57 protein-coding genes, 1 tRNA gene, 1 pseudogene and 1 other annotated feature (2 of these 60 cut by a window edge) are annotated in these 57,671 nt (G+C 48.3%); of the genes and pseudogenes, 13 read left to right on the top strand and 46 right to left on the bottom strand.

Annotation, left to right across the window (positions count from 1 at the left end):
- The 7 genes from gpmI to ACHWTJ_RS03695 form a co-directional block, all read right to left on the bottom strand.
- Positions 1-542, bottom strand: the 5' end (the start) of a protein-coding gene (gene gpmI / locus ACHWTJ_RS03725; protein WP_035396306.1) for a 2,3-bisphosphoglycerate-independent phosphoglycerate mutase. It extends 1,006 nt beyond the left edge of the window; 542 of the gene's 1,548 nt are visible here — the first part of the coding sequence; it begins with the start codon at positions 540-542; its stop codon lies beyond the left edge, outside the window.
- The gene (gene tpiA / locus ACHWTJ_RS03720) at positions 543-1,295 is read right to left on the bottom strand and encodes a triose-phosphate isomerase (RefSeq protein WP_394679135.1); all 753 of its coding nucleotides are present in this window, start codon (positions 1,293-1,295) and stop codon (positions 543-545) included.
- 27 nt (positions 1,296-1,322) lie between these two features.
- The gene (locus tag ACHWTJ_RS03715; protein ID WP_035396304.1) at positions 1,323-2,507 is read right to left on the bottom strand and encodes a phosphoglycerate kinase; all 1,185 of its coding nucleotides are present in this window, start codon (positions 2,505-2,507) and stop codon (positions 1,323-1,325) included.
- 121 nt (positions 2,508-2,628) lie between these two features.
- Positions 2,629-3,636 carry a type I glyceraldehyde-3-phosphate dehydrogenase gene (gene gap / locus ACHWTJ_RS03710; RefSeq protein ID WP_035409970.1) on the bottom strand — a complete coding sequence of 336 codons (1,008 nt, stop codon included), beginning with the start codon at positions 3,634-3,636 and terminating at the stop codon, positions 2,629-2,631.
- 53 nt (positions 3,637-3,689) lie between these two features.
- Complete coding sequence (locus ACHWTJ_RS03705; RefSeq protein ID WP_238240119.1) at positions 3,690-4,715, bottom strand: sugar-binding transcriptional regulator; 1,026 nt, start codon at positions 4,713-4,715, stop codon at positions 3,690-3,692.
- A gap of 118 nt (positions 4,716-4,833) precedes the next feature.
- Complete coding sequence (locus tag ACHWTJ_RS03700) at positions 4,834-5,094, bottom strand: glutaredoxin family protein (RefSeq protein WP_023469219.1); 261 nt, start codon at positions 5,092-5,094, stop codon at positions 4,834-4,836.
- The gene (locus ACHWTJ_RS03695) at positions 5,085-6,227 is read right to left on the bottom strand and encodes an RNA polymerase subunit sigma-54 (RefSeq protein ID WP_394679134.1); all 1,143 of its coding nucleotides are present in this window, start codon (positions 6,225-6,227) and stop codon (positions 5,085-5,087) included. The genes ACHWTJ_RS03700 and ACHWTJ_RS03695 overlap by 10 nt, the downstream gene beginning before the upstream one ends.
- Before the next feature lie 153 nt (positions 6,228-6,380).
- Here ACHWTJ_RS03695 and ACHWTJ_RS03690 point away from each other — a divergent pair.
- Together ACHWTJ_RS03690 and clpP are read left to right on the top strand one after the other, a co-directional pair.
- Positions 6,381-6,456 (top strand) — tRNA-Arg (locus tag ACHWTJ_RS03690).
- A gap of 182 nt (positions 6,457-6,638) precedes the next feature.
- A pseudogene (gene clpP, locus ACHWTJ_RS03685) lies at positions 6,639-7,223 on the top strand (ATP-dependent Clp endopeptidase proteolytic subunit ClpP); the annotation flags it as partial.
- A gap of 123 nt (positions 7,224-7,346) precedes the next feature.
- Here the strand turns inward: clpP and ACHWTJ_RS03680 are convergent.
- The 11 genes from ACHWTJ_RS03680 to hprK all read right to left on the bottom strand — a co-directional run bounded on the left by ACHWTJ_RS03680 (position 7,347) and on the right by hprK (position 16,505).
- Positions 7,347-7,583 (bottom strand): hypothetical protein, encoded by a 237-nt coding sequence (locus ACHWTJ_RS03680; protein ID WP_023469221.1) that lies wholly within the window; start codon positions 7,581-7,583, stop codon positions 7,347-7,349.
- 82 nt (positions 7,584-7,665) lie between these two features.
- The gene (whiA, locus tag ACHWTJ_RS03675) at positions 7,666-8,622 is read right to left on the bottom strand and encodes a DNA-binding protein WhiA (RefSeq protein WP_023469222.1); all 957 of its coding nucleotides are present in this window, start codon (positions 8,620-8,622) and stop codon (positions 7,666-7,668) included.
- On the bottom strand, positions 8,619-9,617 hold the full coding sequence (yvcK, locus tag ACHWTJ_RS03670) for a YvcK family protein (protein ID WP_055968917.1): 999 nt from the start codon (positions 9,615-9,617) through the stop codon (positions 8,619-8,621). The genes whiA and yvcK overlap by 4 nt, the downstream gene beginning before the upstream one ends.
- Complete coding sequence (gene rapZ / locus ACHWTJ_RS03665) at positions 9,617-10,486, bottom strand: RNase adapter RapZ (protein WP_023469224.1); 870 nt, start codon at positions 10,484-10,486, stop codon at positions 9,617-9,619. Before rapZ ends, yvcK begins: the two co-directional genes overlap by 1 nt.
- Before the next feature lie 111 nt (positions 10,487-10,597).
- A complete protein-coding gene (gene trxB / locus ACHWTJ_RS03660; protein WP_023469225.1) occupies positions 10,598-11,560 on the bottom strand; it encodes a thioredoxin-disulfide reductase in 963 nt (320 codons plus the stop codon).
- Positions 11,561-11,621: 61 nt separating this feature from the next.
- Positions 11,622-13,106 carry a hypothetical protein gene (locus tag ACHWTJ_RS03655; RefSeq protein WP_394679133.1) on the bottom strand — a complete coding sequence of 495 codons (1,485 nt, stop codon included), beginning with the start codon at positions 13,104-13,106 and terminating at the stop codon, positions 11,622-11,624.
- A 96-nt stretch (positions 13,107-13,202) separates the two neighbouring features.
- On the bottom strand, positions 13,203-13,583 hold the full coding sequence (kapB, locus tag ACHWTJ_RS03650; protein WP_023469227.1) for a sporulation phosphorelay system protein KapB: 381 nt from the start codon (positions 13,581-13,583) through the stop codon (positions 13,203-13,205).
- Between the two features lie 30 nt (positions 13,584-13,613).
- On the bottom strand, positions 13,614-14,096 hold the full coding sequence (locus ACHWTJ_RS03645; protein WP_294743802.1) for a DapH/DapD/GlmU-related protein: 483 nt from the start codon (positions 14,094-14,096) through the stop codon (positions 13,614-13,616).
- Positions 14,080-14,736 (bottom strand): pyrophosphatase PpaX, encoded by a 657-nt coding sequence (ppaX, locus tag ACHWTJ_RS03640; RefSeq protein WP_394679132.1) that lies wholly within the window; start codon positions 14,734-14,736, stop codon positions 14,080-14,082. Before ppaX ends, ACHWTJ_RS03645 begins: the two co-directional genes overlap by 17 nt.
- Positions 14,737-14,739: 3 nt before the next feature.
- Positions 14,740-15,570: a prolipoprotein diacylglyceryl transferase gene (gene lgt, locus ACHWTJ_RS03635; RefSeq protein WP_294743805.1), complete on the bottom strand. Its 831-nt coding sequence runs from the start codon at positions 15,568-15,570 to the stop codon at positions 14,740-14,742.
- Positions 15,570-16,505 (bottom strand): HPr(Ser) kinase/phosphatase, encoded by a 936-nt coding sequence (hprK, locus tag ACHWTJ_RS03630; protein WP_035396292.1) that lies wholly within the window; start codon positions 16,503-16,505, stop codon positions 15,570-15,572. The genes lgt and hprK overlap by 1 nt, the downstream gene beginning before the upstream one ends.
- 123 nt (positions 16,506-16,628) lie before the next feature.
- Here hprK and ACHWTJ_RS03625 point away from each other — a divergent pair, with 123 nt between their 5' ends.
- Entirely contained in the window at positions 16,629-17,015 is a 387-nt protein-coding gene (locus ACHWTJ_RS03625; protein ID WP_294743808.1) for a hypothetical protein, read from the top strand.
- A gap of 177 nt (positions 17,016-17,192) precedes the next feature.
- Here ACHWTJ_RS03625 and ACHWTJ_RS03620 read toward each other — a convergent pair whose 3' ends face one another.
- The 16 genes from ACHWTJ_RS03620 to ACHWTJ_RS03545 form a co-directional block, all read right to left on the bottom strand.
- Positions 17,193-18,302, bottom strand: a complete 1,110-nt coding sequence (locus ACHWTJ_RS03620) for a DUF4097 family beta strand repeat-containing protein (protein ID WP_056062976.1) — start codon at positions 18,300-18,302, stop codon at positions 17,193-17,195.
- Between the two features lie 100 nt (positions 18,303-18,402).
- Positions 18,403-21,258: an excinuclease ABC subunit UvrA gene (uvrA, locus tag ACHWTJ_RS03615; protein WP_394679131.1), complete on the bottom strand. Its 2,856-nt coding sequence runs from the start codon at positions 21,256-21,258 to the stop codon at positions 18,403-18,405.
- 1 nt (position 21,259) lies between these two features.
- Positions 21,260-23,227 (bottom strand): excinuclease ABC subunit UvrB, encoded by a 1,968-nt coding sequence (uvrB, locus tag ACHWTJ_RS03610; protein WP_294743812.1) that lies wholly within the window; start codon positions 23,225-23,227, stop codon positions 21,260-21,262.
- Between the two features lie 206 nt (positions 23,228-23,433).
- The gene (locus ACHWTJ_RS03605) at positions 23,434-24,597 is read right to left on the bottom strand and encodes a PDZ domain-containing protein (protein WP_394679130.1); all 1,164 of its coding nucleotides are present in this window, start codon (positions 24,595-24,597) and stop codon (positions 23,434-23,436) included.
- Positions 24,598-24,619: 22 nt separating this feature from the next.
- Positions 24,620-26,044: a S41 family peptidase gene (locus ACHWTJ_RS03600; protein WP_394679129.1), complete on the bottom strand. Its 1,425-nt coding sequence runs from the start codon at positions 26,042-26,044 to the stop codon at positions 24,620-24,622.
- Between the two features lie 94 nt (positions 26,045-26,138).
- Positions 26,139-27,524 carry a peptidoglycan DD-metalloendopeptidase family protein gene (locus ACHWTJ_RS03595; protein ID WP_394679128.1) on the bottom strand — a complete coding sequence of 462 codons (1,386 nt, stop codon included), beginning with the start codon at positions 27,522-27,524 and terminating at the stop codon, positions 26,139-26,141.
- 40 nt (positions 27,525-27,564) lie between these two features.
- Positions 27,565-28,464 (bottom strand): permease-like cell division protein FtsX, encoded by a 900-nt coding sequence (gene ftsX, locus ACHWTJ_RS03590; RefSeq protein ID WP_294743820.1) that lies wholly within the window; start codon positions 28,462-28,464, stop codon positions 27,565-27,567.
- Positions 28,454-29,140 carry a cell division ATP-binding protein FtsE gene (ftsE, locus tag ACHWTJ_RS03585; RefSeq protein ID WP_023469240.1) on the bottom strand — a complete coding sequence of 229 codons (687 nt, stop codon included), beginning with the start codon at positions 29,138-29,140 and terminating at the stop codon, positions 28,454-28,456. Before ftsE ends, ftsX begins: the two co-directional genes overlap by 11 nt.
- A gap of 194 nt (positions 29,141-29,334) precedes the next feature.
- Positions 29,335-29,709 carry a cytochrome c551 gene (gene cccB, locus ACHWTJ_RS03580; protein ID WP_294743823.1) on the bottom strand — a complete coding sequence of 125 codons (375 nt, stop codon included), beginning with the start codon at positions 29,707-29,709 and terminating at the stop codon, positions 29,335-29,337.
- Between the two features lie 116 nt (positions 29,710-29,825).
- The gene (locus ACHWTJ_RS03575; RefSeq protein WP_023469242.1) at positions 29,826-30,695 is read right to left on the bottom strand and encodes a YitT family protein; all 870 of its coding nucleotides are present in this window, start codon (positions 30,693-30,695) and stop codon (positions 29,826-29,828) included.
- Positions 30,696-30,792: 97 nt separating this feature from the next.
- On the bottom strand, positions 30,793-31,296 hold the full coding sequence (locus ACHWTJ_RS03570) for a GNAT family N-acetyltransferase (protein ID WP_394679127.1): 504 nt from the start codon (positions 31,294-31,296) through the stop codon (positions 30,793-30,795).
- On the bottom strand, positions 31,293-32,063 hold the full coding sequence (locus ACHWTJ_RS03565) for a class I SAM-dependent methyltransferase (protein ID WP_394679126.1): 771 nt from the start codon (positions 32,061-32,063) through the stop codon (positions 31,293-31,295). The genes ACHWTJ_RS03570 and ACHWTJ_RS03565 overlap by 4 nt, the downstream gene beginning before the upstream one ends.
- A gap of 60 nt (positions 32,064-32,123) precedes the next feature.
- Complete coding sequence (gene prfB / locus ACHWTJ_RS03560; RefSeq protein ID WP_023469245.1) at positions 32,124-33,224, bottom strand: peptide chain release factor 2; 1,101 nt, start codon at positions 33,222-33,224, stop codon at positions 32,124-32,126.
- 68 nt (positions 33,225-33,292) lie between these two features.
- Positions 33,293-35,812, bottom strand: a complete 2,520-nt coding sequence (gene secA, locus ACHWTJ_RS03555) for a preprotein translocase subunit SecA (protein ID WP_294743830.1) — start codon at positions 35,810-35,812, stop codon at positions 33,293-33,295.
- Positions 35,813-36,028: 216 nt separating this feature from the next.
- Positions 36,029-36,592 carry a ribosome hibernation-promoting factor, HPF/YfiA family gene (hpf, locus tag ACHWTJ_RS03550; RefSeq protein WP_023469247.1) on the bottom strand — a complete coding sequence of 188 codons (564 nt, stop codon included), beginning with the start codon at positions 36,590-36,592 and terminating at the stop codon, positions 36,029-36,031.
- 280 nt (positions 36,593-36,872) lie between these two features.
- Positions 36,873-37,073: a cold shock domain-containing protein gene (locus ACHWTJ_RS03545; protein WP_023469248.1), complete on the bottom strand. Its 201-nt coding sequence runs from the start codon at positions 37,071-37,073 to the stop codon at positions 36,873-36,875.
- 252 nt (positions 37,074-37,325) lie between these two features.
- On the opposite strand from ACHWTJ_RS03545, the gene ACHWTJ_RS03540 reads away from it, so the two are divergent.
- From ACHWTJ_RS03540 to ACHWTJ_RS03505, 8 genes are all read left to right on the top strand, one after another.
- Positions 37,326-37,832 (top strand): competence protein ComK, encoded by a 507-nt coding sequence (locus ACHWTJ_RS03540; RefSeq protein WP_023469249.1) that lies wholly within the window; start codon positions 37,326-37,328, stop codon positions 37,830-37,832.
- Between the two features lie 94 nt (positions 37,833-37,926).
- Complete coding sequence (locus ACHWTJ_RS03535) at positions 37,927-39,774, top strand: hypothetical protein (protein ID WP_394679125.1); 1,848 nt, start codon at positions 37,927-37,929, stop codon at positions 39,772-39,774.
- A gap of 11 nt (positions 39,775-39,785) precedes the next feature.
- Positions 39,786-40,076: an EscU/YscU/HrcU family type III secretion system export apparatus switch protein gene (locus ACHWTJ_RS03530; protein ID WP_053454192.1), complete on the top strand. Its 291-nt coding sequence runs from the start codon at positions 39,786-39,788 to the stop codon at positions 40,074-40,076.
- Positions 40,073-40,465 carry a flagellar export chaperone FliS gene (gene fliS / locus ACHWTJ_RS03525; protein ID WP_394679124.1) on the top strand — a complete coding sequence of 131 codons (393 nt, stop codon included), beginning with the start codon at positions 40,073-40,075 and terminating at the stop codon, positions 40,463-40,465. Before ACHWTJ_RS03530 ends, fliS (ACHWTJ_RS03525) begins: the two co-directional genes overlap by 4 nt.
- Positions 40,462-41,349: a flagellin gene (locus ACHWTJ_RS03520; protein ID WP_394679123.1), complete on the top strand. Its 888-nt coding sequence runs from the start codon at positions 40,462-40,464 to the stop codon at positions 41,347-41,349. The genes fliS (ACHWTJ_RS03525) and ACHWTJ_RS03520 overlap by 4 nt, the downstream gene beginning before the upstream one ends.
- A 16-nt stretch (positions 41,350-41,365) precedes the next feature.
- Entirely contained in the window at positions 41,366-41,806 is a 441-nt protein-coding gene (locus tag ACHWTJ_RS03515; RefSeq protein ID WP_053454195.1) for a YaaR family protein, read from the top strand.
- 24 nt (positions 41,807-41,830) lie between these two features.
- On the top strand, positions 41,831-42,499 hold the full coding sequence (locus tag ACHWTJ_RS03510) for a DUF2225 domain-containing protein (protein WP_394679122.1): 669 nt from the start codon (positions 41,831-41,833) through the stop codon (positions 42,497-42,499).
- Between the two features lie 29 nt (positions 42,500-42,528).
- Positions 42,529-44,262, top strand: coding sequence for a diguanylate cyclase (locus ACHWTJ_RS03505; protein ID WP_394679121.1), 1,734 nt, complete (start codon positions 42,529-42,531; stop codon positions 44,260-44,262).
- A gap of 38 nt (positions 44,263-44,300) precedes the next feature.
- Here the strand turns inward: ACHWTJ_RS03505 and ACHWTJ_RS03500 are convergent, their stop codons facing one another.
- From ACHWTJ_RS03500 to ACHWTJ_RS03480, 5 genes are read right to left on the bottom strand one after another with little or no spacing between them, the layout of a single operon-like run.
- Entirely contained in the window at positions 44,301-44,477 is a 177-nt protein-coding gene (locus ACHWTJ_RS03500; RefSeq protein ID WP_394679120.1) for a hypothetical protein, read from the bottom strand.
- Between the two features lie 27 nt (positions 44,478-44,504).
- A complete protein-coding gene (locus ACHWTJ_RS03495) occupies positions 44,505-44,891 on the bottom strand; it encodes a hypothetical protein (RefSeq protein WP_394679119.1) in 387 nt (128 codons plus the stop codon).
- Positions 44,855-45,223 (bottom strand): flagellar export chaperone FliS, encoded by a 369-nt coding sequence (gene fliS / locus ACHWTJ_RS03490; RefSeq protein WP_294743850.1) that lies wholly within the window; start codon positions 45,221-45,223, stop codon positions 44,855-44,857. Before fliS (ACHWTJ_RS03490) ends, ACHWTJ_RS03495 begins: the two co-directional genes overlap by 37 nt.
- Before the next feature lie 22 nt (positions 45,224-45,245).
- Positions 45,246-46,817: a flagellar filament capping protein FliD gene (fliD, locus tag ACHWTJ_RS03485; protein ID WP_394679118.1), complete on the bottom strand. Its 1,572-nt coding sequence runs from the start codon at positions 46,815-46,817 to the stop codon at positions 45,246-45,248.
- Positions 46,818-46,837: 20 nt separating this feature from the next.
- Positions 46,838-47,194, bottom strand: coding sequence for a flagellar protein FlaG (locus ACHWTJ_RS03480; protein WP_035396237.1), 357 nt, complete (start codon positions 47,192-47,194; stop codon positions 46,838-46,840).
- 126 nt (positions 47,195-47,320) lie between these two features.
- On the opposite strand from ACHWTJ_RS03480, the gene ACHWTJ_RS03475 reads away from it, so the two are divergent.
- Positions 47,321-48,154, top strand: coding sequence for an endonuclease (locus ACHWTJ_RS03475; RefSeq protein ID WP_394679117.1), 834 nt, complete (start codon positions 47,321-47,323; stop codon positions 48,152-48,154).
- 395 nt (positions 48,155-48,549) lie between these two features.
- On the opposite strand, the gene ACHWTJ_RS03470 is transcribed toward ACHWTJ_RS03475, so the two are convergent.
- The 6 genes from ACHWTJ_RS03470 to ACHWTJ_RS03445 all read right to left on the bottom strand — a co-directional run bounded on the left by ACHWTJ_RS03470 (position 48,550) and on the right by ACHWTJ_RS03445 (position 55,854).
- Positions 48,550-50,232: a flagellin gene (locus ACHWTJ_RS03470; RefSeq protein ID WP_394679116.1), complete on the bottom strand. Its 1,683-nt coding sequence runs from the start codon at positions 50,230-50,232 to the stop codon at positions 48,550-48,552.
- Positions 50,233-50,447: 215 nt separating this feature from the next.
- Complete coding sequence (locus tag ACHWTJ_RS03465) at positions 50,448-51,731, bottom strand: methyl-accepting chemotaxis protein (protein ID WP_035396232.1); 1,284 nt, start codon at positions 51,729-51,731, stop codon at positions 50,448-50,450.
- Positions 51,732-51,895: 164 nt separating this feature from the next.
- The gene (locus ACHWTJ_RS03460; protein ID WP_394679115.1) at positions 51,896-53,404 is read right to left on the bottom strand and encodes a peptide ABC transporter substrate-binding protein; all 1,509 of its coding nucleotides are present in this window, start codon (positions 53,402-53,404) and stop codon (positions 51,896-51,898) included.
- 93 nt (positions 53,405-53,497) lie between these two features.
- Positions 53,498-53,735: a binding site (T-box leader), on the bottom strand.
- A 62-nt stretch (positions 53,736-53,797) separates the two neighbouring features.
- A complete protein-coding gene (locus ACHWTJ_RS03455) occupies positions 53,798-54,190 on the bottom strand; it encodes a hypothetical protein (RefSeq protein WP_394679114.1) in 393 nt (130 codons plus the stop codon).
- Between the two features lie 287 nt (positions 54,191-54,477).
- Positions 54,478-55,308, bottom strand: a complete 831-nt coding sequence (locus tag ACHWTJ_RS03450; protein WP_394679113.1) for a GNAT family N-acetyltransferase — start codon at positions 55,306-55,308, stop codon at positions 54,478-54,480.
- 63 nt (positions 55,309-55,371) lie between these two features.
- Positions 55,372-55,854, bottom strand: a complete 483-nt coding sequence (locus tag ACHWTJ_RS03445; protein ID WP_394679112.1) for a hypothetical protein — start codon at positions 55,852-55,854, stop codon at positions 55,372-55,374.
- A 136-nt stretch (positions 55,855-55,990) separates the two neighbouring features.
- Between ACHWTJ_RS03445 and ACHWTJ_RS03440 the strand changes: the two genes are divergently transcribed.
- A complete protein-coding gene (locus ACHWTJ_RS03440; RefSeq protein WP_023469278.1) occupies positions 55,991-56,494 on the top strand; it encodes a hypothetical protein in 504 nt (167 codons plus the stop codon).
- A 79-nt stretch (positions 56,495-56,573) separates the two neighbouring features.
- Here ACHWTJ_RS03440 and ACHWTJ_RS03435 read toward each other — a convergent pair whose 3' ends face one another.
- Positions 56,574-57,671: the 3' portion of a histidine kinase dimerization/phospho-acceptor domain-containing protein gene (locus ACHWTJ_RS03435; RefSeq protein ID WP_394679111.1), read on the bottom strand. The gene runs 168 nt beyond the window's last position; the window shows 1,098 of its 1,266 coding nt (coding positions 169-1,266); its start codon lies beyond the right edge, outside the window; it ends in the stop codon at positions 56,574-56,576.

Here is a 57,671-nt window from a genome sequence, read left to right as displayed (position 1 = left end):
CTCGCGAATTGTCCAACATTCAATTCATCCATCTTCGCTTGCGCGTCACGGAGGAAACCAGCGCCCGATTGTGGGTCGCAGTCACGACCGTCCGTGAAAGCATGGAGGTAGACTTTTTCGATTTCGTGAAGTTTCGCGAATTCGAGCACCGCATATAAGTGGTTGATGTGACTGTGGATTCCACCGTCAGAGACCAAACCGAAGATATGAAGCGCTGAACCGTATTTCTTCACGTGACCTGCCGCATCGTTCATCGCTTGACGCGAGAAGAACGAGCGATCCTTGATTGCGTTGTTGATTCGGGATAGCGATTGATAGACGACGCGACCTGCACCGATGTTGAGGTGACCCACTTCTGAGTTCCCCATTTGACCTTCAGGCAAACCGACGTATTCGCCTTTCGCATTCAACAACGTATGCGGGTATTGACCCCAGTAACGGTCGAAGTTCGGTTTGTTTGCCGCCGTAACGGCATTTCCGAACTCCTCGTCACGCATACCAAAACCATCAAGGATGATCAGTGCGACTGGACGTTTTTTCATTTAAATCGCCTCCAACAGTTTGAGGAACGATCCTGTCTCAAGACTTGCACCGCCGACGAGCGCGCCGTCGATGTCTGGTTGAGCCATATATTCTTTGATGTTTTCCGGTTTGACGCTACCACCGTATTGGATGCGGACAGCTTCTGCTGCTTCAGCACCGAATTCAGCTGCAACGACGTCGCGGACGAATTTACAAGAATCTTGTGCATCTTGTTCTGTCGCTGATTTACCTGTTCCGATTGCCCAGACAGGCTCGTATGCGACGACGAGATTTTTCACTTGGTCGACAGTAAGACCTTTGAGGCTGTTTGCTGTCTGTTCGCGGATGACGCCTTCGAACTTGCCGCCTTCACGCTCTTCCAGTGTTTCACCTACACAAACGATTGGAACGAGACCGTGCTCGAACGCTTTTTTCGCTTTGCTGTTGATGAACGCATCTGTTTCGCCGAAGTACTCACGACGCTCAGAGTGACCGAGGATGACGTATGTCACGTCGAGTTCTTTGAGCATGAGCGGGCTGATTTCACCAGTGAACGCACCGCTCTCTTTGTCGTACATGTTTTGAGCACCGATCTTAAGATCCGTACCAGCTGCTGCTTCTGTCAAGTGTGCCAAGAATACTGCTGGCGCACAGACGGCTGCGTCGACTGTCGTCGAAGCAGGTACAGCTCCTTTGACTTCCTCAACGAATGCGACTGCATCCTTGAGCGTCAGATTCATCTTCCAGTTACCTGCGATAATTGGTTTACGCATTGAGAAACACTCCCTTGTGAACTTAGATTACTTGTCGTTTAGCGCTTCGACACCAGGAAGAGCTTTCCCTTCCATGAATTCGAGACTTGCTCCACCACCTGTAGAGATGTGGCTCATTTTGTCAGCAAGACCGAATTTCTCTGCCGCAGCAGCTGAGTCGCCACCGCCGATGATTGAGTACGCATCGCTGTCCGCAAGAGCTTGCGCGACACCTTTTGTACCGTTTGCGTATTTATCGAGTTCGAATACGCCCATCGGTCCGTTCCAGACGACGAGTTTCGAGTTCTTGATTGCCTCTGCATAGAGTTCAACCGTTTTTGGACCGATATCAAGTGACATGTGATCGGCTGGGATCTCTGTGATGTCACGTGGTCCGACATATGTTTCTTCTCCGAATTCCTTCGTGATGACGCAGTCGATTGGCATGAGGAACTTAACGCCTTTTTCTTCTGCTTTCTTCATGAATTCCTTCGCTTGGTCGATTTTGTCGACCTCAAGAAGTGAAGTACCGACTTCGATACCACGAGCTGTGAGGAACGTGTACGATAAGCCGCCACCGATGATCAACGTATCGACGATGTCGAGTAAGTGATCGATGACACCGATTTTGTCCGCTACTTTCGAACCACCGATGATTGCCGTGAACGGGCGATCTGGGTTAGAAAGAGCTTTACCGAGAACTTGAAGTTCTTTTTCGATAAGAAGACCGGCAACTGCTGTGTCGACATGATGTGCGATACCTTCTGTCGATGCGTGTGCACGGTGTGCTGCGCCGAACGCGTCGTTGACGAAGACGTCAGCGAGTTTCGCGAATCCTTTAGCGAGCTCTTCGTCGTTTTTCGTTTCACCAGGGTAGAAGCGGACGTTCTCTAAGACGACGACATCGCCGTTTTCGAGTTTGCTGACTGCTTCTTCTGCAACTGGACCGTATGCTTCTTCAACGAGCTTGATGTCTTTACCAAGCAATTCGCTGAGGCGTGCTACGACTGGTGCAAGTGAGAACTCAGGGTTCTTTTCGCCTTTTGGACGACCCATGTGGCTAGCGAGAATGACTTTTGCTCCGCCGTCGATCAAGTGCTTGATCGTTGGGAGTGCAGCACGGATCCGTGTGTCATCCGTGATTTTACCGTCTTCCAACGGTACGTTGAAATCCACGCGTGTAAATACGCGTTTTCCTTGTACATCGATGTCGCGAATCGATTTCTTATTCATACATTCGTCCTCCGTCTCTTACGTATAGTGAGGGGCGAATGCCCCTCCCGCTTTTTTCCGCAATAAGAGCGGAGACTAATATCGTTTCCGCTCTTATTCAATTGCTATTTAATTGCTCGAATTACTTAGCGATTTCTGCGAAGTGTTTGAGTGTACGAACGAGTTGGCTAGTGTAAGACATTTCGTTGTCATACCAAGCAACTGTTTTAACGAGTTGTTTGTCGCCGACTGTCATGACTTTAGTTTGTGTTGCATCGAAGAGTGATCCGTAAGAGATACCAACGATGTCAGAAGAAACGATTTCGTCTTCAGTGTAACCGTAAGACTCGTTAGCAGCTGCTTTCATTGCTGCGTTGATTTCTTCTACAGAAACTTTTTTGTCGAGTACAGTTACGAGCTCAGTGAGTGAACCTGTAGCGACTGGTACACGTTGTGCAGATCCGTCAAGTTTACCTTGAAGTTCTGGAAGAACGAGGCCGATTGCTTTTGCAGCACCAGTTGAGTTTGGAACGATGTTTGCTGCTGCCGCACGTGCACGACGGAAGTCACCTTTAGGGTGTGGAGCGTCGAGTGTGTTTTGGTCACCAGTGTAAGCGTGGATCGTAGTCATGAGACCTTCAACGATTCCGAACTGATCTTGGAGAACTTTAGCCATTGGCGCGAGACAGTTAGTAGTACATGAAGCACCAGAGATAACTGTTTCAGTTCCGTCAAGGATTTCGTGGTTTGTGTTGAAGACGACTGTTTTCATGTCGCCAGTTGCAGGTGCAGAGATAACGACTTTTTTAGCGCCAGCTTTTAAGTGAAGCTCAGCTTTTTCTTTGTCTGTGAAGAAACCAGTACATTCGAGAACGATGTCAACACCGAGCTCGCCCCATGGGAGTTCTTCTGGGTTGCGGTTAGCAAGTGTTTTGATTTCTTTACCGTTGACGAGGAAGTAACCGTCGTGTACTTCAACTTCGCCGTCGAAACGACCTTGAGTCGTATCATATTTGAGAAGGTGTGCAAGCATTTTAGTGTCTGTAAGGTCGTTGATCGCGACTACTTCGATTCCATCGAATTGAAGAATTTGACGAAGTGCCAAACGTCCGATACGTCCAAATCCGTTAATACCAACTTTTACTGCCATGATAATTTTCCTCCTTTTAATGTAAAGCGAGTTATCTATTATTCAAAAGGGGGTTACCCTTTCAAAATCGAAGCTGCTGCGCCTTCATCCGTAATTAGGATGATGTCTGGCGACTGTTTGACATAGGCGTTGATCGCTTCTGCCTTCGAATGACCACCTGCGACGACGATGACGTGTTCGACTTGCTTCAAGTCATCCAGTTGAAGACCAACCGTCTTGACCCGGTGCACGATGTTCCCGTCTCGGTCGAAGTAATATCCGAATGCTTCCGCTACTGCCTGTTCATGTTCCAGTCGGGTCAGGAGATCCTCAGACGCGCGACGACGTTTTGCCATCGTTTTCGCCTCACCAATTCCATGTACCACGATTGAAGCACCTTTAATCATTTGAAGCACATTTTTTATGCTCGGCTCTTCGATCATCTTGACGAACGTCTCTGTACTGACCATGTCCGGGATGTGAAGCAGATGATAATCACTTTGAGCGCGTGATGCCATCCGTGAGCATACTGTGTTCGCTTGTAATTCGAGCGTTTCTCCCAGTCCTCCGCGTGCCGGAACGAACGTCATTGGACGGTGTTCCTTGTCTGGCGACATCATCGCCGCGACGGATGCCATCGTCGTACCGCCTGTGACAGCGATCGTATTGTGATGGTCTGAAGAAAGCTCTCGTTTGAGTCGTGCGACGGTCGCCCGCCCCATGTCTCGTTGTACCCAGAAGGTTTCATCGGAATCACCCGGTACGATGACAACGTCCCGTACTCCAAGTCTCTCTTTTAAGGCTTTCGCCATGTCTGAGATCCCTGCGAGTTCTCCCATGATGCTGTGCATGCTGCGAAGAACGTTTCGTCCTTCATCCGTCAAGGACATCCCTTGCGTCGCGACCTCTAAGAGGTCTTGCTGCTTCAAGAAGTCGACTTCCCGCCGTAAGACGCGTTCCGTCAAGCCAAGGCTTGTCGCAAGCGTACGTCGTCCGATCGGTTGCATCAGTCGTACGTAATGAAGGATGTCGTAGCGTGTCTGCATTTCTTCGATCAGATCAGGCACGATTCGTTTTTGGATCTGGACTAACTGCCGAATCATGTATTTCCCTCTCCTCTCAAGTAGCTGGACGCTTTCTGTCCCGCATGTCATAACGTGTCCCACTTGGTACACCGTTATCATAACAGTCCATTTCTCGCCTTGCAAGTCTCGTTTCTCAAGTTTTTTGAAGTAAGCGGTTTCTTATCGTTTCCGTCTCGAATTTGCCATAACTCCAGATTTCCTCGTCATGCATGACGACCGGAATCTCATATAAGAACCGTAGACTGAGCGCTTCATCCTGATCAATGTTGACTTCCTCGAACGTCCATTCCGGAAACTCATCGAGTACGAAGTCGAGTAAGATGGCGGCCTCTTCACATAGCGTACATCCCGGACGTGAATAGAGTGTTAAGTGTCTGTGTCGTTTTAATCCCATTCTGATTGCGCCTTCCTTTGCTGCATCGTTTTTTTCGTTAAACCAAGCGCTGCCCGGTACTTCGCGACCGTCCGCCGTGCGACTGTCAGACCGTCTGCTTGCAGCCGATCCGTCAATTGCTGATCACTTAACGGACGATCGCTATGTTGAATGTATTCGGCGATCCGCCGTTTAATCAAAAAACTCGAATCTCCGCTTGTCGTCCGTGAGACGAACAAGTCTTCTAAAGCAACGAGACCATGGACCGTCTCGACGTACTTCGCAGCAATCGCTCGACCAATCGTTGACGGATGATGTCCCGTCGCCTCAGCGACTTGTTTTTTCGTCAATGGCTCAAGATACAGTTCACCTTTGAACCAGCGTTCTTGTCGCTTAATCAAGACCGAGAGGATGGCATGCATCGTAACGCGACGTCGTTCGTACGCGCGCAAAAAAGGCGTTGCCTCTTTTAGTTCGAGCCACGTCTGATCCGTATCGAGTGTCATCCAGTCGATCTGAAGTTTTCCATCTAACAGGTGAATCCGTGCTTCTGCCATGACCGGTCGTTCTTCTTTAGGAAGATCCGGTGTCCGGCTCAGCCGCGTCAATCGTTTTCGCAACCGCGCTCGATCCTTTTCACTGAACTGAGCGAACACCTGACTCGCGGGTTCATGTCGCAACCGATTCGTCAGTCCGATCAATTCCGTGTCGTCTAGCTCGACTGCCTGTAACCATTGGCACTCGCGTTCCGAGCGGGCAGCGATGCCGACTGGTTCACATTGTTGTAAGAGTGTCCGTGCTTCTGTAATCGTTGCGACATCGGTCGAGAAGGATGCAGCGAGCTGCTCGTCCGATGTCCGCAATAAACCGTCCGCTTCTAAATACACGATGAGTTGTTCCGCCATATATCCTATTTCCTGTCTGACTGATTCTAAACGTATTTGTGCAAGAAGCTCGTCTTCATAGGATGCCAAATGTCCTGCCATCTGCTCGACCTCTAGCGAAACCTGATTCGGGTAATGACGATGCAACCGTCGTTTCAACCGTCGCCATTCCTCCTCGAGCTCAGCTGCTGGTTGCTCAAGTATATGTAACTGATACTGTTGTGACGCCGATAACGTCATCTGTTGCGTCTGTTCCTGGCGTTGATCCATCGATTCCCCTCCTCCTCTTCTTATTATAGAAGAAACGTTTTAAAAAACGTGCTCTGAGCCTCTTTTAAGTCGCTAAGGAAAAGAAAAGTCATGCTTCCCTATTGCTTTCCTGAAAAAATGTCGCTATACTATTAATTGTTCAGTACATTAGATGCACCCGTAGCTCAGGGGATAGAGCACTGGTTTCCGGTACCAGGTGTCGGGAGTTCGAATCTCTCCGGGTGTACCATTTATTCAACTTCAAGGCAATGCCAGCAATGGCATTGCCTTTTTTCTATATTGATATGTTTCATTTGCCCCGGTAATGGAAAAATACCTAAAAGTCGCATCGTATCTTTTGACCAATATTGACCAAAGGATTATGATAAGAATAAGTCGAATAGGAAGCTACATACCAACTATAAGGAGGCAAAGACTATGTTAATTCCAACAGTCATCGAACAAACAAACCGCGGGGAACGTGCTTACGATATCTACTCACGTTTGCTAAAAGACCGCATCATTCTTCTCGGGAGCGCGATTGACGACAACGTCGCCAACTCAGTCGTTGCCCAACTTCTGTTCTTAGCAGCAGAAGATCCAGATAAGGAAATCTCGCTTTACATCAACAGCCCAGGTGGTTCGATCACTGCCGGTATGGCAATTTACGATACAATGAACTTCATCAAGCCACAAGTCTCAACGATTTGTATCGGTATGGCAGCATCGATGGGTGCGTTCTTGCTCCAAGCAGGCGCAAAAGGAAAACGTTTCGCGTTACCAAACGCTGAAATCATGATCCACCAACCACTCGGCGGTACACAAGGTCAAGCATCAGATATTAAAATCCATGCGGAGCGTATCATCAAAATGCGTGAGCACCTCAACAAAATCATGGCTGAAAACACAGGACAACCACTTGAAGTGATCGAACGCGATACAGAGCGTGACAACTTCATGTCAGCACAAGCTGCTGCTGATTACGGTCTCATCGACCGCGTCATGGAACGTGCATAATTCATTTAAAGTGTCTCCTTCGGGAGGCACTTTTTTTGTATTTGTAGGAAAGCGAACTCTTCTCTATTCATCTGTACATAACAAAAAAAACCTCCCGTTCCTTGTAGAACGAGAGGTCGATGATCAGTCGATCAAGTCTGTGATATCTGAAACGATGTCGTGGTTTTCACGAATCAGCGAGTAGATCGCGTTCGCATGTGGCGAAAGCTCTTCTTCTGCTTGTAATTGTTTCAGGAATAAAGATGTTGCGAACGCAACGAGCGTGCTTTTCGGTACACCGATTGATTTTGCTTTTTTCGTTAATACTTCGTCAAACTTCGCATCGACTGTCAGCGAAATACGTTTCTTTTCGTTAGCCATTTCAAAAACTCCTTAATTCGAACATTTAGTTGCATCGACTATATATTATAGTAGACTATGGTTCATCCCGCAAGCGACCCTCTTATAAGGCCCCTGTCATCGACTCTCCATTCCGTACTTTTTCAGCGATTTGATCAATCTTCCGCAACCGGTGATTGATTCCTGATTTTGAGATGGAGCCGCTTTCGACCATCTCCCCGAGCTCTTGTAACGTGACGTCTTGATGTGTCACGCGCAAGATCGCAATCTCCTTCAACTTATCCGGTAAAACATCGAGCCCGACCGTCCGCTCAAGGAACTTGATGTTCTCGACTTGACGTAATGCCGCACCGACCGTCTTATTGAGGTTCGCCGTCTCACAGTTGACGAGACGGTTGACCGAGTTACGCATATCTTTTAAGATTCGGACGTCCTCGAACCGTAGCATCGATTGTGTCGCATCGACGAGCTTAAGGAAATCGGAAATCTTTTCGCTCTCCTTGATATAAAGGATGTGTCCCTTTTTCCGTTCGATCGCTTTCGCGTTCAAATCAAAGACGTTCGATAGGCCACGAAGCGCCGCATTATGTTCTTCATATAAACTGAAGATTTCTAAGTGATACGACGACGTCGCCGGATTGTTGAGCGAACCACCGGCGAGGAACGCTCCTCGTAAATACGCGCGTGCCTTCCGTTCATCGTTTAAGATCGTATCACTGATTGAACGAATCATCGTGAACCCTTCTCCAAGGATTCCGAGGTCTTGTAAAATCTTATCCGCCTGTTGTTTGACGCGGACGATATAGACATTATTCTTTTTCAGACGCATTTTCTTCCGCACGAGCAGATCGAGATGGACTCCGTATGCTTTTTTCAACAGCGAATAGATCCGGCGAGCAATCGAAGCATTCTCGGTCGAGATATCGAGTGTCAGACCACGTCCGAGACCGAACGAGATCGCACCGTTCATCCGGGCGAGTGCCGCGAGTTCCGCTTTCATCTCGTGATCGGTGATCGGGATCTGCGTTAATTCTTTTTTGACTTCTGAGGCAAAGCTCATGTCAGCTCCTCCTTCCCTTCGAGTTGACGCATCCGTCGAATGGACAACACCTTTCGCATGACAAGACTTGCGACCGCATCTGAGTCATGACGGATGAAGTGATGATTGTAATCGACGATATCGTCTGCCAGCACTTCGACGCCTGCGAGTTCGAATTGTTTTTCATTATAGGTGACGATGTCGGCATGATCCTTTTGATACTTTTTCAAGTAACCGGCATCGATTGACTCGTTATTGACGATGATCGTATCGACGACACCTTGACCGAGAAAACGTTCAAGCGTCGATAAGTGCTCATTGGCTGTAAATGCCGTCGTCTCACCTGGTTGTGTCATGACGTTACAAATATAGACGACTGGAGCCAGCGACTGCTGGATCGCTTCCCGAATCTCGTCGATCAAGACGTTCGGGATGATACTCGTATAAAGACTTCCTGGTCCAAGGACGATCACATCAGCATCGAGAATCGCTTGAATCGCCTCCGGTACCGGACGGACATCCTGTTCTTCAAGGAAGATTCGTTCAATCTTCTTACCGACCGTCGGAATCAGTGACTCACCTTTGACGATCGTCCCGTCCTCGAATTCGGCACATAACGTGATTGTGCGCTCTGTCGCCGGATACACTTTCCCTTCCGCGTTCAACAGTTGACCCATGACACCGATCGCTTCGACGAATGAACCGTTACAGAGTTGCGTCGCTGCCGTCAGCATTAAGTTCCCTAGCGAATGACCGTGTAAGCCTTCGCCTGTCTCGAAACGATATTGCATGATCCGGTCCATCAAGGTTTCCGACTTCGATAAGGCGACGATGACGTTTCGAATATCGCCCGGCGGCAACATATTGAATTCTGTCCGCAGACGACCAGAACTTCCCCCATCATCGGCGACCGTGACGATCGCTGTGATATCAAGTGGATAATGCTTCAGTCCACGAAGAAGCGTCGAGAGTCCTGTCCCGCCACCAATGGCGACGACTTTACGTTCCCATTTCATCACTTCTCCTCCTTCGCATGCACATAATCCCGATGGTTCGTCTCGATGTGGTACTGCGTGGCAAATTCCTTGCTGATTGCTTCCGCGAACGTGATCGAACGATGCTTCCCGCCTGTACAACCGAGGGCGATGACGAGTTGTGATTTCCCTTCCCGCTCATATTGCGGAATCAGGAACTCGAGCAAATCAACAAGTTTCTTATAGAACAGCTTTGCTTCCGGCCACTGCATGACATACGACGCGACTTCTTCATCGAGTCCTGTCTTTGGACGCAGTTCAGGAATATAAAACGGATTCGGTAAGAACCGGAGGTCAAATACAAGATCGGCATCAAGCGGTAAGCCGTGTTTAAAGCCAAACGACATGACGTTGACCGTAAACGGAATCCGTTCCCCTGTCGTAAATTCCTTCAAAAGGCGTTCTTTTAGCGCAAGCGGTTTGATATCACTCGTATCAATCAACATCTGTGCCTTGTCACGGAAGCCTTCGAGTAAGGTCCGCTCACGTTCAATCCCGGTCAATGGTGAGTCGGTCGGTGCAAGCGGATGGGAACGACGCGATTCTTTATAACGGCGTACGAGGACATCGTTACGCGCATCGAGATAGAGCATCCGCGTTTGTAAGTTCGTCTTTTTCAAATCTTCATAAACGACGAAAAAACTATCAATGAAATCACGCGCACGTGTATCGATGGCAACGGCGATTTTAGGACGCACTTGTCCGATGACTTCGATGAGTTGTGGCAATAACGTCGGTGGTAGATTGTCAACGCAGAAATAGCCCAAATCTTCAAAGCTGTTCATTGCGACTGTCTTTCCAGCCCCACTCATACCCGTGATGATCACAAGTTGCGGTTGATTCTGTTCCATCTTTTCGCCCTCCAGACAACAGTTCCGTGTGTATTTTTCGCTTCTTTCTCAGTATATCATAAAAAAAGAGCCAGCTTCACTGAAGGTACCTTCAATGAAACTGGTTCGTTATTACGCGTGTGAGGATTCTTGTAATTCTTCAAGTAACGCTTCGATGAAGTGTTGCGCGTTTTGCGCTGCGATCGAACCATCATTCGTTGCTGTAACGACTTGACGCAATGTTTTTTCACGCACGTCACCAGCAGCAAAAATCCCTTTGATGTTGGTTTCCATCGCTTCGTTCGTCACGACGTAACCTTGGTCGTTCAAGATACCGAGATCTTGGACGTAACCAGTGATTGGATTCATCCCGATGTAGATGAAGACCCCATCGATCGGATGCGTCGTCACGTCAGCTGTTTTTGTATTGATCAGCTCGATACCGCCGACTTTCCCGTCTTGTTCGTTAATCTGTTTAACCGTATGGTTCCAGATGAAGTCGATTTTCGGGTTGTCGAACGCACGTTTTTGAAGGATTTTTTGAGCACGAAGCTCATCACGACGATGAACGATCGTGACTTTTTTCGCGAAACGTGTCAAGTAGACACCTTCTTCTACCGCAGAGTCGCCTCCACCGATGACGAAGAGTTCTTTTTCTTTGAAGAACGCCCCATCACAGACCGCACAATACGAGACACCGCGACCGCCGAGTTCTTCTTCTCCCGGTACACCGATTTTTTTATATTGTGCACCAGACGCGATAATGATTGCCCGTGCGTAGTAATCTTTGTTGTGTGCATGAATCGTTTTGTATGCTTTACCGTCTTCGATGCTTCGAACATCTCCGTACGCATATTCTGCGCCGAATGCTTTCGAGTGGTCGAACATTTTTTGTGAGAGATCTGGTCCGAGGATGCTATCGTATCCTGGGTAGTTCTCAATATCTTCTGTGTTCGCCATCTGACCGCCCGGAATCCCGCGTTCGATCATCAATGTCGAAAGGTTCGCACGTGATGCATAAAGTGCGGCTGTCATCCCAGCAGGACCTGCCCCGATGATGATGACGTCATAAATTTTTTGTTCTGTTTCCGCCATGATTCCACCCCATTTATCGTAATCGTTGTAGTTTGAGTATAGGTGAGAATCCCCTAAACGTCTAACACTTTGCTTGTAGCGGTGCCAACATCCGTTCATATGTCCGGATCATCGATGCGACATGATCGAACGAACAATCGACGAGCGATGCACATTCCTCGATCAACATCCCGTCCCGTAAATCATGAAACAAATAAAGCAGTGATGCCGCAGATGCTTCAATCGAATCGAACGACTCCCCACTTAAGACGAGCTGTGCGAAGCGTTCATAAAAGTCTCCTTCGAGACTCATTCGTTCTTCGTCTGAAACGAATCGTTCCGCAAGACGGATCGTCTGCAATGCCCGGTGAATGCGTTCATCCACGACATCGGTCCGTCCTTCCATCTCGACGATGATCTGTTCCGTCAATAACAGAACGTCTTCCCGGTCCGTCACTTCTGGCATCATCGACAATGCAAGCCGTGCTTCAGCATCGTTCAGTTTACCAAGAAGAAGTGCCGTGAAAATCCGTGAGACATCATCCTCCGTCTTTAACGCTTGAATGAGTGCCGAGCGAAACTGCAGATTATGCCGGATGTCATACGTATCCGTCTCTTCTTTTAACGCTTGTGCTTCGTCCGATTTCAAAAAAGCCGCTGCTTCTTCGACGTGCCCTGTCTTATAGGCAGAGATCGATAACCAGTGCCCGAAGAGTGGGTCTCCCCGGTAACCGCGACGCTCGAGCAACTTCAACTCTTCATAGGCAATATCGTATCGTCCGATGATCGCAAGCGTCGACGCGACCTTATAACGTGTCTCAAGATGCACGGAACGGACGTGTTCGAGCTGACGAGAGAGACGGTGTGCCTCTTCGTCCTGTCCCATCTCGTGTAGCAAGACGAGCGTGTTACAGAGGGCATGCAAATTCCCCGGGTTTCCTTCAAGAACCCGTTCGAGGGAAGCGAATGCCTGATCATTCTCTCCTAAATAGAACTCGACGATCGCGAGGTTATTGTAGGCTGGCCAGAACGTCGGATACTGGGCAATCAGCCCCGTCAACGTTTCCTGTGCCGCGAACAGCATTCCTTTATCGATCTGGCGTTGCGCCTGACCATGCAGACGAATCAATTCGTCCTCTTCGTCGTCTTCCATCTCTTGTTCAAGATCAATCAGTTCCACGAGTGCGGCCGATGCCTCCGCGTGTTTGCCGTTTGGTGCTTGCTCTAAATATTCCATCGCATGTTGTCGCGCTTCTTCATAAAGTGAGACGTGTGCGTAGTTATTCGCTAAATAAAAGAGTGCTTCCGTATTTGATGCGTCGAGTGCGCGTACTTGTTTCAAGACATCATTCGCATGATTGATTTCTCCTGTCTCGAATAAGACACGGGCATAACGGAGCAAATAACGGATGTCCGCTGGCTGAAGTGTCGTCGCCTCATCTAAATGATAGACGGCTTCGTCCAGTCGCCCTTCCCGGTGCGCCTTCCGTCCGCGGAAATAAAAAAGTTCCGCTTGGCGCGCTGTTATCGCAAAGGGGTCTGCTTTGTATTTGGTTAATTCCATCATGATTCAAGCCCCCATAAATAGTAAACTGGTTTCGTAGTTGCAGACACAAGAATACCCTATCTCTAGGAGGCATGCAACAGAAAAAAACGCCGGAGTTCATCCCCAGCGTTTCGCATAAATCGATTCCAGTTCTTTGTAATTCTCTAAGCATTTTCGTACAAAAGCATCCGTCTCTGGATTCAGTCCTTCAAGACGTGCCACGTCCTTGTCATATGCCTGCCGTAAGCTCGTCGCATAATCCGGAATCTCTCCGTCATACGCATAAACGACTGCGGGTGAAACCGTGATCTTTTCGTGCTTATGCAAGGCGGTCCGGATATGAAAGAGCGGGACATCGACTTGGTTCGGTTGGTGAAGATCTCCTTGAACCGGATGCTTTTCGACAGCCAATACCTCAACGACGAGACCTTGTGGACGTTCGGCGAATAATCTTCCGAAATACTTTCCTGTCTTATACGTAAAGCGGATGTGCGTCATCTTTTTTCCTTCTTCCTTCTCACAGTTTTGTCACATTTCGTGCCGGCGAAGCGGCTGACTCGAGACGCGTTCATTCGGTGCGATGTCCCGATGAACGACCGATCCGGCACCAACGACGGCACCATCTCCAATCGACACGCCCGGTAGGATCGTCACGTTCGCGCCAATCAAGACGTTACTTCCGATGATGACGTCACCTAAACGGTACTCCGTCGTCAAATATTCATGGCAGAGAATCGTCGTATTGAAACCGATGATCGTATTGTCACCAATCGTGATCCGCTCCGGGAACATCGTGTCTGGCATCACCATCAAGGCAAGTGCCGTCTTCTCCCCGATCTTCATCCGAAGACAAGTCCGGTAGAGCGTGTTCTTGAAGCGTAGCGACGGAGCAAACCGACCGATCGTGATGATCGTAAAGCACCACATCACTTTAAAGAACGATACCGTCCGGTACATATGCCAGAGTGGATTCGTCGTTCCGACTTGAAATCGATCAGTTCGCCGCGCCATTTTGTTCCTCCAGCCAAGCAGCAAGATGGTCCATCGAATCAATGATGACGTCCGGCTCGAGGGCTTCTAAGTACGCGCGACCTTTAATCGCCCAACCGACCGCGACCGTCTTCAGTCCCGCGTTCTTACCACCGAGAATGTCCGTATCGTTGTCACCGACCATGATTGTTTCGCTTGCTGTTGCTCCAAGCAACTGCATCGCTTTTTCGAACGGCTCAACGGCTGGTTTTTCTTCCGTTACGTCGTCGGCTGCGATGACGGCGTCAAAGAGTGACGTCAATCCGAATAACTCGATGCCGCGGAGAGCGACACGACGACTTTTCGACGTGACGACCGCCATCTTGTAACCTGCTTCATGCAGACGGCGTAATCCGTCAAGCACACCCGGATACTCGAGTACGAGAGCGTCATGCATCGCGATGTTATAGCTACGATAAAAAGCGACCATCTCTTTCCACTGTTCCGCATTCATCGCCGAGAACGATTTTTCTAGCGTCGGACCGATGAACGGAAGCAGTTCCGCTTCCGTGAACGTCCGGTCAGGGTAATAGTAACTGAGCGTATGCTCGAAGCTCTTTAAAATCAATGGATTCGTGTCGATCAACGTTCCATCTAAATCAAACAAAAGTGTGCGAATCATTGATTACTTCGCCTCCTTTTTTGAACCGTCCAAGTAACGAACGGCGTTTCGACGAACAACCATCATGATCACACCGAAGATGATCAGACAGATCGAGACGATTTGCGCTGTCCGGAGTCCATCAGCCATCAGACTGTCCGTCCGGAGTCCTTCGATATAGTAGCGTCCGATCGAATACCAAATCAAGTAACCGAGGAAGACATATCCACGACGTGGGTTGAACTTCATCCGCCAGATAATTAACAGAATGACACCGATGATGTTCCAGATGCTTTCATAGAGGAATGTCGGTAAATAGTACGTTCCATCGATATACATCTGATTGACGATCCAGTTCGGCAAGTGCAATGTATCTTGCAAGTACGACCACGTCGTCTCGCCACCGTGTGCTTCTTGGTTGAAGAAGTTGCCCCAACGTCCGACGGCTTGTCCGAACAAGAGCGACGGTGCCAGGATATCAGCGATCTGCCAGAACGAAATCTTTTTCTTACGCGTATAGATGATGACTGTCAAAATCGCCCCGATAATTGCTCCATGGATCGCAATCCCACCTTGGCGAATGTTGATGATTTGATCGAGATGCTGACTGTAGTAGTCCCACTCGAACGTGACATAGTAAATCCGAGCGCAGATGATACTGATCGGAATCGACCAAATGACGACATCGACCGCATACTCTTCGTTGAAGCCGATTCGCTTCGACTCGAAGATTGCGATCAACAGACCAACGACCGCACCGAGCGCAATGACGATGCCGTACCAGTAAATCGGTACCGGACCAAGATTGATTGCGACACGATCAAACGTTGGCTGTACAGAGGCTAAAGTTCCCATCAAAGACCACCATTCCCATCTTCAATTGCTTGTGCGAGACGTCCCGCGAATTCTTCTGCTGTGTTGATGCCCATATTCTTCAGACGATAGTTCATCGCTGCCACTTCGATGATGACAGCAAGGTTTCGTCCAGGACGAACCGGAATCGTCAGGAACGGGATTTCCGTATCGATGATTTGAAGTGTTTCTTGATCGAGACCGACACGGTCATAGACTTTCGATTGATCCCAAATCTCAAGGTTACAGACGAGGCTGATTTTCTTGTGCGAGCGAACAGCACCTGCACCGAACAACGTCATCACGTCGATGATCCCGATTCCACGAATCTCAAGCAGATGTTGAATCAACTTCGGTGCCGTCCCAACAAGAATCCCGTCACCAGTTTGACGAATCTCAACCGAGTCGTCCGCGACGAGACGGTGACCCCGCTTAACGAGTTCGAGTGCTGTTTCCGATTTACCAACACCACTTGCCCCTTTGATGAAGACACCGACACCATAGATATCGACAAGGACACCATGCATCGCTGTCGTCGGCGCGAGTTCCGCTTCGAGGAAGTTCGTGATCTGAGACTCGACCGATGTCGTATGCCCTTTTGTCGTCAACAGTGGCACGTTCGTCTCGTCCGCGGCTTGGATGATTGCTTCCGGAACTTCGAATCCTCGTGTGATCAAAATACCAGGTGTTTCATCCGTACAGAGGACATTCGCCCGTTCGCGTTGTTCCTCGTACGTTAAGTTATTGAAGAACGTCAATTCCGTTTTACCGAGAATCTGAAGACGTTCTGCCGGGTAATAGGCATAATAACCGGCAAGCACAAGGCCAGGTCGGCACAAATCAGCCGTCAGAATCGGGCGGTGTAAGCCCTCTTCTCCCGTGACGATGTGGAGATTGAATTGTTTTACGATTTCAGCTGTTCGCACTTTTGGTTGCACGCTTCGTCAGCCCCTTTCACTTGAAGTATTGTACCATATTTTTATTCGGTTCATGGAATTGGATTAGAAGCATGATTTCTTGGGAATGGAATAAAGAGTTAATATTTTGAAGGAGGTTTTGCCATGATGTCAGGTGGCGGTATTTGGTTTGTTTTAGTACTTATTTTATTTGGGGTCCTCGCAATCGCTGGTTTCGTATATCTCGTGATTTCGCTCATCGATATGTGGAAAGCCTACTCCCGGAATCAAGATCAAACAGCCCTTTTATTCTTCATCATTTCCATTATCGGGATCTTCATCAGTGGGTCTTTCATCTCTTACGTCCTCGCAATCATCTTCTATTGGAATCGGGCACGCGGAAAGAGTTGGCTCGGCATCGGTCTGATCCTCGTGTCGATTTTCCTCGCGATTATCGGTGTCATCGCCTTACTCTCGTTCGGGTATGACATGAACAACATCGAAAACATGAACTTCGATGAACCGATGATGGATCAGGACTACAACTATTAATGTAAGCTACACCCATCTTCTTATGAGGATGGGTGTTTGTTTATCTAAAGAAAAACATAGCGATGTACCCTTTTCTTTTACTTGCTTTCCTCAGGCGAGACACGAGCCACGTAAAAAGCAGATACATAAAAATAGCTACCTGATTCGATTAAGAATCAAGTAGCTGTTATCTATTTCTTATAACGCTTGTGGACTGAGGTGAACACCGTGCGTGACCGAAATCGTACCTGTCTTCGTATCCGCTTCGACCTCGATTTTTGGTGAACGACCGCGTCCTGAGACGAAATGGAGTTTCCGGTTGACGATCTCTTTTTGATCCCGAATCAATTCCATGTCATCGAGGTTGCAGTTGAGACCACCGAAGTTCGTCTCGAGTTCCCCGTAGACTTCAGCACCGTGCGGTAACATCAAGGCGATGCTTCCGGCAAGTGACGAGGCTTTGACTTTCGCATTTTGCGCTGTCTTCAGCTCGCAACGGACGTTTCCGTTCGCTGTTTTTAGTTCTGAACGTTCAAAGACACCGGTCGTGATGATTTGACCGTTGGCTGTCTTCGCTTTCAAGACCTTCAACTCCGACTCTTCGATTTCGATCGAGCCGTTCGCTGTCGATACTTTGACATCCTCACTGAAGAGGTCACGGACGTTGACCCGACCGTTCGCCGTCATCAGTTGAGCAGACGTCGTATCGAGTGACGATAACGAAATCTCACCGTTCAACGTCTGTAAGACGAATGACTCGTAATGACGGCGTGGTACTTTCAGGTGGACCGTCGCTCGAACACTCTTATCCTTCAAACGAATTGAGAGTGTATTCGCCGACACTGCGTGCTGAACAGCAGCTTGTAGTTGCTCAAGCGCCTGTTCTTCCGTCACCTGTTGGCGGCGGAGCGGACGTCCTGTCACCGTTAATTCGCATTCTTCGAGATCACTTGGTTCGACGACCAAGTTCGCATTGAACAGATCAACGTGAACCGTCTCACCACTGAACGGGAATTGTTTGACGTAGGTGACGTTCGGACCAGATGCCTGATTGAGCGAAAGATCACTATCCTTGATTCGGCTGACGAGATTATCGAACGCTGACATGACTTTCGTCGTCAGTGAATCGACAGAATACTGGTCAACCCGATCATACTGTTCTGGTTCATCGACGTACTTATGTTCACTGGCAGAAGTTGCACGTTCGTCGATTGCTTCGAGTCGCTCGAGTTTATCGAGTGCCTCATCAATCGTTAACTTTCCTTCTTTGACTTGCTCCAAAATCAATTGACGCATATCTTGCTTCATGAACCGTTCCCTCCTATTCTTGAACCTCAAACGTGTGTTACGTGATACTTCCGTTTAAGTTCCCTTAGTTCCTTCTTACGAATCCTCATCCACAAAAGTTTCACGATTCAATTCGTGCCGCGTCGCGTTCAAGGACAGGTGCGAGGTATCGTCCCGTGTAGGATGCTTCAACTTCAGCGATCTGTTCTGGTGTACCGGCAGCAACAATCGTTCCACCACCGTCGCCCCCTTCAGGTCCGAGATCGATCAGGTAATCGGCCGTCTTGATGACATCCAGGTTGTGTTCGATGACGAGTACCGTGTCGCCATTATCGACGAGACGTTGCAATACTTTTAGGAGACGCGCGATATCATGGACATGGAGTCCTGTCGTCGGTTCATCGAGAATATAGATCGTCTTCCCGGTCGAACGTTTATGCAACTCAGACGCCAGTTTAACGCGCTGTGCTTCCCCACCGGACAATTCCGTCGCAGGTTGACCGAGACGCATGTACGTCAATCCAACATCCGCGATCGTCTGCAATTTGCGCGTGATCTTCGGAATGTTCTCGAAGAAGGCAAGGGCATCTTCAACCGTCATCTCAAGCACGTCGGCAATCGTCTTGCCTTTATATTTCACTTCGAGTGTTTCGCGGTTGTAACGTTTCCCGTGACAGACTTCACACGGAACATAGACGTCCGGTAAGAAGTGCATCTCAATCTTGATGATTCCGTCACCGCGACATGCTTCACAGCGTCCACCTTTGATATTGAAACTGAAACGTCCTTTTTTATAACCTCGGAGTTTCGCTTCGTTTGTCGAAGCAAAGACGTCACGAATGTCATCGAAGACACCGGTATACGTCGCTGGGTTCGAACGTGGTGTCCGCCCGATTGGCGATTGGTCGATGTCGATGACCTTATCGATTTGTTCCAGACCCGTGATTCCTTTATGAGCACCCGGCTTTTCTTTCGCCCGGTTCATCTCGTGGGCGATCGTCTTATAAAGAATTTCATTGATCAACGTCGATTTACCAGAACCAGATACTCCGGTGACGGCGACGAACAGACCAAGCGGAATGTCGACATCAACGTTCTTCAAGTTGTTTTCCGATGCTTTGTGGATATGGAGCATCCGACCGTCCGGCTCTTTTCGAGTCGACGGAACAGGAATGAACTTCTTACCGGACAAATATTGACCGGTCAACGAGTTCGCGTCCTGCATCAACTCTTCTGGCTTCCCGGCTGCCGTGACGAATCCGCCGTGATCACCGGCACCAGGTCCGATATCGATCAAGTAGTCGGCTGCCATCATCGTGTCTTCATCGTGTTCGACGACGATCAATGTATTACCGAGATCACGCATCGCCTTCAGCGTATTGATCAGACGATCATTATCGCGTTGGTGTAAACCGATCGATGGTTCATCAAGAACGTAGAGAACACCCGTCAAACGCGAACCGATTTGTGTCGCGAGACGAATCCGTTGCGCTTCACCACCGGACAACGTTCCCGCTGCGCGTGAGATCGTCAAGTAATCGAGACCGACGTTCTCGAGGAACGAAGCGCGTTCGTGAATCTCACGAACAATCATTCGCGAAATCGTCTGATCCTTCTCACTTAATTTCTCCGGCAGTTCGTCGAAGAACATGACCGCTTGTTTAACAGACATCTTCGTCACTTCACCGATATGGTGATCGGATACTTTGACGGCGAGTGATTCCCGTTTCAAGCGGTGTCCTTTACACGTCGGACAAGCTTTCTTCGCCATGTAGCCTTCCATCTGTTCCCGGATATAATCAGACGATGTCTCCTTGAAGCGACGCTGTAAGTTATTGAGGACCCCTTCGAAGTAGAGGTCCGTGTTTCGGACCATCCCGAAGTCGTTCTCATACCGGAAGTGGATCTCTTCCTTCGTGTTTCCGTTCAAGATCGTTTCGCGGTGTTCTTCTGACAATTGTTCGAACGGTGTATCCATATCGATCTTGAAGTGGTCACAGACCGCTTTGAGTAATTGTGGATAATACTGCGAGCTCGTCGGTTCCCACGCTACGATCGCCCCTTCGTTTAATGACTTATCGGGATGTGGCACGACGAGATCAACATCGACCTCAAGCTTCGTTCCGAGACCGTCACATGACGTACAAGCACCAAACGGTGAGTTGAACGAGAACATCCGTGGTTCAAGTTCGCCGATCGAGAAGCCACAGATCGGACAAGCATGATGTTCACTGAACAACAATTCGTTGCCATCCATCGTATCGACGATGACCCGACCGTCCGCGAGGCGAAGTGCAGTCTCGAGTGAGTCGGCAAGACGAGCTTCGACATCTGGCCGCACGACGACACGGTCGACGACGACTTCGATCGAGTGTTTCTTGTTTTTCTCAAGCGTGATCTCTTCGGCAAGATCCATCGTCTCTCCGTTGACACGAACGCGGACGAAACCTTCCTTCTTCAAATCGTCGAGCACTTTGACGTGCGTTCCTTTACGTCCGGAAACGATTGGCGCGAGGATTTGCAGACGCGTCCGCTCCGGCAACTCCATCACTTGGTCGACCATCTGACTGATCGTCTGGCTCGAAATCTCGATTCCGTGATTCGGACAAATCGGTTTACCGATCCGTGCGTACAATAGACGCAAATAATCATAGATCTCTGTGACCGTTCCGACCGTTGAACGTGGGTTTTTACTCGTCGTCTTCTGGTCGATTGAAATTGCTGGACTCAGTCCTTCGATCGTGTCGACATCCGGTTTATCCATCTGTCCGAGGAACTGACGAGCATAAGCAGATAAACTTTCGACATAACGCCGTTGTCCTTCCGCGTAAATCGTATCGAAGGCAAGCGACGATTTCCCTGACCCGGACAAGCCCGTCAAGACGACGAGCTGATCGCGGGGGATTTCGACATCGATGTTTTGTAGATTATTGACGCGAGCGCCTTTGATGATAATCTGATTCTTCTTTTCTCCCAACTTAGGCACCTGCTTTCAATTCTAATATGAGGTCGCGAAGCTCGGCAGCTCGTTCGAACTGCATGTCTTTCGCCGCTTGACGCATCTCTTGGTCAAGCTGTTCAAGCAACGTTTCACGCTCCGGTTTTTTGAGTTTGTTGAACTTCTCAAGTTTTTCGACGGTATCGTCGCTCTCGATTGTCGTACTGATGACACCACGCACGTCTTTTTTGATCGTCTGCGGCGTAATGCCATGTTCTTCGTTGAACGCCATCTGGATCGCGCGACGGCGTTCCGTTTCATCGATCGCACGTTGCATCGAATCGGTGATTTTATCGGCAAACAAGATGACGTGTCCTTCCGCGTTCCGAGCCGCCCGACCAATCGTTTGAATCAGCGAACGGTCCGAACGCAAGAAGCCTTCCTTATCGGCATCAAGAATCGTCACGAGTGAGACTTCCGGAATATCGAGTCCTTCTCGTAACAAGTTGATTCCGACAAGGACATCATATTTCCCGAGTCGTAAGTCACGGATGATTTCAATTCGTTCGAGTGTCTTGATCTCCGAGTGCATGTAGTTGACCTTGACGCCATTCTCTTTCAAGTAATCGGTCAAGTCTTCTGCCATCTTCTTCGTCAGTGTCGTCACGAGAACACGTTCGTTCTTCGCGACCCGGTCACGGATGTTATCCATCAAGTAATCGATTTGTCCCGTAATCGGATGAATCTCAATCGTCGGATCGACGAGACCGGTCGGACGGATGATTTGCTCGACCATCTCTTTCGAATGTTCGAGTTCATATGGTCCTGGTGTCGCCGAGATATAGATCGCCTGACTGACTTTTTCCTCGAACTCCTCGAACCGTAACGGACGGTTGTCTTTTGCCGAAGGGAGACGGAAGCCGTGATCGACGAGGACTTGTTTCCGTGCCTGGTCCCCGTTGTACATCCCGCGAATTTGCGGCAGCGTGACGTGCGACTCATCGGCAACGAGTAAGAAATCTTTCGGGAAGTAATCGAGCAATGTATACGGTGTTGCCCCTTCCGGCATCAAGTTCAAATGACGTGAATAGTTCTCGATTCCGGAGCAATAGCCCATCTCACGCATCATCTCGAGATCGTAGTTCGTCCGTTGTTCGAGCCGTTGTGCTTCGAGCAACTGATTGTCTTCGCGTAACTTCGCAAGCTGGACCTCTAGTTCCTTCTCGATGTTTGCGATTGCTTTTTGCAGACGGGTATCCCCCGTCACGAAGTGGGACGCCGGGAAGATTGAGATGTGCTCACGGTCCGCGACGATCTCACCTGTCAGTGGATCCATGTCACGGATCCGTTCAATCTCGTCACCGAAGAACTCGACCCGGACACACTGTTCGTCGCGTGACGCCGGGAAGATTTCGACGACGTCTCCGCGGACGCGGAACCGTCCGCGCTGGAAATCGATATCGTTACGCTCATACTGAATGTCGATCAGACGACGGAGCATCTCGTTCCGCCCCATCTCATTGCCGACACGCAGGGATAAGACGTGGTTGTTGTACTCTTCCGGGTTACCGAGACCATAGATACACGAGACAGACGCAACGATCAAGACGTCCTCCCGTTCGAACAGGGCGGACGTCGCCGAGTGGCGCAATTTATCGATCTCATCGTTAATCGAAGAGTCCTTCTCAATGAACGTATCCGTCGACGGAACGTATGCTTCCGGTTGGTAATAGTCATAAAAACTAACGAAGTATTCGACCGCATTGTTTGGGAAGAATTCCTTGAACTCCGAGTAGAGTTGTCCCGCTAGTGTTTTGTTGTGGGCAAGAACGAGCGTCGGTTTCTTGATTTCCTTGATGACGTTTGAGACCGTGAACGTCTTCCCGGTACCAGTCGCTCCAAGCAACGTCTGATGTCGTTCGCCTTGTTTTAGCCCAGTCACCAATTTTTCGATTGCTGTCGGCTGATCACCGCCTGGTTCAAATGGTGAAACGAGTTCAAAATCCATCGTTTGCTTCCCCCTCATCACGTTAAAAAATCTATTTCTATTGTATCACTTTACGAACAAACATTCGATTATGAAGTGCTCCTTTTAGGAAGTTACCCTTTTTTTCGAAAATGCAAAAGTTTCTTTTTGCATCGAATGTTGAGCCTCGATTTCTCTGCCGACAAAAAAATCCCCGTCACGGCTGTTCCGTAACAGGGATGTACTCGTTAATGTAAGGACCGCACTTTAGTGCGACCATGAACCGGCTCGTTGACGAACAAGATGCCGAGCTCATGATGATCTTGTTCATAGAATGCACGTTGCGCAAAACGGATGTCTCCGTTATGGTTCATGACTTCAAGACGCAGATACGGTTTGTGTTTTTGAATCGCTTCGTAAAACGATGCTTCTGAGTCGACCTTTTCACCATTGACCTTATAGATTGCTTCACCCGGAATCAAGCCCATCTCAGCAGCCGGTTTATCAGGCAATGTCCCGAGGATGACGGCACCACGCGTTCCATTGAGGAACAATGGCGTCTGCGCCCGGTTCAGGCGTTTGACCCGCTGATGCAACAAAATGTGCAAGACGATCAATAAAACGATTCCGTACAGCCATTCGGCTTGATTGGTCACGTACGCAAGAACCGTCAAGAGAATCGCGACAAGACTCGTGATTAAACGTCCTTGAACGAGCGGACGCATCAATTCTTTCGGCAGCTTACCCGTAAAGAGGAAGCTGAAGCCGATCGGTAACCAAAGAACGATCGGAACGAGTTCTGGAAAGTTATAACGTGGCCACCACGTCTCGAGCACGTCGCCCGGAACAAAGACAAGCAACGGCAACAACCAAAGCTTGTTCGAAGACAGCCCACCGATGAAGCGACCACGCTTCGAGACGACGAGTGACGGTGACAGGCGTCGCTTTCCTCGCCACCAGACGAGGAGACATTCCGCGACGAGCGTTAACGCGGCAAGGAGTAAAATCATCTTTGGCTCGACCGCTCGAACCGGATCAAGACGTGCATCCATTAGGAACCAGCCGGCAAGTCCAAGCAAGACGATCGACCAGAGTGGCAAGTTCAAACGCACGACGCCAATCAACAGTAAAACGCTCGAGAGTCCGAGTAACAACAGAGCGTATTGCGGCGTCAGTGTCAATCCGAGCCAGCCGCTGACGACAGACAGGACGAGACCGACGAGTAACCCCGGTAAAAGTGTTTCGAGGACATCGCTTCGTTTTCCGTGTGTCCGGGAGCGAAATAGTCCGCGTTCCCGTTTGACACGACGGATGCCGATGACCCAACTGACAAGAAGTGCTAACCACAAGGTCGGACTGGCGATGAGACTAATCGCGGTCCAACCAATTTCATCGAGTAATTCCACGCGCATTCAGACCTCTTTCCATTCCTTATTATTGAGAAGCGACCTCGAGTGCTTTTTTCCGCTGGACGTCATTCTTATCGTCCTCGAGTTTCTTCAGGAGACGCGTCTCCATCTCACCTGCTGTCTGCTGATCGATTTTTCCTGTGACGTCGAGCTTCGCATCCTTTTGCAAAGCTTCGACGGCTTTCTTCATCGTGTCACCGAAATACCCATCCTGTCCTTTTGGCTCGAAACCGATTGCTTCGAGGACGAGGTGAGCATTTTCAACTGATTTTCCATAATCGCCGACTTCGAGTGACTTTTGATCAGTCAAAATCTTCGTGACGTTGAAGTAAGCCGGTTGCTTGACTTCAATCGTCGGCTTAACGCCTTTTTTATGAATCCAGTTGCCGTCCGGTGTCAGCCATTTGTTCGTCGTTAACTTTAAATCGCTACCGTCTTTCAAATCATAGGCACTTTGAACGATTCCTTTCCCGAACGATTTCGTACCGACGACATCCGCTCCAGCTCCCTCTTTCAGACCAGCTGCTAAAATCTCAGACGCTGACGCCGATCCGCCGTCTTCGAGCACGACGATGTTATAAGGTTTCTTCTCGTCTGCTTTCCCGAATTCCTGCTGTCGCTCTCCCTTATTGTTCTCGACTTGATAAATCGGAACGTCCTTCGGAATGAACGGTGCAATCATGCTTGAGACAGCTGTTAAGAGACCACCTGGGTTCCCACGGACGTCGATGACAAGTCCATCAATGTTTTGACTCTCGAGTTTCGCAAGACCTTTCTCGAACTCTTTAGCCGTCGGTTCTGAGAACTGTGTCACTTGCAAGACACCGATCTTTTTCCCGTTGACGTCCTCGGTCGACGTATAGACCGTCTCGATTGGAATCGTATCCCGTTTGATCGAGATGTCCATCGCGTCCTGCCCACTCCGTTGAATCGTTAAGACAACATTCGTTCCTTTTTCACCGCGGATTTTCTTGACCGCTTGATCCGTTTTTTGCCCTTTCGTCGACTTGCCATCGATCTTTAGAATGACGTCGCCCGGCTTAATACCAGCTTTTTCGGCCGGTGATCCTTTGATCGGAGAAACGATAACGATCGACTCACCTTTTTGCTCCAATGTCGCACCGATTCCTTCGAACGAAGACGACAGATTCGTATTGAATGATGCCGTTTCCGACTCATCCATGTAAACGGAATATGGATCATCGAGTACTTCCGTCATACCGGATAACGCACCGTCGAGTAATTCTTTGTCCGTTACATCTTTTAAATAATTCTGTTCGATCATCTGGCGGACCTGATCGATTTTTTTCCAATCCCCCGTCGCATTTGAAGAAGACGATGATGTCGAGACGGAATCCGTTCCGCCCGCTGCTAACATTCCAACGGCGCCTACCCCTAAACCAAGCCCGAAGGTACTGACCGCGATCACTGCTGTTGTAGATTTTTTCACGCTTGATTCCCCACTTCCGTTAAAAAACGCATTATTTTTTTCAGTATAGCAAAAAAAGATAGGTTACCCTATCTTTTCAGTATTCTATGGGATGTCAAAAGAGATACGGTGCCGGATCGACCGCATTCGGTTGACCGATCGCCCATTCACCTTTATGCAATTCGAAATGCAGGTGAGGTCCTGTTGACCAACCGGTGGAGCCAAGCGTACCGACCGTTTGACCCGGCATGACCGTTTGACCCGCCTTGACATCGATCGAATCCAGATGCGCATAGACGGTCGTATAGACCTGACTGTCGATCAAGTGCGTCACCATGACGACATTACCGTATCCCGTCGCACTACCGGCACGGAGGACGATACCGCCCGCCGCCGCATGAATCGGCGTTCCTTTCGCATTGACGAGGTCAATCCCTTTATGGATCTCTGGTTTCCCAGTCAGCGGATTGTTCCGGGGACCAAACGGTGATGAGACATAACCTTGCACCGGTAAATGAAACGGACGATTCGAATCAACGTCTGCTGGTGTATCGGGTGTTTCAGAAGATACTTCGACTTCAGGGACGGGCGGCTGTGCTTTCTCAGCATCCGCTTCCTGTTGTTTCGCTGCAGCAGCACGCGCAGCTTCTGCTTGACGTTTTACTTCCGCTACTCGCTTCGCTTCGGCTTGACGTGCTGCCTCGATTGCCCGTCGCTTTGCCTCTTCTTTTGCTTTTCGTTCTGCTTCTTTCAGTGCAGCCAGTTCATTTTGAATCAACTGTCGCTGATCAGCGAGAATTTCTGCTTCTTCAGCTTTTGAGAACTGCTCTTGTTGCAACGCTTTTACCTTCGTGTTCAACTGGACGACCAGCTTTCGCTTCAACTCCGATTCCGCAATGATTTGCGTCTGAAGGACAAGTAATTTCCGTTGTTCTCGTTTCAGACTTTCGAGCAACAACGCTTGCTCTGATCGCTGTTCGTTCAACTGACTGACGTTCGCCTTATATGTTTGCAGGACATCATCGTCTTGTTTGATGATCTCGCTGACTGTGCTGAAGCGCGAAATCAAATCACCGAAGTCCTTTGCGTCAAGCAAGACCTCGATATAGGTAACGTCTCCCTTTTGTTGGACGGCACGTAAGCGACTGCCTAGTAAGTCTTCTTGTTGATGTAGTTCCTTCAACGTTTCGGAAATGGCTTTTTCCGTCAGACGTAATCGTTCCTTAGATGCAGCAACAGCCGCTTGTTGATCGGCTATCTTACGCGCTAAATCATCCAAACGGCTGTTGACTTCATTCAGTTGCGCACGGGCTTGCTTGCGCTGCTGTTTCGTCAAGATCAACTTCTCTGATGTCTGATTCTGTGATCGTTCCGTCTCTTTTAGACGGCTTTCGACCTCCTGTTGTTCCTTCAACAAATCTTCTTTCGACGTGGCATGAACGGACACACTAGTTCCAATTAAAGCTAAGCTCAGGACGACAGAATAGAATCGGACTTTCATGAGAAGCATCTCTCCTCTATTTTATTTTTAAATGAATCGATTAAATCTTCAAGAAACGACCAAGTGACGTCGTCGATCCCCAGACACCGATAAATGCACCGAGACCGAGTAAAATTAAGACGACCTCTAGTGATAATTGTCCTGGCGGAATCAGTGAGAATATCCCTTCGTTAATCGTTGCCAGTTGAGGTTGAATCACATTATACGAGGCTTCGTAACCGAAGTAGACGACGGCGATCGGGATGATGGCACCTAATATCCCCATCAATAGTCCTTCAACAAAGAACGGTGCACGGATGAATCCGTTTTTCGCTCCGACGAGACGCATGATCTCGATTTCCCGACGACGGGAGAAGATCGTAACTTTGATTGTATTCGAAATGAGGAACATTGCCATGAACGTCAAACCGACGATTAGGATGATTCCACCGATCCGAACTCCTTCAAGGAAGTTAAACATCTTTTTAACATAGGCCTTACCATATTCGACACTATCTATATTTTCCATTTTTTCGATGGAGTTTGCAAGAGTTTCCGTCTCTTTTGGTGAGGTAGCTTTGACGATGTACCGGTCGTGAAGCGGATTATCCTTTTCAACGGATCGATAGGCTTCAGATCCTTCGCCAAGTTGCTCCTTGAAGCGGTCCAGTTCTTCTTCTTTCGAACTATAACGAACAGATGCGACTCCCGGTAATTGCTTCAACGAATCGCCGACTGAATCAATTTTTGTTTGGTCTGCTTCCCGTTCGACGAAGACTTGAATCTCGACGTCTTTTTCGACGTTATCAGAGATCTTGTTGACGTTGAACATGAGCATCGCGAATATTCCTACGAGAAGTAGTGTGACGGTAACGGCACTGACAGAAGCGAATGTCATCCAGCCGTTCCGAACGAGACCTTTTGCCCCTTCCCGTAAATGACGGAATCCATTAAACTTCATAGCCGTACATTCCTTTCTCTTCGTCTCGGACGATTTTTCCACCATCAATCGCTAAGACACGATGACGCATCTTGTTGACGATATCTCGGTTGTGTGTCGCCATTACGACCGTTGTCCCACGGCGATAGATTTCTTCGAACACTTCCATGATCTCCCATGCTGTATCCGGGTCCAAGTTCCCAGTCGGCTCATCAGCGATGACGAGTGACGGACGGTTGACGATGGCTCTCGCGATCGAGATTCGTTGTTGTTCGCCCCCAGATAATTCGTCCGGATAGTTGCGCTCTTTATGCTTGAGCTTAACGAGATCGAGTACCTCGAGCACTTTCTGGCGGATTTGTGATTTGTCTTCTCCTACGACCTCTAATGCGAAGGCGACATTTTCATAAACCGTCAATGACGGGAGTAGTTTGAAATCTTGGAAGATGACGCCGATTTGGCGACGAAGTTCGGGGATTTGACGGTTCTTCAACTTACCGACTTCAATTCCTTTAAATAAAAATGAACCGCTCGTTGGTTTCTCTTCGCGGTACATCATCTTCATGAATGTTGACTTACCCGCACCCGACGGACCGACGATATAGACGAATTCGCCTTGATCAATCGTCAAATCGACCTCACGGAGTGCCGTGACGCCGTTCGGATAAATCTTACTGATTCGTTGCATCTTGATCACGTACTTCACATCCTTACTGGTTTACTGATGCTGAATGGATAGGTCTAAAAACCTACCGACCACCATTATAACAGGGACGAAATTGAACGCACATTACAATCAAATGTCATTTCAAGCGATCATACTATAAAAAAGAGGCACGAATGACGAACACATGTCGTGTTTGTCATCTCGTACCCCATCATATCCCATAATCATTTTTTAGCAGCGAGCCAATCCGCGACTGCCATGATTTCTTTATCATCTTTCAGGATTCCAGCAGGCATTTGCCCTTTCCCGTTCTTGATGATCTTTTGAATCTCTTCAGAAGAATATTTCGATCCGACCTTCGTCAGGTTTGGTCCGACGTTTCCTTCTAGGTTTTTCCCGTGACATGTCGCACAGTTGTTGGCGAAGATTTTTTCAGCATCTACACCGGATTGTGTCTTCGACGAATCATCGTTCATCTTCGTTTCTTCCTTCGTACCTGACGATGAATCATCAGAACTCGAATCGTCACTACCACCACATGCCGCGAGCGCAAGTGTCGTTCCCAAACCTAACGCAAGTAACAAGTTTTTCAGCTTCATCCGGATATCCCCCTCTAATTAAGTATCTACATAAACGCTTCTGACCTAGTTAGAGTATAACCGTTATCCGGAAGAGTTAAGCATGATTTCACAAAAACTTCACGTTTGAATCGTCATTACGGCACATTGCGATAACGCTTATCGTCTGTGAAGCCGAGACCAAGCACCTCGTGTGCTTCACTGACGACGAGGAACGCCGACGGATCGATGTGTTTGACGATTTCCTTTAGTGTCGTGATTTCCCCTTGCCGGACGACGACCATCAGCATCGGTTTGCGCGTCCGGGTGAACGCACCTGCCGCCTCAATCTCTGTCGCTCCGCGATCAAGCGTCTCAAAAATTTCCTTCACTAACGCTTCCCGTTGATCGGAGATGATATAAGCGAGCTTGTCGTTCGTGATTCCGAGCTGGACGACGTCGATCATCTTGATCGTGATAAACAAGGCTACGAGCGCGTACAGACCAATCTCAAGCGAGAAGATCGTTGCCGCACTGATGACGATCGTGCCGTCAAGTAAGGCGATACACAAATGGAGCGGCAATTTCGTGAAGCGATGCAGGATTTGTGCGATCAAATCCATCCCACCAGTCGACGCTCGTCCCCGGAAGATCAGACCGAGTCCGATCCCGACACCGGCACCGCCAAAAATCGCGGCAAGCATCGGATTCATCGTCGCAGCCGGAACGTCGAACCGTTCGTAAACGAGAATGACGACCGGTAAGAAAATCGACCCGACGAGTGATTTAACGCCAAAGCCCATTCCGAGGATCATCCAGCCGATCGCCAGCAAGACGACGTTCGCGACGAGCTGGAACAAGCCTGGTGAGATACCGAACAGATCGTTCAAGACGATCGATAAGCCACTGACGCCTCCTGAGGCGAGTTGATTTGGTGCTAAAAATAAACTAAAGGCACTTGCGACGAACAAGGACCCGATTAATAAATACGCATAATCGCGCACGACTTCCTGACGTGTCGATGTCATGACATTCCATTTCCCCTTATCAATTGATTCTCGTGTTTCATTTTAGCGGAAAAGTCAGACAACGACTAGACAGGCGGAACAACTCACAGTGTTCCCTTTATACCGCACTAAAGGGTGGACTGTAGTGGACGATGCCGCTGACACCACGTAACCCATTGCGTTCAAGTGCAAGGACGAGGAAGACCTCCGGTGGGACGGGAAACGGTGGCTCAATATCGTAGTCGATCGCCCGTTCGAAACCGAACTGCGGATAGTAACTATCGTGCCCAAGCACGACGATATGCGATTCACCAGCGTCCCGCGCATCCTCAATCACTTGGCGGATCAATTCAGAGCCGATACCCTTTCGTTGCCAAGCGGGCAACACACCGACCGGCGCCAAGGCAAGTGACGGAATGTCATCGATATGGATCCTGCTCAAGAGGACATGGCCGACGATTTCCCCTTTGTCAGTCACAGCGACGCGACCGAAGACCGGTTGCGCCGCTTCGTCCTCGCGTAAGGCATCAACGAGGTTCGCTTCGTTCAGTTGCTCGAATGCCGCTTCATGGACGAGCCGGATTCCCGCTGCATCCTTGAAGCCTTCTTTACGGATGATCATAATGGAAAACTCCTTTCGACTGGTTTGCTTGCGAGCAGCGTAAACTCGGACGGAATGTTCTCACCGTTCCAGCCACGATGCTCGTCAAATCGGTCTAATATGAAACGGGTTTGAATGACCCCGTTTAAGATCTCGCTCAATGTAAAATAGCGGACAGAGACATCCGGAAAATCGACTTGTTCCTCGTCCGTAAAGTGCGTTTTATACGCCAAATCCCCCGCTTGCAACCCTTGATCGAAATAGCGTGGTCGATACGTCAAATCCGCATCGATCCAGCGTCCGATCGGATGGAAATCGCTAAGGATCAGCTGTCCACCAGGCTTTAAGATCGTAAAGAGAACTTGTAAGAAACGCTCGAGATCCGCAAAGTAATGCAATATCCCGCCTTCTAAGTAGAGGAGATCAAACGTATCGCGATATCGTTCAAGATCGATCGCATAGATATCCCCGATGACATACTCGATTCTCGTCTCAGCATGGTGCGCCAGTTCTAGCGCGTACCGCGCATTCTCCTCCGAGAGATCGAACACGGTGACGTCCGCCCCGAGTAACGCTAACGGGACCGCCTTGCGTCCGTTCGAACCGCAGATGTTCGCGATTATCTTCCCGGCGACGTCTTCGAGATCATGTCGATGCTTCTTCAGGCATGCGGCTGGATCTTGTTTGATGACCGCAGCATAATCCGCCGGTGCCCCGTCACGTTTCTCCCAAAACTCATACGCCCGGTACTCCCACGCCTGTTTGTTGATCCGACTTTGTTCCTGCATCACTATTCCCCCTTTGACGGTCAAAAAACCAGTCGAACATCGTCCGACTGGTTGGTTGTCTTACATATTCATGAGGCGGAGGTACGCATCGATGAAGCCCATGATGTCACCATCCATTGCTCCTTGCGTGTTCCCGACTTCATAGTTCGTCCGGTGGTCCTTGACCATGCTGTATGGGTGGAAGACGTACGAACGGATTTGGCTACCCCATGCGATATCCGATTTTTCACCACGGATCTCGTCGAGTTTCTTTTGTTGCTCTTCGATTTCGCGTTGGTAGAGTTTCGCTTTCAACATTTTCATTGCCGCTTCACGGTTTTTGATCTGCGACCGTTCTTGTTGACAAGAGACAACGACGCCTGTTGGAACGTGTGTGATCCGGACAGCCGAGTCCGTCGTATTGATATGCTGACCACCGGCACCAGAGGCACGGTACGTATCGATCCGTAAATCTTCCGTACGGACTTCGATGTCGATATCATCGTTGAATTCCGGCATGACGTCACACGAGACGAACGATGTATGACGGCGACCTGACGAGTCAAACGGTGAGATCCGGACTAAACGATGGATCCCTTTTTCGGCTTTTAAGTATCCATAGGCATTGTGTCCTTGAATACGGAGCGTGACCGATTTAACACCCGCTTCATCACCTGGTTGGTAGTCCATCGTTTCGACTTTCCAGCCCTGCTTGTCGCAGAAACGTTGGTACATACGCAGTAACATCGATGCCCAGTCTTGCGACTCGGTACCACCCGCACCTGGGTGTAACTCGAGGATCGCGTTGTTTGCGTCATATTCCCCGTTCAAGAGGATTTGAAGTTCGAAGTCTTCGAACTTCTTCTTGAGGTCACCAAGTTCAGACTCGAGCTCTTCTTGAAGATCCGCATCCGGTTCTTCCTTGATCAATTCGTACGTCAAAGCGACGTTCTCGTGACCTGCTTCGAGTTCTTTATATTTGTCAACCATCGCTTTTAAGCCGTTCGACTCATCGATGACTTTTTGTGCTGATTCCTGGTTGTTCCAGAAGTCCGGGTATGTCATCTCGTTTTCAAGTTCTTCGATCCGGGCAATCTTCGACTCGAGGTCGAGTGATGCCTTATATTCGTCGAGTTTCTTTTCCATCCACTCGGCGGTGTTGCGAATTTCTGCTAATTCCATGTGTTCCACCTTCTCTTTCCGTGAAAAGAGGCAGGAATCTCCTGCCTCTCTTTCAGTCGATTCATCACTTATGCCTGACGGCCGTGACAGTTCTTATATTTCTTACCAGATCCACACCAGCACGGATCATTGCGTCCGATTTGGTCGTTTGGATTTTTCCGGACCGGTTTTTTCTTGACCGCTTTGTCTTCCTTACCCGAAACGGCGACTTCGTCTTGAACGACTTTTTCGCGTTTGAGGTTCGGATCAAGATCTGCCCGAAGGACGAATTGTGTCACTTCTTCAGCGATCGCAGCATTCATCGCATCAAACATCATCGAACCTTCCGATTGGTATTCACGGAGCGGGTCGTTTTGACCGTATGCCCGGAGATGAATCCCTTCACGAAGTTGATCCATTTGATCGATGTGGTTCATCCAGTGTTGGTCAACAGCACGAAGAACGATGACTTTTTCGAACTCATCAAATGCTTCGGCTGGGACTTCTGAACGTTTGTGCTCGTAGTGTGCGAACGTGCGCTCTTTGAGCACCTCAATGATTTCTTCACGTTCTTTTCCGAAGAGGTCGCTTTCAGTGACCTTCTCTTCGATTGCAAGCGTCTGGTTCGCCCACTCCGCAAGTGCACCGATGCTCCATTCTTCCGGTACGAACTCGACCGGCGTGTACTGATGAACGCCTGCTTCAATCGTTGATTCGATCATCGGACGAACGATGTCTGACACGGAACCGGCATCGAGAATCGCTGCCCGGTCCGCGTACATGACTTTCCGTTGGTCCGCCATGACGTTATCGTATCCGAGGACTTGCTTCCGCGCATCAAAGTTGTTTCCTTCGACGCGTTTTTGAGCTGATTCAACGGCACGAGATACCATCCGGCTCTCGATCGGTTGTGAATCATCCATTCCGAGACGATCCATCATCGACTGCAACGAATCAGAACCGAAACGACGCATCAACTCATCTTCAAGTGAGAGATAGAATTGTGATGCCCCCGGGTCTCCTTGACGACCGGCACGACCACGGAGCTGGTTATCAATACGGCGTGATTCATGACGCTCTGTTCCGAGGATGTAAAGACCGCCTTTTTCTAAGACACCTTGACCGAGTTTGATGTCGGTACCACGGCCGGCCATGTTTGTTGCGATCGTGACCGAGTTCGCTTGACCGGCGTTCTCGATGATTTCTGCTTCACGTGCGTGGTTCTTCGCGTTCAAGACTTCGTGACGGATGCCACGTTTTTTGAGGATGTTACTGAGCAACTCCGACGTCTCAACGGCAACCGTACCAACGAGGACAGGCTGTCCTTCGCGGTGGGCACGTTCGATTTCGTCTGCGACGGCAGCGAACTTCCCGTTCATCGTCTTGAAGATCAAATCCGGCATATCGTTTCGGACGACCGGTTTGTTCGTCGGAACCGGTACGACGTGCATGTTGTAGATGTTACGGAACTCTTCTTCCTCCGTCTTCGCTGTACCGGTCATCCCAGCAAGCTTCGTATACATCCGGAAGAAGTTTTGGTACGTGATTGTCGCAAGTGTCATCGATTCGCGTTGAATCTCGACGCCTTCCTTCGCTTCGATCGCTTGGTGTAGACCTTCTGAGTAACGACGTCCTTCCATGACACGACCTGTGAACTGGTCGATGATCATGACTTCGTCTTCACGGACCATGTAGTCGACGTCACGGTGCATGACGGCGTTCGCCCGCAGTGCGAGGCTCAAGTGATGGTTGAGTGAGACGTGGTCGAGACCAAACAAGTTATCGATGCCGAAGTATTTCTCGGCACGGTCGATCCCTTGCTCCGTCAATAAGACACTTTTCGTTTTGATGTCGACCGTGTAGTCTTCATCTGCCTTCATGATTTTCGCGAACGCATCGGCTTGCGAATAGAGCGCTGTCGATTTTTCGGCCGATCCTGAGATGATGAGCGGAGTCCGCGCTTCATCGACGAGAATCGAGTCGACTTCATCGACGACGGCATAACTGAGTGGACGTTGAACGCGGTCTTCCTTATAGAGGACCATGTTGTCACGCAAGTAATCGAAACCGAACTCGTTGTTCGTTCCGTACGTGATGTCACAGCTATAGGCTGCTTGTTTTTCTTGACGCGACATGCTTGAGAGATTCAAGCCGACCGATAGACCAAGTGCCGCATAAAGAGGCTCCATGATATCACGGTCACGTTTTGCGAGATATTCGTTGACGGTAACGACGTGAACGCCGTTGCCAGCGAGAGCATTCAAATAGACAGGGAGTGTTGCGACGAGTGTCTTACCTTCCCCGGTCTTCATTTCGGCGATATCCCCGTTGTGGAGGACATAGCCACCAATCAACTGAACGCGGTAGTGGCGCATGCCGAGAACGCGTGTCGAAACTTCGCGACAGACCGCGAAAGCTTCCGGTAAAATATCATCTAAGTCTTCTCCGTTAGCGAGACGCTCACGGAATTCAACGACTTTTCCTTCGAGTTCTTGATCCGATAACGCACCGATTTGTGTCTCGAGCGCTTCCACAGCGTCTGCTGCTTTTTCGGCTTTCTTCAGGACACGTTTCGTTGGTGCAAATAATTCTTTTAGAAAATTAGCCATGCCTTACAGTCCCCTTACTTCGAACGATTCTTTGAACGAACAGAATTCCGAGATTTTTCCTTTATTCAGTGTACCGAATACGACGTCAAATTTCAACAAGCGGACCAAGTAGCGGTCTCGGTCTTTTGTCGTAGAGCAAACGTATCGTGTTTAAAAATAGTTTTCCATCATATCAAAAAGGGACTCGCCCGTAAGAGCGAGTCCCTGTTGCATTCATTATTCTGGTTCAATCAAACCGTAACGCCCATCCTTACGACGGTAGACGACGTTCGTGTTGCCCGTTTCTGCGTCTGAGAAGACGAAGAATGCGTGCCCGAGCATGTCCATCTGAAGAATCGCTTCTTCCGTGTCCATTGGTTTGAGTGTGAAACGCTTCGTCCGAACGAGTTCGAGTTCTGCCTCGTCCTCTTCATAGACTGGCGCTTCCGCTTCCGGTCCTTCGAGCGTTTTGAAGTACTCTCCGATGCCGCCTTCTTTAGCGCGTCCTCTCCGGTTCAACTTTGTTTTGTGTTTTCGGATTTGACGTTCGAGCTTATCGACGACGAGGTCGATTGCTGCATACATATCGCCATTGATATCCTCTGCACGGAGCAAGAGGTTTGGCATTGGAATCGTCACTTCGACTTTTTGCTTCTCATTGTTGACTTTGAGATTGACATAAGCCGTTTGCGCTTCCGTAGGAGTTGTAAAATAACGAGTTAACTTTTCAAGCTTTTTCTCGACGTAATCCTTGAGAGCATCTGTGACGTCCAAGTTTTCACCGCGAATGTTGTAGATCATGTAAACTCCTCCTTAAGTAACCGGTTGAACCTATGAATTCGAGATGATCCAGTCGTTTCCTTCTGAATATTCGAAATTCTTTGGTTCATTTTTATTATAGCACGATAAGTGAAGGAAGACCATGAAAACGATGACATTCTCATGAACATTCACTTCGATTCTTAGCGTACGATAATATTGAAGCATGTTGATGTTAACGTATATACCCGTTTCAAACAGATTTAAAACAAAAAACCGCTTTTAGGCGGAGGGCCTAAAAACGGTGGCGGCTGCTATTGGATTAGATCTTTGAAACGTTCGCAGCTTGTGGACCACGATCGCCTTCAACGATTTCAAATTCCACTTCTTCGCCTTCTTCAAGTGATTTATAACCATCGACTTGAATCGCTGAGAAGTGTACGAAGACGTCTTTCGCGTCAGACGTTTCGATGAATCCATAACCCTTTTCAGCATTAAACCATTTAACTTTACCTTGTTCCATTCGAATTCACGTTCCCTTCGCAAACCAGAGTACGAGAGCAAGCTCTCACGAATTAGTCTATCAAAAGAAGGAATTATTGACAATTAAAAATTCTGATTATTTAGAAACCATTACCACGTAATTATCAATTTCCACCAAGACATTGTTCTATATTTCAAAAAATTACATTGTCATTACATTTGTAATATTGTATTATATCGTTAGTAATTACCTGTTTTATCCATTGTCCCATTTGAGGAGGATGTAGTCGACATGCGACCATTCCATAATGATGAAAAGTATCGAATCACGAAGCGGACCGTAGCAATCTTACCTTGCTACGACATGATGAAGCAGTCCATCATCGTTTTAGAAGATGGTTCTACCATCATGACGCCACTTCGACCGTATCAACTGTTGCAATTATCGTGCAGGCAGTACAATAGTTCTATTGAGGAACGGATCGTCACCGCAAAACGTGTCGCATCCGTGAAAGGAAAAGTCCCGATTGTCATCGAACCGTCACTCGGCCTCGTCTTTTTCCCTACCAAATCACCGAAACGTGATGATTGCGAATGGTACGCTTGGAGTCATATGATTGATGTCCTCGAAGAGGATGGACAGACTAAGCTGAAGACCCGCAATGGCATGATCCTTCCCGTGAACGCCTCTCCTTACATCGTCCGCAACCAAATGAAAGCAACAGGTGAGCTTATGGCTCGCTATCAACAATTGAACGCGATGACATTAGAGGAACGCTTTAATGCAATCAAATCTTGAAAAAACGAAGGTTGGGCGATATTTTCGCTCAACCCTTTTTCGTTTCTGCCGATATATAATAAGATGATGTATTTTGAAAAAAGGAGGACGTTTGATGAATATCCAGTTGAATCCAGCTCGTTCGACGGTACCTGCCGGACAAACCGTTCTTTCGGAGACGAAGACATATAAAGGAACCGTCTTAGAACAAACCGGACCGCATACGGCGCTCGTTCAAGTCGGACGGGATAAAATCGAGATGACATTCACTGGAGATGTTCCGACAGGTGATTTCCAGTTTAAAGTAAAAGGTCAAACGGCAGAAGGTTATCTGATTGAACAGCTACCGACGGTCTCAGGACCTGACGCTGAAACACCGTCCGCCGTCTCGATTCCGTCAAACGTCGATCCTGCTTTACTCGAAGGCGTGCCAGCAGAACTGAAACCAGCTGTCGCAAAACTTCTTGCGAGCGGTCAGTTGCCTCAAACACCGGAAGTCGTCGCCCAACTGGTCACGGCTTTACAAGGCAGCTACAAGGATCTTGTCCTTGAACTCGTTTCGCGTCCTGACAACTCCCTTCCACCGGAAGCAGAATTATTGATTGATAGCCTGTTAGCGACGACAGAAGACTTTGTCGATGTCCTCCCGGAACGCGAAGCCTTACGCGACCAACCGACGTTTGAAAAAGCCGTTGCGCTTGACGTCGCACGCGCCACTTTACCGACGCAGCATGATATCGAGACCGCGACACCGCTGCACATGCGTCAGTATATTGAACACTTACCAGCGAAGGAACGTCCCGCACTCATTACGGCGCTTGAGCAAGGAGACGTCGAAACGGTCCGTAAACAACTGACACCTCACTTCCCGCAAGCTCCACTCGAGACGAAGACGAGTGTCCGTGAACAACTGATTGGTCTAACGGCACGTGCTGCAAGTCCGGTCGAGTCCGCAACGACAACTGCGACGCGTTCAGCTCTGACCCTCGTCCGAGAGGTGACGCCTCGTTTAGCGGAGGTGACGAACGACTTCAAGAGCCAACAGCGAACGATCGTATCGCAACTACGGCAAATCGAACCACTTGTTGAGTCCCGCCCGGTGCAAATGGTTGCTGTCATCGAAAGTACAGCACATCGCTTGAAGCAGATGTTCCAGCAGACGGACGCGATGCTGCATACGACGATGCGGGATGAAAAACAGTTGATTCATTTCTTGTCAAAACTCGAACGCGGCGCTGAACTCGCTTCCCTTGGTCGTGGAACAGAAGCGAAGGCACTACTGCAAGAAGTCCGGACGGGCTTTGAAGCCTTCCGCTACGCACCAGCGAACGTCCGTCCGACCTATTTACCGGAATGGAACGCACCAAGCACACGAACGTCAAGTGACGCACCGGTAAAGCTCATACCGTATGAGCCAAAACAAAACAGTCCGCGGGTTCTACAAGAAACGGTTCAAAAAGCATTGCAGCTACAAAGTGCCGAGTTGAAGCTCGCAGCCCCAACTCTCAATCCGGAAGCTTCAAAGCTCCAATCGTTCTTGACAACACAACAGCAAATCAATAAGCCTGATAATCAACAACAGTTGAATCAGATTCTATTATCGCTTCCGGTACAGATCGTCGAAGCGACGGCCGGTCTTCATGTTCACCTTCAAAACAAGCGACCGGATGAAGTAATCGACTGGGAAAACAATACGTTGTACGTCCAGCTGAATACAAAACGTCTCGGTGATATTGGCGTACGTGTCGAAACCGTCAACCGGAAGATGCAAATCACGATCGAAAACGATCTCCCGATTCTCGAGCGACTCGCTGCACCGTTCCTTGAACGAACCACGGATGCCTTAGAAGCGACCGGTTATCAGGATGTCCGGATTCAGTTCCGACCGTTCACGAAAGAAGAACGACAAGACGTCGTCAAACAAAAGGATGAGACGCCAAACGGGTACGATTACCGGATTTAAAGGAGGAAGCCATGTACCAGAAAATCGATTTGAAGCACCGAAAATCTGCTGCCGTCTTGCGTTACGATGAAGCATCCGGACAAGCACCTGTCGTCGTTGCTCGCGCGACAGGACAAGCGGCAGACCGGATCTTGCAGGAAGCTCGCGCCAACGGAATCGCTGTTGAACACGATACTTCGTTACTCGGTCACCTGCTCGATCTCGACCTTGGGACCGCGATTCCACCGCAACTCTACGACGTCATGGCAGAACTCCTCTTATTGATCGAAGAACTGGACCACGCGAAAGGACGACAGACATGACAGAACAAGAACTGTATCAGATGACCCCACAACAATTGACGGAAAAGATGTTGCAAGGACTTGTCTTTCAGTACGAACAGGCAATGATGGCGATTGAAGCAAAAGCGTTTGACCACATGAATGAACGTCTGCAAAAAGCCTACGCGCTACTGGCGAAGCTCTCGGAAGGACTGCATGACGACGGCGGAATCATCACGTCTCAACTCGAAGCCTTGTACTTCTACCTCGGTCAACAGACGCTTCGCGCTTACACAGAACATCACGTGCTCACGGAAGTACTTTTCCTTGCTGAAGAACTGCTGGTTACATGGCAAGCAGCAAGTACAAATAAGCGCCCGCTCGCTCGGGCAGCCCATCATGCAGGATATGAAAGGATGGCATACGAATGAAAATCTCAAACAATGTCCAAGCACTAAAGGCGTATCGCAACCTGACGGCGAATCAATTAAATGTCAAGACAACGATGGATAAACTCTCAAGCGGTCAGAAGATTAACCGTGCTGCGGACGATGCAGCCGGTCTCGCCATCTCTGAAAAGATGCGGAATCGCTTGCAAGCACTCGATAAAGCGGAACAAAACGTTCTCGATGGCATCTCGATGGTACAAACGTTAGAAGGTGGCATGAACGAAACACACAGTCTTTTACAACGGATGCGTGAACTCGCTGTCCAAGCAGGTAACGGAACGCTTGCTCCTGAAGATCGTTCGTCGATCCAATCCGAAATCGACCAGTTGACGAATGAAGTGACACGGATCGCGAAGACGACCCAGTTTAACGGCAAGGATATCCTAACGGGTGACTTCGCTGAAGGGAAAAGCGCCCTCTTCATTCAAACGAATGCTGGGGCGAACGAAGGTATCTCAGTTACAGTCGAAGACATGCGTGGGCTGGCGCTCGGCATCAGTACGACAACTGCTCCAGCAACGGGAAGTGTCGCCATGACGGACACGAGTGGTACGAACGAATATGCTTTGAGCGTCATGACAAGTAACAACGCAGACACTGCTGTTTCTCTTTATACAAAGGCCATTGATAGTGTGTCAAATCAACGTGCGAAGCTTGGTGCGATTCAGAACCGTTTTGAAGCAACGAATTCCGTCCTCGGTATTAGCCGTGAGAACTTGACGGCGTCCGAGTCACGGATTCGCGATACCGATATGGCACGGGAGATGATGGAGTATGCGAAATATAACATACTCAACCAATCCGGTATGGCCATGATTGCCCAAGCGAACGCATTACCGCAAGGCGTCTTGCAACTACTCAACTAAGAAGGAAGTGTCATTTATGGACATTCGCCGCATTCAAGAAACCCAACGACTTCAGGCAGCTCGGTCCGGTCCTAGGGAAGTCGAGGCATCGACGACCTTCTCTGCCTTAATGCAGGATAAACGAGAACATAAAGGTTATGAACGTCTCCAGCAAAAGTTACTGCTCGTTGAAGAACATGGTCAACTCCTTGCTGAGAGTCACACGATCGAAAACCTAGAGAGCTACAAGGAGAAGATCAAGGACTTCCTGAAGGATGCACTGGATCAGTCACAACAACTAGAAGAGAAACGTGGCTTTAATCGCCGCGGACGGACGAAAATCTATAAAGTCGTCGAACAGGTCGATACAAAGCTGTTGCAATTGACGGACACCGTCTTATCTGGAGAATCAAGACGACTTGATATTTTAGATCAAGTCGGTGAAATCAAAGGCATGCTCGTTAACGTCTTTGTCTAATCCGACAACACGAGGAGACTATCCATGCCTGAGTTGTATTTAAAAAAATGTAAGTGTACCTATTGCTTAAAAGAAACAGAAACGAAGCGTGTCTTGTCTCGTCATATTCGGGTCGATCGAACGGATTTTGACGGCTTCGTCCATTACCAAGGATCGAATCCCTATCTGTACGAACCGATCCAGTGTTCCCACTGTCGCTTCGTCTTTCATGAATCGTTTGAAAAGTTGCGGACGGACGTGCGTCAGACACTCGAAGAGCAAATCTTGCTGACGCTCCCGGTATTACCGTTCGCAGCAACGGAACGAACAATTGAACAATCCTTACAGCTATATAAATTAGCGCTCTATACCGCGCAAGTGACCGGACAAAAAGAAGCGATTCTTGCCATGCTCGGCGTCCGGATCGCTTGGATGTACCGGATGCTCGGAGACGAAGCACAAGAATTACAGTGGATGGAACGGTCGGTTACGAAGTACGAAGCCCTGTATCTCAACTATACCGACGCTGTTCGTACTGGTATTCCTCACGATGTCCTCTTACTGCGAATCAGTGACTTATATGCTGTCTTAAAACGGACGGATGATGCAAAACAATGGTATGGTCTCATCTTCCAAAGTAAGACCGTGTCGGACCGGACAAAAAAAGAAGCACGGGAACATTGGGAATTGTATCGTGAAACACATAACGTCTAACGAAACTACATAAAAAAGGAGGATCATGCATGCGACACATGTCTCGCGTCCAGTGGTATGTCATCGTTACGTACATTGCCATTCTCGGATCAAGCTGGTTTCATGCTGGTCCGATTTTTGCTGTCTTCAGTACAATCACCGGACTTCTCTATTGCTCATGGATAGCTCGTGCGTCTGGAACGTTACCAATCATCCGGCGAGCAATCGAGTGGTTCACGATCGGTATCATCTTGAACTTCGCCTTCAGCTTCTTACCAACTGCCTGGCACCCCCCAGAACTCGATACCGTCGTCAACCTGACGATTACCGGCTTTTTTATCCTGACAGCGATAACTTTCGCGAAACAAATCAATTGGTCGACGGTCCGGCGCTTACCGCTTCTATACGTCGACGGGATTTTACTCTTCGGTATGACATTCGTCTTCGGCTATACAATCATCTTACGGTATATACCGGATATTGCTCGTTCTTCCATTGAACTCGTGGGGATGAGCGGTTTTGCACTTAGCTTCATTGCACAACTGTTCTTTTTCTTCTTACTTTATACGACCGGCTTACACAATAAATCGCATCGCTTACTGATTCAATCGATGCTGTTGTTCATCTTTGCGATTTTTGGTTACTATACGTTTTTCATCCGGGATCAGCTCGAGATAGCCAGTTGGTTCTTCCCGTTGTATCCGGTCAGCTTATACGGTCTCTTGCAGTATTATCGAAAAATGCACTCGCCGGAAGCCTCTGAACGATGGACGATCTCGTACCTTCCCTACCTCAGTCTCTTGATCGTCGTTGGTGGCATCTCGTACGTGCCGATCCCATCTACCATCTACTGGAGTAGTCTCATTGGTCTCTTCTCGCTCTTTTTCGTACGCCAATTTTTCTCTGAGCGCCAAAACACACGACTCTTGCGTGAGTTGAGCCTCTCGGAAAATGAGTTATTGCAACGCGTCAGCGAAAAAACGGAGCGCCTTGAATTGCGAAAGGAAGAGTACCGCCGGCTATTTTTGAATCATCCCTATCCGATCGTTCGGATGGATGCCAATGGTCATGAAAAAGCGATGAATCCAATCGCAGAACAGTATTTCCCTGCCGGACAGCTTCCAGATCAGCTAATGGAACAGATCGTCCCGATCAGCTGGCAAGGAACACCAATCGAACATCAACTGATGCAACTCGACGACGGACGCGCCTTTGAAGTGACGGTCATCTCGATTCCACGCGAGCATGACTTCTACATCATCTTAGCGGACCGCACGCATGCTCTGACGGAAGAACGGATGTTACGTTCGCTTGGATACCAGGACGCGCTCACCGGCTTACCGAATCGTCGATATTTCGAGGAAGTCCTATCGAATGAATTAAAACATTGGCAAGAAGGATCGTTATTGTTCATCGACTTAGATGGTTTTAAAGGCATCAATGATCAGTTCGGTCATGACGCCGGGGACTTCGTTCTACAAGAGACCGCACGACGCTTAGAAGCCGATTTGCAGGAAGCGGAGATGGCAGCAAGGCTTGGAGGCGATGAATTCATCGTCTTCTTACACCGGAATCGCGCAGGTACGATCCTTTACGCAGAAAGTATTCTCAAACGGCTGAATGAGGTATTCCTTTATCAAGCACACACGATGCACGTCACGCCTTCGATCGGAATCGCACGTTACCCAGAAGATGGCACGACGACGAGTCTCCTGTTGATTCGCTCCGATGAAGCGATGTATACCGTTAAACAGGAAGATAAAAACGCCTATCGCTTCAAATAAAAAGAACGGAATCCGCGGATTCCGTTCTTTTTATCGTGTTATGATTCACGGCGATACTTTTCTTCCTCATACGCATCCGGTTGTTCCGAGATTGGACGCTCGAGCGCTTCCCACGACTCCGTCTCGACATCCGGTTCAATGAATTGATCATATGAACCATCCGATTGAAAATAGGTTTGTGGTGCACGGCGTTTACCCTGCTCTTGTTTCTTCACGAAAGATTCCTCCCTCACGCAAAAACATTACTGACGCGAATCAAAATACGGGGAAAAGCTATTGTCGACATCCTCATACGGATCGACGTATGATTTCCGGCTCGACTGCGTTTGACGCAACTGACTAATTTGTACCCCTAATTTAGCCGTTTCCGCTGATAATTTCAAGTCGATTTGTCGACTGTCAGCTACCAACTCCTGAATGATTGCTTGATTTGCACCGGCTAGTAAATTGGAGTGTGCGGCAATGAACGCTTCCCGCTCATTCAGCAGATGTTGAATTTTTTCAATCCAATCATCATACGTCTCTTCGCTCGGCGTCTGATCCAGTAATTCCATCAACCGTTTCGTCTTGAGGCGAAGCGGATCAAGCGGACTCATCGTTGCTTCGCGAGCTTCATCGCTTCTTTCCATGTCTCTCGGAACTCTTCCGCAAAGCCAATCACTTCCTCGATCGCAGCGACATCATTCTTGACGTTCGCATCCATCAAACGCCCTTGCATATAATCATAAAGCGCGTTCAAGTCTTTGGATAATGCAATCGACTGATTGAGTGTCAATTGAAGTTCACTGATGATCGCTTGTGCTTTTTGGATGTTCGTATTTTTTTGTTCGATTAAACCCTGTTCAATCGATCGTTTCGCGAGCATTCCGAATTTGATCAATCCTTCATACAGCATAAGCGTCAAATCTTGCGGTAATGCGGTTGTGACAGAGTTCGTTTGGTATGTGGCATATGGATTCATGCGAGATCCTCCTTATTACTGGTTACTGGCCTTGTGTCAAATAGTTCGTCAATGTTGCCGATTGGCTGTTTGCTTGGTTCATCGCTTGTTCCATCGCCGCGAATCGACGATAGTAACTGTCTTCTTTACGTTTGAGCTTGTCTTCCCAAGACAACATACTCTTATCAATGTCAGCGAGCGACTTCCCGAGTCGGTAGGTCGTCGCAACGGATCCATCACGCCCGGCGACGTTAGAAATCTTATCACGTAGATTCGTCGTAAAGGTTTGAATTTGGCGAGCGAATCCACTTAATCCATTCGGATTATCGATTTCCGTTCCATCGGCTTGCTTGATTTTAGCGGGTGCATCTGCCGTAAAGAGACGATAGACGCCATCCGGATGTTTTTCGAGCATCTCTTTTAATTTCGCTTCGTCGAGTTTGATTTTTCCACCATCACGAAAATCACTCGTCGACGTAATTCCGATTTGTGATAGTGAACTTAGTACGACAGGACCTGAAGCAGACGGAATCGTATAGCCGGTATCAATCTTCGCTGACAACGTACTGCGAAAATCATTCATACCATCGCGTAAGTAGGAATCATTCTTCAAGACACCACTCATCGCTTTTTCTTCCCACTTCTTGACTTCGTCTTCGCTTAATTCTTTTCGCTGAGCGTCAGTCAATGGTTGATAATCCCGGTACTTCTCTTCTCGGACTTTCTTGTTCATCTTATCAACCATGTCATTGTATTTATCGACGAACTTCTTTATCGAATCAAAATTTGATTGTATATCGAGTGTCGTATTGATGGTCGTCGCCGTCTCCGTGACATTGTTCAACGTGATAGACAATCCATTCTGTGTGAATGTATTCGTCGTTTGCTCTAATTTTTGCCCACCGATCGTGTATTCAGCGTTTTTTCCTTCACGACCATATGTTGCGTTTGTAGAGTCAACAAGTGTCGCGTTCGTCGACAGATCGACAATCGAAATATCAGCTCCACCTGGACTTAAATTACCCGTACTCGTTTTAGTCAAGACGAGTTTTCCTGTTAAATCATTGAATACAGCGTTCATTCCGAGACTGTTTTGACTGTTGATCGCTGTTGTTAAATCCGAAATCTTTTGTGTTGCATCGAACTTCAGCGTTTCAGTCACCGCTTTTCCTGTCGCATCAAATGTATTGATCTGTACATTGATTTTCCCGTCAGTATCTTTCGTGAACAGTCCGCTTTCATCAAGTGTTGTATCACTCTTTTTCCCACTCGTCGCTACTAATGTCACAGATGCCGCACTGGCAAGTTGATCGATACTATCAATCGTCACACTACCAGATGGCGCTCCAGCACTTGCCGATACAGTCAACGCAGACGGATTTGAGCTTGTGACCGTCTTTGATTGATAATTTTTCGATAACAACATATCACTCGCAGCAGAACGTAAATCGAGCAACCCTCGGTTCATTTCACGATAGGCATCGCGTTGCCACGTCATCGTCTGTTTCTTTTGCGATAAGCGATCGACGGGTGCACGCTCCGCCTGCATCAATTGTTTAATCATCGTTTCGGTGTCAATGCCGCTCGCTAGTCCGCTGAGTCGGATCCCTGCCATCCAATCAGTCCTTTCTCTTATTAAATCCGTTTATCAATCAATTGGTTGAATTCAAGAAACGCAGCAAAGAAATCGAGTTCCTTTTTACTTGGAATCTCTTGTACGACATTATCGTTCGTATCAACGACCTGAATATAATACTCGTTTAATTTTTCATGTTTGACGAACTTCAATCCCGTTCGTTGCAATTCAAGCTTTACATTCGCTTGTTCAATCGCCACTTCGAGTTTTTGGACGTGCTGAGGAGTCGGTAAGACAATGACACCATCTTCCTCCAACTCTGCTTGGTTCGCTTCGACGAAGACATTTTTCGTCGCTTCATAGGGTAAAACGTTCGAAGGCAGGTGAAGCCGGATTTCCGTATTGATGGAATTCATTGTCTGTCACTCCTTGTCTATTCTCTATGTAGTATATCGGCTATTCTTCCTGTTTTATAAGTTTTATTTTAAAGATCATCAAATCGGGGTATTTGGAACATATGTTCTTCAAAAGAAGGTGTTTTAATGCTGATTGATGAATTGACTCCAACACAGCAAGCGATTCTACTGGCTAGTATTTTGGGGGATGGTGAGATTACCAAGTGCTATCCTCGCTCACGTCGAAAAAATAATAGTTATCGTGAGCATTTCGGGGAGAAGCAAAGATTTTATCGAGAATGGAAACAAAAACACTTACCAGATTTATTTTACATCAGGCAAAATAATTCGGTCTCTCGTTCACTCCCTTTGTTTACGGAATTGTATCCGTACTTCTATCCTTCTGATCAAAAGGATATTCCCCTTTCTCTATTCCCTCGTTGCCGACATCCGTATTTTTTAATGACGCTTTATCTCGATGATGGATCATTGATTGTATCGAAACGATATAATTCGAAACAACAATTGATCGTGACGCCTACCATTGCGCTTTATCTTCAATCCTTTTCAAAATCATCCCTATTATCGTTTTGCGACTGGTTAAATCATCAATTCAAGTTACGCTTTCAAGTAGCAAACATCCCCAATGGATCGGGCTATTATTTACGAACGACTCGTTTTGAAGATACGATGCAATTTCTCAATCGTTTACTTCCTTATCCCGATGACTTAATCGTTTTTTCATACAAACTAGACTGGACGAGTCGGTTCAAGATTATCCAACAAGAGCATCCAAATCATGAAGTCATTAGTACTAAAACAAACCGTTACTTCAGTTCATCAGAAGTCGAGCAGTTGATAGCACTTGAAGCAGCTGGCGTATCAATCCAAGACATAGCAAAACGATTAAATCGCTCTGTTTGGTCGATTTATGCAAAGCATTCTACGATAAAAAGGCCACGGAACGAGTCCGTGACCTGAAGTAAACGATATGTGACCAATTACGATTAACGGAGTAATTGGAGAACGCCTTGCGGCTGTTGGTTCGCTTGCTACGCGCATTAGCTTTCGCTAATGATAAGACTATATCTTCATCCTTGAAGTTCAAGGAGCTGGGCACTTCCCCCGCCGTTTACGGAGTACGGATTTCATAACCATCGGACGTGTCCATTAGGTCGTATATCCTAGTCGTTGAACCTTCACCAAGGTTTCCCTACAGGTGCTTGGCTGCTGATTGTCCAATCCTTGATGTTTTTCAGAACGGTCACGCTCGCCGTTTCCAGCCACGTTGTCGTACATCAAGGCTCTCAGGAGTTCCAGCAATTCACCCAGTCATGATCTAATCCGTTACCAGATTAGACGCCCGGTAGAATCAATCATCGAAGGAGTTGGAGAACGCCCTGTGGTGTTTGATTCGATTGAGCCAACATTGCTTGTGCAGCTTGTGCAAGAATCGAGTTCTTCGTTTGGTTCATCATTTCTTTTGCCATGTCAACGTCACGAACGCGTGATTCAGCCGCTGTTAGGTTTTCAGAAGATGTTTTGAGATTGTTAATTGTGTGTTCGAGACGGTTTTGAACAGCACCAAGTTTAGATCTTTCAGACGAAACATTTTTAATCGCTTTATCTAAAGAATCTAAAGAAGAAGATGCACCTTCTTTTGTAGAAACATCAACACCCGAGAGACCCAACGCAGCAGTTCTCATGTCGTTTAATCCTACTGAAATTGATTGACCTTTATTAGCACCAATTTGGAATGACATTCCACCGCCACCAGCGCTTTCAGTTTGAGCTTGTGAGAGTCCTAGATTTAAAACATCGCTTTTTCCTTCATAATCTTTGAAATTCACCGTTCCACTCTCGCTGCTTACTTGGAAACGTCCATCTTTAGAAGCAGTAACCTTAATTGCCTCAACAAACCCTTCTTGTCCAGCTGACTTACCTTGAAGCGTATTATAGCTATCCACAGCAGTTTTTATTGCTGTTTGAATTGTTGTAGCAGCTGCATCCATAGTAGTAGTATTGTTAATAGCAGCACCTGTAGTAACTTTCATTTTAACGCCGTTTAAATCCATTTCAAAAGTAGCGCCACTTGCTACAGTTGAACCATTGTATTTATTTGTACCGTAGTTAACTGTTGAAGCAGGATCTGATACATCACCTGCTGTATTAGATGCGATTAACGCACCTACTCCAGTAGCTCCTGAAGAAGTTACCAATTGAACTGCAGAATCTGTTCCTTGACTACCACTTTTAAGTACTAGTTTCGCTGATGCGGCAGTTGCTGAATCTAAATAGCCTTCAATATGCTGAACTGTAGCACCAGCAGGATTTGATGAGTTATACTGATCAATTGCTTCATTAAGCTTATTAGTCAGTAAATCTTTAACTGAGTTAAGTTGTGCGATTCCAGAAGTTGCAGTCGTTGCTTTAATTTGATCTTTTTCTGTTTGCGAAAGTAATGTATCCCAGTTTACATCAACTTTATGACCATCGATATCAAAAGTATCTTTACCAAATGTAGTTGAAGATAAATCTGCAGCAAGAGCTTGTGCTGCTGTCATTTTACCAGATTCGAGTTTCCCTACAACTGAACTCGTAGTCGAATTACTTCCAACAATAGAACCTAAAGCAGATTTTAAACTACCATTCAACAATTTTTGTGTGTTGAATTCAGTAGTATTACCGATGCGATCAATTTCCTCTTTTAACTGTTTAACTTCATCTTGAATCGCTTTACGATCATCGTTTGTGTTTGTACCGTTTGCTGATTGATCCGCGAGTTCACGAACACGTTGAAGAATATCGTGAGTTTCGTTCAATGCACCCTCAGCTGTTTGAATCAATGAAATTCCGTCTTGTGCGTTACGTGACGCTTGGTCAAGTCCACGAACCTGAGCACGCATTTTTTCAGAGATTGCAAGACCTGCTGCATCATCACCTGCACGGTTGATACGAAGACCCGAAGCTAATTTTTCCATTGATTTACTTTGTGCAGCAGAAGCTGAAGACAGTTTACCATGCGTATTAAGCGCTGTAATGTTGTGATTGATAATCATTGTAATTTCCCTCCATAGGATTAGTTTTTTGTCTCTTCGAAGATCCGTCTTCTCCGAGATGTGCCCCCTAGCCGGCCCAAGGGTGACACGGTAGAATTAGTCGATGACTGCTTCCACCCTATATATCGTCGTCCCTTCGAAATGTTTAATGCTTTTTTCAAAAAAATCCAAAAAAAATCGTACATCCTGTTTTAGGATGTACGATTTCTCATTACTTAAAGACGCGTCGCGCCTGTCTCTTCCTGTAATTGCTCCGCTACCGCAACTAGTTCTTCCATCGCTCCATTGACTTCACCGAGCGAAGCCGCTTGATGACTTGATGCTTGCAAGACTTGCTCCGCGTGTTTGGATGCCTCTTCGACCATCGCGAGGATGTTCGCTGTCGTCAGACCGACTTGATCAATCTCTTGATCCGATTTGACGACGAGTTGGTCGACCGATTTCACGCGTGAGTAGACATGCTCCGTCGAATGATGGATCTCTTCAAATGACGAACCGGCTTGTTCGACAAGACCGACACCTGTTGCGACTTCATTTTGGACATCCGTCATTGCGTTCGCTGTATCATTGACAAGACGTTTGACGCCTGAAATCAGATCCGTGATCTCTTTTGCTGATGTTGCAGTTTGTTCTGCGAGTTTCTTAACTTCTGCTGCAACGACGGCAAAACCACGACCTGCTTCACCCGCACGTGCCGCTTCAATCGAAGCATTCAAGCTGAGTAAATTCGTCTGAGCAGAAATGTCACTGATGACGTCCGTAATGCGCGAGATCTCACCTGTCATATCCGTCAATCGACCGTTGAGCGTCGCTGACTGCTCCATCTTCTTCGAAATCATATGCATCGCTTCGACTGAATCCGTCGCGAGTGTCTTTCCGTTCTGCGCTTCCGTTTGCATGACCGTCGCTGATTTCAACGCTTCGTTCATTTCTGCTGCGACTTCATCCATTGTCCGCTTGACCGCACCGAGTGCATCCATCGAAAGATAAGCTTGATCGACGTTTTCGTTCATTTTTGCGGATAGTTCCGCCATCGCCGAACGAATGCTTTCGCCAGACGCGTTACCTTCTTGAACAGCAGCTGCGATTTCTTGCGCTGAAGCAGTTAATTTATCGCTTGAGCTACCCATCTGTGTTGCTTGTTTGCGGATATGTAAGACCATTACTTCAAGCTCATGCATGAGCTGATCGACTTCATCTCCACGTTTTGCTTCTTCAAAATCAACATCGAAGTTGCCGTTTGCGACTTCGCGCGCTGTCTCGGTCGCCTTTTCAATCGCTTTGATCGGCTGGCGGAGAATGAGTTGTGTCAACGTCGTTCCGATCAAAGAGAGGAGGAGACCGATACCCGCCCCAACCCAGATCGCATTCGTATCCGCGACATCGAGCCCACGATGTAGATATAAGACGAGTTGTGCTGAGATACCACTTGTGACAGCTGAGATCACCAATACCCAAAAGAACAATCGTAACTTCAAGTTTCTTCGAAATCTTTTCATAACTGCGACTTCCCTTCTTGGTTCTTCTTTTCACCGTTCTATCTATCGGTTAATGATGAAAGCGGTTTTAGCAAATTGACCTGATTTCAGAATAAAATTACCAAATCTCTCCTATACAAAAAATCCTCTTTTCCTTGTGTCATCAGGAAAAGAGGATACGGGTGTCAGTTACGGTTGATTTCGACGTATTTATAGGAAATGTCCGTTCCGACATTGTGTCGCGCGAGATTCTTCACTTGTGTGTTTTGCAAGAAGGCATTCTTCCGTTGGTAGACCGGTGAGATCGCTTGATCATCAAGCAATACGCTTTCCGCCTTACTGAGTAATGCAAGACGCTTATCCTGGTCGAGCTCACTTTCAGCCTGTTTCAAGAGACGGTCATACTGTTTGTTCGAGTAGTCCATCATGTTGAACGGGTTACCGGTCGTGAACAAGTTCAAGTAAGTCGTCGCGTCTTGATAGTCTGGTGCCCAGCTTGCGAGTGAAAGATCGTAATCCCCTCGTCCTTCACGCGCGAGACGTTCTTTCTTCGGAAGTGACAACAGTTTAACGTCGACGTTCTGCTTCTTCAACGCCCCTTGGATGTACTCTCCGATTTTTTTCGAGACGTCGTCGTCTTCGATCAACATCGTCAGTTTAAGATTTTGTTTGGCAAGTACCTTGTTCGCCGCTGTTGTATCATACGACGATTCGATTTGGCGCGTGTTGTCATACTTCGGATCGAGTTCTTGCGGCACGATGTAGTCCGCTGGCAGTGATCCGTTTCCGAGCAATGTCTCCGTCAACGCCTTTTTATCGTACGCCGCGTCGATTGCTTGACGTGTTTGTTTATCTTTCAACGCGTTCGTCTTTTCGTTCATCCGGATGAAGAACATCCGCGAATCGCTGAACGTGTTGTACTCTTTTTTGCCTTTGTACGTCACGACGTTCTCCGAATTGAGTGGTGCGACATCGAGCTCACCTGACTCGAACAAGTTGATCGCAAGCATCGGATCCTTGATGATCTTGACGTCAACTTCGTCGATCTTGACGTTCTTCCGGTCTGCGTACTCAGCATTCTTCGCAAGCGTATAACCTTGCTCGGCTTGATACTTCTTGAACGTGAACGGTCCGTTATAGACGTTTGTCTTTGGATCTGTTCCGAACTGGTCGCCTTCTGCTTTGACGATATCTTCCCGGACCGGCATATAGGTACCGAACGTCGTCATGCTGAGGAAGTATGGTGTCGGACGTTTCAATTCGATCCGGAGTGTCTCGTCGTCGACCGCTGTCGTTTTTTCGACCGGCTCGAGCAAGTACGCGAACGGTGAGTTCGTTTTGATGACGCGCTCGAACGCATAACGGAAGTTCTCCGCTGTAACGGGTTTTCCATCCGACCATTTGGCATTCGGGTCAAGCTTGAACGTATAGACCTTACCGTCTTCAGACACACTATGTGATTTCGCTGCTGCCGGAACGAGTTCGTTGTTCGCGTCAAAGCGATAGAGTCCTTCGTAGATTTGGTTGAAGATGTTTGACGTGATAGCGTCTGCCGGGTCGACCGACAGAAGATCGTAGCTCTCCATCGTATGCAAGACCTTCTTATCCGCTTTTTTATCTTCTGCTGGTTCTGTCGTTGCACATCCTGCGAGTAAAACTGCCGTGCTCGCCGCTGCGATCAATGTTTTTTTCATGTGTCGTGCCTCCTGATAAATATGATGAGCGTTGGATGATTCGGCATTTGACGTACAAAAAAACGCCCTCTACGCATAGCTATTAGCTAATGCATAGAGGACGCCTGTATCCGCGCGGTGCCACCTCTGATTGAAACGAAGAATCGTCTCCACTTGTCGTTGGTCCAACAACCAACTAGCCCGGTAACGGGGGCAACCGTCCTGTCTACTCGAAGGTTCAACAGGCTCTCAGCGGTCCATTCTCGTTCAGCTTACCGTGTCAGGCTCTCACCATTCCTGACTCGCTTGGTCGGCAGTGTTGACGATACTTACTCCGCGTCGTCGATGTAATTGATATGGCTTAACTTGTTGTTTACTTTACACGGCTTGTTTTTCGCTGTCAACGAAAAAAACTCAGAACGGATGGTCTTCTTGTTTTTCTTGCTCGCGACGGATCGGACGTGGTCGAATCGGTTCGACGTGTTTGACATGTGTTCGCGTAACGATTCGGTTTCCGAGTGCTGCATCGACGAGAATCGTGATTGCTGCTGCCATGTGTAAGAACATCCCGACGACCGGAATGACACCAACCGTTGATGCGACGATCCCGACGATATTCCCTTTTGAGACGTTCCCGGCACGTGCCGTCAATACGACGACGACGATGTGAAACGCGAGCATCAACCACAGGGCATTGTAACCTGAGAAAATGACGATTGAACCACCTAAAAGCGGAATCCCGAGCACCGCTTCCATTCCACCTGATACCCATTTCAACGTCCGCAATGAATCCTGTCGACTCTCCATGACGTCGCCTCCTCTTTTTTCCATATGTCTAGTATACGACGGATTAAAGAAAAGGTTCCAACGTTTTTGTTTAGTTTCTGTAATAATAACCATAAAAAAAAGCAATCGACGAATGTACTCAAGTCTTGCTCCCTTTCCTCAGGCGAGACACAAGCCGCGACTCTTTCGCTTCAAGCAAAGAGCCGGGTCTTGTTTGTCTCTGACAGCGCAAATGCGCTTTTTCCTGTAGGAGTGGAGCAACTTGAGTATCCAACATGCACTGGAAAATCCGTCAATCGCTCATTATTTTAAACCGCCAGCACGTGGAACTGATACCCACGATGGACAACGAATCCTGCCTCTTTGTAAAGATCGAGCGCACGATCATTGTCCGTCTCGACGTCGAGTTCAAGTTGTGTCCGACCTGTCCGGAACAATGCTTGAACCATCAGCTTCAGCATCTTCTTCCCGTAACCATTGCCTTGCGCTTCCGGACGAACCGCGAACGCATGGATGCTCGCTTGCGTATCGGAAGCAAGGTAGGCACGGATGACACCGACCGGTTTACCTTTCGCAACACCAATGAACGTGATCCGGTCGTCGGATTCGATCGCTTGATAAATTGACTCTGCTTCCTCGTCCGTGTTTCCGAACGATTTACCGAGCGTCTCGACGATGAACGGACGATCGTCCGCTGTCGCTTCACGTAATTCGAAATCAGGATCGGCTTTTAAGAACAACTGCGCCTTCTTCAAAATCATGTTGTACTCGGTCATCCGGTACTCGGCACCTAATCCTTCAAGGACAGCTTGACCTGATTCACTTGCGTCGTCAATAACGAACGTGAATGCTTCGACGCCCGCTTCCGTCGCGCGCGTACGTGCCGCTTGAACGAGTGCTGTGAAGATGCCTTGTTTCCGGTAATCCGGATCAACGAAGACGTTCAATTCCCATTCTGTCGGTAAGTACGCGAACGCTTGTAAGTACCCGACGAGTTGCTCACCATCATAGATCGCGAAGTCGTTCTCGCCAACCCAATCGGCTGCGACTTTTAATTCAATGCCATCGTGATCGTTGACACATTTTTCGAGTTGTAATACATCTGTTGTCTGTTTGACGTCTGTGACGTTCCATTCCATATTCATTCACCTCATTTTCAACTATACCGAACGAACAAAAGAAGCACTAGCAAAAGCTAGTGCTCATTGCAGTTTGAATGTTTTCATCATCTGCGGGACGTCCTTGACGATCAAGTTCTCAATCGCTTTCTTACCGACTGCGCCTTCGACGGCTTCCGTCGGTAAGACGTAGTAGTACGTTTTACTCCCTTTCGTTCCGAGATATGTACCATATCCGATTTCACGATCGAACTGTTTTTTCGAGAGCTTTTTCGGCTCGTAGTTCAAGTTAACGAGCAGTTGATCCGCTCCCTTAACTTTATAGTACAATGCGAACGTACCGCTCCGCGTGATGACACCGTATTTCGATTTGACCGTCTTGTTCTTGACGAAATCGACTTTGTCTTGCTGGATCACCTTTTCCAACGCGTCCGTTGTCTTGACGGTATAGCCGAATGTCTTGTTTTCGACGACTCCTTTGCTATATGTCACGTTACTTGCGGCAAAGCCGGTCACCGGAGTCAGACATGCTCCGAGTAAGACTCCTGTCATTGCGATTCGTTTCATGCTGACTCCCCCTAAAATGATTGATAGTAATAGATTCCCTTTTGTGAAATAGGTAAACTCTATTCTCGAAAAAGATTTGACGGAATTGTCTAAATTTCTTACGATAGGGATAACGAAACGAAATGGGGTTAAAGCGATGACTGAACAAGAACAATTAACGCAAGAACAGCTCGATAACTTGCTCAAGAATGCGTTTGCAATGCAGGTTCCGATCCTCGAGAAGTTCATGAAGGATACACACGATCGCTATGCACTTGCAACGACGTCGTTCAAGCGTGACATGGAAGCAATGAAAGAGACGGAATGGCATCAGTTCTTCGCGAGTAAACTGTTACCACACTTCTTCCTCGAACACCTCGGATTCGGTGCCTCGTTCCGCTTCAACGGACACGATAAGGAAGTCGATCTTCCAGAAAACGTCGTGCCGGTCCGTAATGATGCCGATGAGCAAATCGATAAAGTCGTCCTTGGGGTCAAAAAAGCGATGCAAGACGAGCATATCAAGAACCACGATCTCGTCGCGAACTTCTATAAAGAAACACTCGAACTCGCGTGCCAAATGGGTAGCCGTGTCGGGATGAGCGATGAGTTCTATACACTCGTCAAACCAAGTCTCGTTCATGCGAACGAAGGAGAATAATCGTTGAAATTCAAGAGATGTCAGTTCCGGAAAGCTTTCCGAGAACTGACATCTCTTTTTGTGTACCGAATTGGTTCAATCAAAACCGAACGTAGAAGACCGCTCCCCCACCACTCCGGTCACGGACACCATACGTGAACTGATGACTATCAAGGATCATCCGACTGATCGCAAGACCAAGTCCATGACCGGCACTGCCTTCTTGTTTGACGTAAACATCCCAGATCGTTGCCCGGTCTTCTGCTCGGACACCCGCCCCTTCATCCTCAACCGTCAACTCGTCATGCGTTAAGCGAACGGTAACCGTTCCGCCGACTGGTGAAGCAAAACGGGCATTCATCAAGAAGTTGATCAACACGCGTTCGAACATTCGTGGATCAAGTGACTGCCTCGTTGACTTAAGATCCGTCGCCAGTGTCAGTCCTGCCTGTGTGAACGTTCCACGCAGGCGTTCAACTGTCGCAAGCACGAGTTCATCGAGTGCCACATCCATCTTTTCAAGCGGCATCCGTCCACCAGCAAGCTTTGAATAGAGCAACGTCTCATCAATCAGATGACCGAGTCGATCCGTCTCCTCGATGATGCTCGTCGTCACGTCAGGCAGTTCAGCAAGCGGAATGACACCTGCCGCAAGTGCCTCGGTCTCGTTTCGAATGATCGCGAGCGGTGTCCGCAAGTCGTGAGTGATGCCTGCAATGAACGTCTTTTGCAGATGATCCTTTTGTTTCAGTTGTGTCTGCATCTCGTCGACCGCGTCAATCAACTCCCCGACTTCATCCTTCGGTCGTGCCGGTAAGACGACATCTGTCTCACCAGCACCAATTTTTTGGGCAACGGAACGGAGCGTCACGATCGGTCGCGTTAGGTGCCGTCCCATGTAGTAAGCAAGCAGTGATGCCAGCAACAACGTCACGAGTAATGCGAGTCCAATCGCGATATAGACACCGTCGAGAGCGCTACTTGCTAGCGGCGCTTGTCGAACCGTCGTGATCCGCGTTCCGTCAACCGTCAGCTGATACGTCAGCAGTCGTTCGTCTTGCACTTCGATGACATCTTTTTTCTTAAGATCGTCGAGAAGTGGTAACCGTCCCGCCGGTCCGCGCGCACCGATCCGTTGCGTTAATCCATCGGTCGTCAAAAACCCTTGAATGTCACGCGGAATCGGCGTGTCGGCTTC

It is taken from the genome of uncultured Exiguobacterium sp. (assembly GCF_964277885.1).
GTDB lineage: Bacteria > Bacillota > Bacilli > Exiguobacteriales > Exiguobacteriaceae > Exiguobacterium_A.
Note: the sequence above shows the minus strand (reverse complement) of the source record. Positions and strands in the feature narration are given on the sequence as shown.

Coding starts and splice junctions, on each gene's coding strand:
- ACHWTJ_RS03655 (WP_394679133.1), bottom strand. CDS start 13,106: ATGATGGAATTAACCAAATACAAAGCAGACCCCTTTGCGATAACAGCG.
- ACHWTJ_RS03470 (WP_394679116.1), bottom strand. CDS start 50,232: ATGATTATCAATCACAACATTACAGCGCTTAATACGCATGGTAAACTG.
- ACHWTJ_RS03480 (WP_035396237.1), bottom strand. CDS start 47,194: ATGAATTCCATCAATACGGAAATCCGGCTTCACCTGCCTTCGAACGTT.
- fliD (WP_394679118.1), bottom strand. CDS start 46,817: ATGGCAGGGATCCGACTCAGCGGACTAGCGAGCGGCATTGACACCGAA.
- ACHWTJ_RS03495 (WP_394679119.1), bottom strand. CDS start 44,891: ATGGAAAGAAGCGATGAAGCTCGCGAAGCAACGATGAGTCCGCTTGAT.
- prfB (WP_023469245.1), bottom strand. CDS start 33,224: ATGGAATTAGCAGAAATTCGCAACACCGCCGAGTGGATGGAAAAGAAA.
- ACHWTJ_RS03540 (WP_023469249.1), top strand. CDS start 37,326: ATGCGACCATTCCATAATGATGAAAAGTATCGAATCACGAAGCGGACC.
- rapZ (WP_023469224.1), bottom strand. CDS start 10,486: ATGGAACAGAATCAACCGCAACTTGTGATCATCACGGGTATGAGTGGG.
- ACHWTJ_RS03515 (WP_053454195.1), top strand. CDS start 41,366: ATGGACATTCGCCGCATTCAAGAAACCCAACGACTTCAGGCAGCTCGG.
- lgt (WP_294743805.1), bottom strand. CDS start 15,570: ATGGGAACTTTAGCCTCTGTACAGCCAACGTTTGATCGTGTCGCAATC.
- ACHWTJ_RS03545 (WP_023469248.1), bottom strand. CDS start 37,073: ATGGAACAAGGTAAAGTTAAATGGTTTAATGCTGAAAAGGGTTATGGA.
- ACHWTJ_RS03465 (WP_035396232.1), bottom strand. CDS start 51,731: ATGAAAAGATTTCGAAGAAACTTGAAGTTACGATTGTTCTTTTGGGTA.
- tpiA (WP_394679135.1), bottom strand. CDS start 1,295: ATGCGTAAACCAATTATCGCAGGTAACTGGAAGATGAATCTGACGCTC.
- ACHWTJ_RS03475 (WP_394679117.1), top strand. CDS start 47,321: ATGCTGATTGATGAATTGACTCCAACACAGCAAGCGATTCTACTGGCT.
- ACHWTJ_RS03520 (WP_394679123.1), top strand. CDS start 40,462: ATGAAAATCTCAAACAATGTCCAAGCACTAAAGGCGTATCGCAACCTG.
- whiA (WP_023469222.1), bottom strand. CDS start 8,622: ATGAGCTTTGCCTCAGAAGTCAAAAAAGAATTAACGCAGATCCCGATC.
- ACHWTJ_RS03565 (WP_394679126.1), bottom strand. CDS start 32,063: ATGCAGGAACAAAGTCGGATCAACAAACAGGCGTGGGAGTACCGGGCG.
- trxB (WP_023469225.1), bottom strand. CDS start 11,560: ATGGCGGAAACAGAACAAAAAATTTATGACGTCATCATCATCGGGGCA.
- secA (WP_294743830.1), bottom strand. CDS start 35,812: ATGGCTAATTTTCTAAAAGAATTATTTGCACCAACGAAACGTGTCCTG.
- ACHWTJ_RS03530 (WP_053454192.1), top strand. CDS start 39,786: ATGTACCAGAAAATCGATTTGAAGCACCGAAAATCTGCTGCCGTCTTG.
- ACHWTJ_RS03645 (WP_294743802.1), bottom strand. CDS start 14,096: ATGGCGCGGCGAACTGATCGATTTCAAGTCGGAACGACGAATCCACTC.
- ACHWTJ_RS03680 (WP_023469221.1), bottom strand. CDS start 7,583: ATGGCTAACGAAAAGAAACGTATTTCGCTGACAGTCGATGCGAAGTTT.
- ACHWTJ_RS03575 (WP_023469242.1), bottom strand. CDS start 30,695: ATGACATCGACACGTCAGGAAGTCGTGCGCGATTATGCGTATTTATTA.
- ftsX (WP_294743820.1), bottom strand. CDS start 28,464: ATGAAGTTTAATGGATTCCGTCATTTACGGGAAGGGGCAAAAGGTCTC.
- ACHWTJ_RS03595 (WP_394679128.1), bottom strand. CDS start 27,524: ATGAAAGTCCGATTCTATTCTGTCGTCCTGAGCTTAGCTTTAATTGGA.
- ACHWTJ_RS03715 (WP_035396304.1), bottom strand. CDS start 2,507: ATGAATAAGAAATCGATTCGCGACATCGATGTACAAGGAAAACGCGTA.
- ACHWTJ_RS03535 (WP_394679125.1), top strand. CDS start 37,927: ATGAATATCCAGTTGAATCCAGCTCGTTCGACGGTACCTGCCGGACAA.
- fliS (WP_294743850.1), bottom strand. CDS start 45,223: ATGAATCCATATGCCACATACCAAACGAACTCTGTCACAACCGCATTA.
- ACHWTJ_RS03505 (WP_394679121.1), top strand. CDS start 42,529: ATGCGACACATGTCTCGCGTCCAGTGGTATGTCATCGTTACGTACATT.
- ACHWTJ_RS03700 (WP_023469219.1), bottom strand. CDS start 5,094: ATGGGATTAAAACGACACAGACACTTAACACTCTATTCACGTCCGGGA.
- ppaX (WP_394679132.1), bottom strand. CDS start 14,736: ATGATTCGCACACTTTTGTTTGATTTAGATGGAACGTTGATCGACACG.
- cccB (WP_294743823.1), bottom strand. CDS start 29,709: ATGAAGCTGAAAAACTTGTTACTTGCGTTAGGTTTGGGAACGACACTT.
- ACHWTJ_RS03450 (WP_394679113.1), bottom strand. CDS start 55,308: ATGGAATGGAACGTCACAGACGTCAAACAGACAACAGATGTATTACAA.
- ACHWTJ_RS03445 (WP_394679112.1), bottom strand. CDS start 55,854: ATGAAACGAATCGCAATGACAGGAGTCTTACTCGGAGCATGTCTGACT.
- ACHWTJ_RS03510 (WP_394679122.1), top strand. CDS start 41,831: ATGCCTGAGTTGTATTTAAAAAAATGTAAGTGTACCTATTGCTTAAAA.
- ACHWTJ_RS03440 (WP_023469278.1), top strand. CDS start 55,991: ATGACTGAACAAGAACAATTAACGCAAGAACAGCTCGATAACTTGCTC.
- hpf (WP_023469247.1), bottom strand. CDS start 36,592: ATGATCTACAACATTCGCGGTGAAAACTTGGACGTCACAGATGCTCTC.
- kapB (WP_023469227.1), bottom strand. CDS start 13,583: ATGACGCACATCCGCTTTACGTATAAGACAGGAAAGTATTTCGGAAGA.
- ACHWTJ_RS03570 (WP_394679127.1), bottom strand. CDS start 31,296: ATGATCATCCGTAAAGAAGGCTTCAAGGATGCAGCGGGAATCCGGCTC.
- yvcK (WP_055968917.1), bottom strand. CDS start 9,617: ATGAAATGGGAACGTAAAGTCGTCGCCATTGGTGGCGGGACAGGACTC.
- ACHWTJ_RS03625 (WP_294743808.1), top strand. CDS start 16,629: ATGATGTCAGGTGGCGGTATTTGGTTTGTTTTAGTACTTATTTTATTT.
- ACHWTJ_RS03455 (WP_394679114.1), bottom strand. CDS start 54,190: ATGGAGAGTCGACAGGATTCATTGCGGACGTTGAAATGGGTATCAGGT.
- gap (WP_035409970.1), bottom strand. CDS start 3,636: ATGGCAGTAAAAGTTGGTATTAACGGATTTGGACGTATCGGACGTTTG.
- ACHWTJ_RS03695 (WP_394679134.1), bottom strand. CDS start 6,227: ATGGATCAACGCCAGGAACAGACGCAACAGATGACGTTATCGGCGTCA.
- fliS (WP_394679124.1), top strand. CDS start 40,073: ATGACAGAACAAGAACTGTATCAGATGACCCCACAACAATTGACGGAA.
- ACHWTJ_RS03605 (WP_394679130.1), bottom strand. CDS start 24,597: ATGCGCGTGGAATTACTCGATGAAATTGGTTGGACCGCGATTAGTCTC.
- ACHWTJ_RS03460 (WP_394679115.1), bottom strand. CDS start 53,404: ATGAAAAAAACATTGATCGCAGCGGCGAGCACGGCAGTTTTACTCGCA.
- uvrB (WP_294743812.1), bottom strand. CDS start 23,227: ATGGATTTTGAACTCGTTTCACCATTTGAACCAGGCGGTGATCAGCCG.
- ACHWTJ_RS03620 (WP_056062976.1), bottom strand. CDS start 18,302: ATGAAGCAAGATATGCGTCAATTGATTTTGGAGCAAGTCAAAGAAGGA.